The 51,236-nt window shown below is 69.2% G+C and carries 51 protein-coding genes; 18 read left to right on the top strand and 33 right to left on the bottom strand.

The features are described 5' to 3' along the window. A partial coding sequence (locus VGE03_RS05575; protein ID WP_331045483.1) for a S1 RNA-binding domain-containing protein occupies window positions 1-811 on the top strand: 811 nt, incomplete at its 5' end. Between the two features lie 73 nt (window positions 812-884). On the opposite strand, the gene VGE03_RS05580 is transcribed toward VGE03_RS05575, so the two are convergent. After that, on the bottom strand, window positions 885-1,130 hold the full coding sequence (locus tag VGE03_RS05580; protein ID WP_331045484.1) for a hypothetical protein: 246 nt from the start codon (window positions 1,128-1,130) through the stop codon (window positions 885-887). Between the two features lie 118 nt (window positions 1,131-1,248). Here VGE03_RS05580 and VGE03_RS05585 point away from each other — a divergent pair, with 118 nt between their 5' ends. Together VGE03_RS05585 and VGE03_RS05590 are read left to right on the top strand one after the other, a co-directional pair. Beyond that, complete coding sequence (locus tag VGE03_RS05585; RefSeq protein WP_331045485.1) at window positions 1,249-1,497, top strand: DUF4160 domain-containing protein; 249 nt, start codon at window positions 1,249-1,251, stop codon at window positions 1,495-1,497. Then, window positions 1,490-1,873, top strand: a complete 384-nt coding sequence (locus VGE03_RS05590; RefSeq protein ID WP_331045486.1) for a DUF2442 domain-containing protein — start codon at window positions 1,490-1,492, stop codon at window positions 1,871-1,873. The genes VGE03_RS05585 and VGE03_RS05590 overlap by 8 nt, the downstream gene beginning before the upstream one ends. A 202-nt stretch (window positions 1,874-2,075) precedes the next feature. Here VGE03_RS05590 and VGE03_RS05595 read toward each other — a convergent pair whose 3' ends face one another. Further along, entirely contained in the window at window positions 2,076-2,960 is an 885-nt protein-coding gene (locus VGE03_RS05595) for a DUF2971 domain-containing protein (protein WP_331045487.1), read from the bottom strand. Window positions 2,961-2,985: 25 nt separating this feature from the next. Beyond that, window positions 2,986-5,574: an ATP-dependent chaperone ClpB gene (clpB, locus tag VGE03_RS05600; protein WP_331045488.1), complete on the bottom strand. Its 2,589-nt coding sequence runs from the start codon at window positions 5,572-5,574 to the stop codon at window positions 2,986-2,988. A 173-nt stretch (window positions 5,575-5,747) separates the two neighbouring features. On the opposite strand from clpB, the gene VGE03_RS05605 reads away from it, so the two are divergent. After that, window positions 5,748-6,392 (top strand): LysE family translocator, encoded by a 645-nt coding sequence (locus VGE03_RS05605; protein WP_331045489.1) that lies wholly within the window; start codon window positions 5,748-5,750, stop codon window positions 6,390-6,392. 6 nt (window positions 6,393-6,398) lie between these two features. Here the strand turns inward: VGE03_RS05605 and VGE03_RS05610 are convergent, their stop codons facing one another. Next, the gene (locus VGE03_RS05610) at window positions 6,399-8,660 is read right to left on the bottom strand and encodes a TonB-dependent receptor domain-containing protein (protein WP_331045490.1); all 2,262 of its coding nucleotides are present in this window, start codon (window positions 8,658-8,660) and stop codon (window positions 6,399-6,401) included. Window positions 8,661-8,877: 217 nt separating this feature from the next. On the opposite strand from VGE03_RS05610, the gene VGE03_RS05615 reads away from it, so the two are divergent. From VGE03_RS05615 to VGE03_RS05625, 3 genes are read left to right on the top strand one after another with little or no spacing between them, the layout of a single operon-like run. After that, on the top strand, window positions 8,878-10,515 hold the full coding sequence (locus VGE03_RS05615) for a serine hydrolase (protein WP_331045491.1): 1,638 nt from the start codon (window positions 8,878-8,880) through the stop codon (window positions 10,513-10,515). Continuing rightward, complete coding sequence (locus VGE03_RS05620; RefSeq protein ID WP_331045492.1) at window positions 10,512-11,381, top strand: tetratricopeptide repeat protein; 870 nt, start codon at window positions 10,512-10,514, stop codon at window positions 11,379-11,381. The genes VGE03_RS05615 and VGE03_RS05620 overlap by 4 nt, the downstream gene beginning before the upstream one ends. Before the next feature lie 5 nt (window positions 11,382-11,386). Continuing rightward, window positions 11,387-12,025 (top strand): DUF4240 domain-containing protein, encoded by a 639-nt coding sequence (locus VGE03_RS05625; protein ID WP_331045493.1) that lies wholly within the window; start codon window positions 11,387-11,389, stop codon window positions 12,023-12,025. Here VGE03_RS05625 and VGE03_RS05630 read toward each other — a convergent pair. The 5 genes from VGE03_RS05630 to VGE03_RS05650 all read right to left on the bottom strand — a co-directional run bounded on the left by VGE03_RS05630 (window position 12,018) and on the right by VGE03_RS05650 (window position 16,338). After that, window positions 12,018-12,731 carry a DUF4893 domain-containing protein gene (locus tag VGE03_RS05630; RefSeq protein ID WP_331045494.1) on the bottom strand — a complete coding sequence of 238 codons (714 nt, stop codon included), beginning with the start codon at window positions 12,729-12,731 and terminating at the stop codon, window positions 12,018-12,020. The two genes, VGE03_RS05625 and VGE03_RS05630, sit on opposite strands and share 8 nt — an antisense overlap. A gap of 100 nt (window positions 12,732-12,831) precedes the next feature. Next, the gene (locus VGE03_RS05635; protein WP_331045495.1) at window positions 12,832-13,482 is read right to left on the bottom strand and encodes a DUF4893 domain-containing protein; all 651 of its coding nucleotides are present in this window, start codon (window positions 13,480-13,482) and stop codon (window positions 12,832-12,834) included. 140 nt (window positions 13,483-13,622) lie between these two features. Beyond that, window positions 13,623-14,501 (bottom strand): DUF4167 domain-containing protein, encoded by an 879-nt coding sequence (locus VGE03_RS05640; RefSeq protein ID WP_331045496.1) that lies wholly within the window; start codon window positions 14,499-14,501, stop codon window positions 13,623-13,625. A 296-nt stretch (window positions 14,502-14,797) separates the two neighbouring features. Continuing rightward, the gene (gene prmC, locus VGE03_RS05645) at window positions 14,798-15,706 is read right to left on the bottom strand and encodes a peptide chain release factor N(5)-glutamine methyltransferase (RefSeq protein ID WP_331045497.1); all 909 of its coding nucleotides are present in this window, start codon (window positions 15,704-15,706) and stop codon (window positions 14,798-14,800) included. Window positions 15,707-15,870: 164 nt separating this feature from the next. Further along, a complete protein-coding gene (locus VGE03_RS05650) occupies window positions 15,871-16,338 on the bottom strand; it encodes a surface-adhesin E family protein (protein WP_331045498.1) in 468 nt (155 codons plus the stop codon). A gap of 120 nt (window positions 16,339-16,458) precedes the next feature. On the opposite strand from VGE03_RS05650, the gene VGE03_RS05655 reads away from it, so the two are divergent. Beyond that, on the top strand, window positions 16,459-17,712 hold the full coding sequence (locus tag VGE03_RS05655) for a YihY/virulence factor BrkB family protein (RefSeq protein WP_331045499.1): 1,254 nt from the start codon (window positions 16,459-16,461) through the stop codon (window positions 17,710-17,712). A gap of 49 nt (window positions 17,713-17,761) precedes the next feature. Continuing rightward, complete coding sequence (locus VGE03_RS05660) at window positions 17,762-18,421, top strand: HPP family protein (RefSeq protein WP_331045500.1); 660 nt, start codon at window positions 17,762-17,764, stop codon at window positions 18,419-18,421. On the opposite strand, the gene prfA is transcribed toward VGE03_RS05660, so the two are convergent. After that, the gene (prfA, locus tag VGE03_RS05665; protein ID WP_331045501.1) at window positions 18,418-19,485 is read right to left on the bottom strand and encodes a peptide chain release factor 1; all 1,068 of its coding nucleotides are present in this window, start codon (window positions 19,483-19,485) and stop codon (window positions 18,418-18,420) included. The two genes, VGE03_RS05660 and prfA, sit on opposite strands and share 4 nt — an antisense overlap. 163 nt (window positions 19,486-19,648) lie before the next feature. On the opposite strand from prfA, the gene VGE03_RS05670 reads away from it, so the two are divergent. Further along, window positions 19,649-20,428, top strand: a complete 780-nt coding sequence (locus VGE03_RS05670) for a sulfite exporter TauE/SafE family protein (RefSeq protein WP_331045502.1) — start codon at window positions 19,649-19,651, stop codon at window positions 20,426-20,428. Between the two features lie 64 nt (window positions 20,429-20,492). On the opposite strand, the gene VGE03_RS05675 is transcribed toward VGE03_RS05670, so the two are convergent. From VGE03_RS05675 to VGE03_RS05705, 7 genes are all read right to left on the bottom strand, one after another. After that, entirely contained in the window at window positions 20,493-20,978 is a 486-nt protein-coding gene (locus tag VGE03_RS05675; protein ID WP_331045503.1) for a translation initiation factor 2, read from the bottom strand. A gap of 87 nt (window positions 20,979-21,065) precedes the next feature. Continuing rightward, the gene (locus VGE03_RS05680) at window positions 21,066-21,656 is read right to left on the bottom strand and encodes a glutathione S-transferase N-terminal domain-containing protein (RefSeq protein WP_331045504.1); all 591 of its coding nucleotides are present in this window, start codon (window positions 21,654-21,656) and stop codon (window positions 21,066-21,068) included. Window positions 21,657-21,660: 4 nt separating this feature from the next. Further along, the gene (locus VGE03_RS05685) at window positions 21,661-22,533 is read right to left on the bottom strand and encodes an alpha/beta hydrolase (protein WP_331045505.1); all 873 of its coding nucleotides are present in this window, start codon (window positions 22,531-22,533) and stop codon (window positions 21,661-21,663) included. 58 nt (window positions 22,534-22,591) lie between these two features. Then, window positions 22,592-23,743 (bottom strand): flavodoxin-dependent (E)-4-hydroxy-3-methylbut-2-enyl-diphosphate synthase, encoded by a 1,152-nt coding sequence (ispG, locus tag VGE03_RS05690; RefSeq protein WP_331045506.1) that lies wholly within the window; start codon window positions 23,741-23,743, stop codon window positions 22,592-22,594. 59 nt (window positions 23,744-23,802) lie between these two features. After that, entirely contained in the window at window positions 23,803-24,870 is a 1,068-nt protein-coding gene (locus VGE03_RS05695) for a helix-turn-helix domain-containing protein (protein WP_331045507.1), read from the bottom strand. Between the two features lie 189 nt (window positions 24,871-25,059). Continuing rightward, the gene (gene ptsP / locus VGE03_RS05700) at window positions 25,060-27,264 is read right to left on the bottom strand and encodes a phosphoenolpyruvate--protein phosphotransferase (RefSeq protein WP_414644897.1); all 2,205 of its coding nucleotides are present in this window, start codon (window positions 27,262-27,264) and stop codon (window positions 25,060-25,062) included. Window positions 27,265-27,378: 114 nt separating this feature from the next. Continuing rightward, the gene (locus VGE03_RS05705) at window positions 27,379-28,653 is read right to left on the bottom strand and encodes an aspartate kinase (RefSeq protein ID WP_331045509.1); all 1,275 of its coding nucleotides are present in this window, start codon (window positions 28,651-28,653) and stop codon (window positions 27,379-27,381) included. A 55-nt stretch (window positions 28,654-28,708) separates the two neighbouring features. On the opposite strand from VGE03_RS05705, the gene ubiG reads away from it, so the two are divergent. The 3 genes from ubiG (at window position 28,709) to VGE03_RS05720 (ending at window position 30,239) form a co-directional block, all read left to right on the top strand. Beyond that, window positions 28,709-29,512, top strand: coding sequence for a bifunctional 2-polyprenyl-6-hydroxyphenol methylase/3-demethylubiquinol 3-O-methyltransferase UbiG (gene ubiG / locus VGE03_RS05710; protein ID WP_331045510.1), 804 nt, complete (start codon window positions 28,709-28,711; stop codon window positions 29,510-29,512). Between the two features lie 26 nt (window positions 29,513-29,538). Further along, window positions 29,539-29,913: a hypothetical protein gene (locus VGE03_RS05715; protein ID WP_331045511.1), complete on the top strand. Its 375-nt coding sequence runs from the start codon at window positions 29,539-29,541 to the stop codon at window positions 29,911-29,913. Window positions 29,914-30,011: 98 nt separating this feature from the next. Next, window positions 30,012-30,239: a hypothetical protein gene (locus VGE03_RS05720; RefSeq protein ID WP_331045512.1), complete on the top strand. Its 228-nt coding sequence runs from the start codon at window positions 30,012-30,014 to the stop codon at window positions 30,237-30,239. A 45-nt stretch (window positions 30,240-30,284) separates the two neighbouring features. Here the strand turns inward: VGE03_RS05720 and VGE03_RS05725 are convergent, their stop codons facing one another. The 7 genes from VGE03_RS05725 to VGE03_RS05755 all read right to left on the bottom strand — a co-directional run bounded on the left by VGE03_RS05725 (window position 30,285) and on the right by VGE03_RS05755 (window position 34,500). Beyond that, window positions 30,285-30,761 carry a GNAT family N-acetyltransferase gene (locus tag VGE03_RS05725; protein WP_331045513.1) on the bottom strand — a complete coding sequence of 159 codons (477 nt, stop codon included), beginning with the start codon at window positions 30,759-30,761 and terminating at the stop codon, window positions 30,285-30,287. Window positions 30,762-30,772: 11 nt separating this feature from the next. Beyond that, window positions 30,773-31,243: a DUF6265 family protein gene (locus VGE03_RS05730; protein WP_331045514.1), complete on the bottom strand. Its 471-nt coding sequence runs from the start codon at window positions 31,241-31,243 to the stop codon at window positions 30,773-30,775. 31 nt (window positions 31,244-31,274) lie between these two features. Then, window positions 31,275-32,102 (bottom strand): helix-turn-helix domain-containing protein, encoded by an 828-nt coding sequence (locus VGE03_RS05735; RefSeq protein ID WP_331045515.1) that lies wholly within the window; start codon window positions 32,100-32,102, stop codon window positions 31,275-31,277. Window positions 32,103-32,106: 4 nt separating this feature from the next. After that, window positions 32,107-32,541 (bottom strand): DUF1178 family protein, encoded by a 435-nt coding sequence (locus VGE03_RS05740; RefSeq protein WP_331045516.1) that lies wholly within the window; start codon window positions 32,539-32,541, stop codon window positions 32,107-32,109. After that, window positions 32,538-33,374 (bottom strand): carbon-nitrogen hydrolase family protein, encoded by an 837-nt coding sequence (locus VGE03_RS05745; protein WP_331045517.1) that lies wholly within the window; start codon window positions 33,372-33,374, stop codon window positions 32,538-32,540. Before VGE03_RS05745 ends, VGE03_RS05740 begins: the two co-directional genes overlap by 4 nt. Continuing rightward, window positions 33,371-33,628, bottom strand: coding sequence for a glutaredoxin 3 (grxC, locus tag VGE03_RS05750; RefSeq protein ID WP_331045518.1), 258 nt, complete (start codon window positions 33,626-33,628; stop codon window positions 33,371-33,373). The genes VGE03_RS05745 and grxC overlap by 4 nt, the downstream gene beginning before the upstream one ends. Before the next feature lie 65 nt (window positions 33,629-33,693). Beyond that, window positions 33,694-34,500: a ComF family protein gene (locus tag VGE03_RS05755; protein WP_331045519.1), complete on the bottom strand. Its 807-nt coding sequence runs from the start codon at window positions 34,498-34,500 to the stop codon at window positions 33,694-33,696. Here VGE03_RS05755 and VGE03_RS05760 point away from each other — a divergent pair. Then, complete coding sequence (locus VGE03_RS05760) at window positions 34,499-35,395, top strand: methyltransferase domain-containing protein (RefSeq protein WP_331045520.1); 897 nt, start codon at window positions 34,499-34,501, stop codon at window positions 35,393-35,395. The two genes, VGE03_RS05755 and VGE03_RS05760, sit on opposite strands and share 2 nt — an antisense overlap. On the opposite strand, the gene VGE03_RS05765 is transcribed toward VGE03_RS05760, so the two are convergent. The 4 genes from VGE03_RS05765 to VGE03_RS05780 are packed head-to-tail and all read right to left on the bottom strand — an operon-like array spanning window position 35,392 to window position 38,332. Then, complete coding sequence (locus VGE03_RS05765) at window positions 35,392-35,571, bottom strand: Flp family type IVb pilin (RefSeq protein ID WP_331045521.1); 180 nt, start codon at window positions 35,569-35,571, stop codon at window positions 35,392-35,394. The two genes, VGE03_RS05760 and VGE03_RS05765, sit on opposite strands and share 4 nt — an antisense overlap. Before the next feature lie 21 nt (window positions 35,572-35,592). Then, entirely contained in the window at window positions 35,593-36,003 is a 411-nt protein-coding gene (locus VGE03_RS05770) for a (deoxy)nucleoside triphosphate pyrophosphohydrolase (RefSeq protein WP_331045522.1), read from the bottom strand. Then, window positions 36,000-37,400, bottom strand: coding sequence for a bifunctional glutamate N-acetyltransferase/amino-acid acetyltransferase ArgJ (gene argJ, locus VGE03_RS05775; protein WP_331045523.1), 1,401 nt, complete (start codon window positions 37,398-37,400; stop codon window positions 36,000-36,002). Before argJ ends, VGE03_RS05770 begins: the two co-directional genes overlap by 4 nt. Next, window positions 37,397-38,332: a peptidylprolyl isomerase gene (locus VGE03_RS05780; RefSeq protein WP_331045524.1), complete on the bottom strand. Its 936-nt coding sequence runs from the start codon at window positions 38,330-38,332 to the stop codon at window positions 37,397-37,399. Before VGE03_RS05780 ends, argJ begins: the two co-directional genes overlap by 4 nt. 236 nt (window positions 38,333-38,568) lie before the next feature. Here VGE03_RS05780 and secA point away from each other — a divergent pair, with 236 nt between their 5' ends. Both secA and VGE03_RS05790 read left to right on the top strand, forming a co-directional pair. Further along, window positions 38,569-41,427, top strand: a complete 2,859-nt coding sequence (secA, locus tag VGE03_RS05785; protein WP_331045525.1) for a preprotein translocase subunit SecA — start codon at window positions 38,569-38,571, stop codon at window positions 41,425-41,427. Window positions 41,428-41,546: 119 nt separating this feature from the next. Next, complete coding sequence (locus VGE03_RS05790; protein WP_331045526.1) at window positions 41,547-42,710, top strand: aminotransferase class V-fold PLP-dependent enzyme; 1,164 nt, start codon at window positions 41,547-41,549, stop codon at window positions 42,708-42,710. A 1-nt stretch (window position 42,711) separates the two neighbouring features. Here the strand turns inward: VGE03_RS05790 and VGE03_RS05795 are convergent, their stop codons facing one another. The 5 genes from VGE03_RS05795 to VGE03_RS05815 form a co-directional block, all read right to left on the bottom strand. Further along, complete coding sequence (locus tag VGE03_RS05795) at window positions 42,712-43,617, bottom strand: hypothetical protein (RefSeq protein ID WP_331045527.1); 906 nt, start codon at window positions 43,615-43,617, stop codon at window positions 42,712-42,714. Between the two features lie 191 nt (window positions 43,618-43,808). Then, window positions 43,809-44,861, bottom strand: a complete 1,053-nt coding sequence (locus tag VGE03_RS05800; protein ID WP_331045528.1) for an OmpA family protein — start codon at window positions 44,859-44,861, stop codon at window positions 43,809-43,811. A gap of 125 nt (window positions 44,862-44,986) precedes the next feature. After that, window positions 44,987-46,489, bottom strand: coding sequence for a CoA-acylating methylmalonate-semialdehyde dehydrogenase (locus VGE03_RS05805; protein WP_331045529.1), 1,503 nt, complete (start codon window positions 46,487-46,489; stop codon window positions 44,987-44,989). 83 nt (window positions 46,490-46,572) lie between these two features. Beyond that, window positions 46,573-47,463, bottom strand: a complete 891-nt coding sequence (locus tag VGE03_RS05810) for an alpha/beta hydrolase (RefSeq protein WP_331045530.1) — start codon at window positions 47,461-47,463, stop codon at window positions 46,573-46,575. A gap of 52 nt (window positions 47,464-47,515) precedes the next feature. Then, a complete protein-coding gene (locus VGE03_RS05815) occupies window positions 47,516-48,001 on the bottom strand; it encodes a Fur family transcriptional regulator (protein ID WP_331045531.1) in 486 nt (161 codons plus the stop codon). Window positions 48,002-48,120: 119 nt separating this feature from the next. On the opposite strand from VGE03_RS05815, the gene VGE03_RS05820 reads away from it, so the two are divergent. Together VGE03_RS05820 and VGE03_RS05825 are read left to right on the top strand one after the other, a co-directional pair. After that, complete coding sequence (locus VGE03_RS05820; protein ID WP_331045532.1) at window positions 48,121-50,142, top strand: TonB-dependent receptor; 2,022 nt, start codon at window positions 48,121-48,123, stop codon at window positions 50,140-50,142. A 90-nt stretch (window positions 50,143-50,232) separates the two neighbouring features. After that, entirely contained in the window at window positions 50,233-51,015 is a 783-nt protein-coding gene (locus VGE03_RS05825) for a SapC family protein (protein ID WP_331045533.1), read from the top strand. Window positions 51,016-51,236: the final 221 nt, after the last annotated feature.

Genomic DNA, 51,236 nt, shown 5'->3' on the forward strand with positions numbered 1-51,236 from the left:
GCCGTCGGGCGAGTTCGCCATCCTGTCGGACATCCTGGGTGACGAAGATCACCTGGGCGACATGGACTTCAAGGTCGCCGGCACCCGTGACGGCATCACCTCGCTGCAGATGGACATCAAGGTCGCCGGCATCACCGAGGAAATCATGAAGAAGGCCATCGCCCAGGCGTCGGCCGGCCGCATGCACATCCTCGACGAGATGGACAAGGCCATCGACGGCGCCCGCACCGAGCTGGGCGAGTTCGCCCCGAAGATCGAGACCATCAAGGTCCCGGTCGACAAGATCCGCGAAGTGATCGGCACCGGCGGCAAGGTGATCCGCGAGATCGTCGAGAAGACCGGCGCCAAGATCAACATCGAGGACGACGGCACGGTGAAGATCGCCGCCTCGGAACAGGACAAGATCGACGCCGCCAAGGCCTGGATCTCGTCGATCGTCTCGGAGCCGGAAGTCGGCACCATCTACACCGGCAAGGTCGTGAAGGTCGTCGACTTCGGCGCCTTCGTGAACTTCTTCGGCGCCAAGGACGGTCTGGTCCACGTGTCGCAGATCGCCCTGGAGCGTGTCGCCAACCCGGCCGACGTCCTGTCGGAAGGCCAGGAGGTCAAGGTGAAGTTCCTGGGCCTGGACGACCGCGGCAAGACCAAGCTGTCGATGAAGGTCGTTGATCAGGCCACGGGTGAAGACCTGACGGACAAGATCAACGCCGAGCGCGCCGAGCGTGGCGAAGCCCCGCTGGCCGAAGACACCGGCGGCCGTCCGAAGCGTGAAGGCGGCGGCGGTGACCGCGGCCGCCGTCGCCGGGACTAAGCGTCCCGCGCGTCAGCGCTGACTGAACGAGGCCCCGGCGGAAACGCCGGGGCCTTTTTCGTTGAGCGGAGCCTCAGCCCGGATAGAGGGCGGCGCAGTCGGCGCGGACGGCGGCGGCGCAGGCCTCGAAGGTGACGCCCTCGGGCGTGTCGGGGCTGGGGCGGTAAATGTTCCCGTTCCCGTCACGCGGATAGCAGGCCTGCATGTTCTGGACGACGCACTGACGGTACTGCGGACTGGTCTGCGGCGTGGCGGCCCCGCCGATGGACGGCGCGGCGGTCAGCAGGGCGACGGCGGATGCGGCGAGCAGGATCTTCATGGGGAACCTCCAGGGGTGGGGACCCCGACAATCCCTTGTAGATTGATTTCATGCAATCGCTGTGGTTGCGTCAGGAGTAAGTCCAAAAACCTAGAGGCTATTCAGGTTTCTTGACCCCATGGCCACGGTGTTCCATAGTCAGCGCCGCTACAGGGTCGTCGTCTATTCGAACGATCATCCGCCCTCGCACGTCCATGTTCTCGGCAAGGGGTGTGAGGCGCGGTACCGTCTGAACTGCCCCGACGGGCCGGTGACCCTGTGGGACTACGAAGGCGACTGGGCCTTCAGGCACATCGTCGAACTCGGCGAGGAGATCGCCGCCCGGCTCGACGACTGCTGCGCCGCATGGAGCCGGATTCATGGCTGAGTTTCAGACACCGACCGCCGAAGCCTTCGCAGACGCGCGGCGGAAGACCACGACCCCGCGCGCCGTGTCGGCCCGGTTCTCGCCCGGCAAGGGCTTGGTCCGGATCACGCTGAGCACGGGGCTGGAACTGGCCTTCGCCCCGGACGCCATCGAAGGCCTGCGCGACGCCACGCCGGACGACCTGGCGGTCGTCACCGTGGAGGGCGTGGGGAATGCGATCCACTTCCCGAGGCTGGATGCCGACTTCTCGGTCCCGCGCCTGATCGAAACCTTCCTCGGCCCGATTGACTGGTCGCGCCGGGAAGCGCGGGCGGCGGCGTCGCGGGAGAATGGTCGAAAGGGTGGGCGGCCGAGGAAGGTGGCGGCGGGGTCGTAAGCCTTGGCGGGCAATGACGCTCCCGCTGGCAGAATTGCCCTTCAATCCCTTGCAGGCGAGGCTGCCGGACGGCCGGAGGGAGTCAACCAGCAAGGGCGCGTCCTCGACGCCCTCCTACCGCCCGGCGACGGTCTCGGCAAGGGGATGAAGGGTGGTTTCCGTTCCGGGTGGCGTCTATCCAATCACGACCTGATTGCAGCCATCACCTGTAAGCGGCTCCAGCACCGCGCAGTGGAATTCGGCCCAAGCCGCTATTCCCAAGAAGAAAGAGCACGTTCCCCGGACTGTTCGGGCATTTTGGACCCATCATGATTTCCGCAATTGGGTCCCGCGTGGGATCGAAAGGCAAGTCGATATAGGGAACGATAGAGCCGTTCCTAATATGGAACTCGACGGGAACTCCTGCGATGGGTTGCCCTTCGGACTCTCCGCCATCGTCACGAAGAATCCAGCCGGACTCGCTAATATCCACACTTACAACGTGCTGACACCGAACCTCCTGCTCATCGCGCCACGCCGGATTCTTGAAAGCGATCGACGACATAGCGAGCTCAAGACACCGCTGCCGAAACCATGGCTGATCGAAATCTCGGCCCTTGTCCAACCACTCTAAGAATACAGCGGACACACTGATAAGCATCTCGCGAACTTGCTGATCGAGATCGTAGCAGACCTCGAGAAGCTGAATTGGCAGCCTCCTCAGGGCCGATGATCGGAATCCAACTGCATACCCCCGACCATCGTCCGCGTAAGCTCGCCACTGACTGAGGCTGTCAGCATCTTTCGAAAATGCTGCAATAAAAGACGTCAACCGGACGCCTGATACGCTCCAGAAGCTATCCACAGCATCAATGAAATCTAGGCCGACAGGCTCCGGCAGGCCTATTTGGGGCCCGGGAGCCAGCAGCTTATTCGCAACTTCAAGCCAGACTTGATATCCCCACCGGCCTTCCTCCGCGTCATTCATCATATTGATGTCAGAGAATCGGACAGTCTTATTTTTGACTATGCTAACGAACGCTTCTGGCGAGCAATAGTGATACAAGACCCGCTCGTCCGATGGTTCGAATAGGCGCTCAGGGATCATGCTGGGTTCTCTATGTCGTGGTAGGTTAATGCACCCGCGCCTTCCCGATCTCCAGCCCTTCCGCCCCCGCTGACACGGCGATCACAGACCCGTCCTCGATCTCCCCGGCCAGCAGCTTCCGCGCGATCGGGTCGACCAGTTCCTTCTGGATCACCCGCTTCAAGGGACGCGCGCCGTAGACCGGGTCGTAGCCCTTGTCGGCGAGCCAGGCGGCGGCGGTGTCGTCCAGGGCGAGGGTCAGGCGGCGGTCGGCCAGCAGTTTCTCGAACCGTTGCAGCTGGATGCGGACGATGCCGCCCATCTGTTCGCGGCCGAGGCGGCGGAAGAGGATGATTTCGTCGATGCGGTTCAGGAACTCCGGGCGGAAGTGCGCGCGGACGGCCTCCATGACGAAGGGACGCACGGCTTCCACATCCTCGCCTTCGGACTGGTTGGCCAGCGCCTCGGAGCCCAGGTTGGAGGTCATGATGATCAGGGTGTTGCGGAAGTCGATGGTGCGGCCCTGACCGTCGGTCAGGCGGCCGTCGTCCAGGACCTGGAGCAGGACGTTGAAGACGTCGGGGTGGGCCTTCTCGACCTCGTCGAACAGGACGACCTGATAGGGCCGCCTACGGACGGCTTCTGTCAGGGCGCCGCCCTCGTCATAGCCGACGTAGCCCGGAGGGGCGCCGATCAGGCGGCTGACGGAGTGCTTCTCCATGTATTCGGACATGTCGAGGCGGGTGATGGCGGCCTCGTCGTCAAACAGGAAGTCGGCCAGCGCCTTGGTCAGCTCGGTCTTGCCGACGCCCGTGGGCCCCAGGAAGAGGAAGCTGCCCAGCGGGCGGTTGGGGTCGTTCAGGCCGGCGCGGGCGCGACGGACGGCGTCGGAGACGGCGATCAGGGCGTCGTCCTGACCGACCACGCGGCCGCGCAGGGCGTCTTCCATCTTGAGCAGCTTCTCGCGCTCCCCCTCCAGCATCTTGTCGACCGGGACGCCGGTCCAGCGGGAGACGACGGCGGCGATCTGTTCGGCGTCGACGACCTCGGGCGTCAGGGGCCCGGACTTGTCGGCTTCGTTGGCCTCGGCCTCGGCCAGCTGTTTCTCGATCTGCGGGATCTGGCCGTAGGCGATCTCGGACGCACGACCGAGGTCGCCGGCGCGCTGGGCGGCGGCCAGTTCGGCGCGCAGGCGGTCGAGGGTTTCGCGCAGTTGCGCCCCCTGCCCCACCTTCTCCTTTTCAGCCTTCCAGCGACCGGTCAGGTCGTCGGACTGGCCCTCCAGGTCGGCGATGTCGTCCTCGAGCTTTTCGAGGCGGTGCTGGGAGGCGCTGTCGGTCTCCTTCTTCAGGGCCTCGCGCTCGATCTTCAGCTGGACCAGACGGCGGTCGATCTCGTCCAGAGCCTCGGGCTTGGAATCGACGGCCATGCGCACGCGCGACGCGGCCTCATCGACCAGGTCGATGGCCTTGTCCGGCAGGAAGCGGTCGGTGATGTAGCGGTTCGACAGGGTGGCGGCGGCGACGATGGCGCTGTCGGAGATGCGGACCCCGTGGTGGACCTCATACTTCTCCTTCAGTCCACGGAGGATCGAGACCGTGTCCTCGACGGTCGGCTCGGAGACGAAGACCGGCTGGAAGCGACGGGCCAGGGCCGCGTCCTTCTCGACGTGCTTGCGGTACTCGTCCAGCGTCGTGGCGCCGACGCAGTGCAGCTCGCCGCGCGCCAGGGCGGGCTTGAGCAGGTTGGAGGCGTCCATGGCGCCGTCGCCCTTTCCGGCGCCGACCAGGGTGTGCATCTCGTCGATGAACAGGACGATGCCGCCCTCGGCGGCGGCGGTCTCGTTGAGCACGGCCTTGAGCCGCTCCTCGAACTCGCCACGATATTTCGCGCCGGCGATCAGGGCGCCCATGTCGAGCGCCATGACGGTCTTGTCGCGCAGGCTTTCGGGCACGTCGCCGTTGACGATGCGAAGCGCCAGGCCCTCGACGATGGCGGTCTTGCCGACGCCGGGCTCGCCGATGAGGACGGGGTTGTTCTTGGTGCGGCGGGCGAGCACCTGGATGGTGCGGCGGATCTCCTCGTCGCGGCCGATGACCGGGTCGATCTTGCCGTCGGCGGCGGCCAGGGTCAGGTCGCGGGCGTAGCGCTTGAGGGCGTCATAGCCGTCCTCGGCCGCGGCGCTGTCGGCGGTCTTGCCCTTGCGGACCTCGGTGATGGCGGCGTCGAGCGCATCGGGGGTGACGCCCGCGGCGGACAGGACCGTCTTGGCCACCCCGCCCTCGCGGGCCAGGGCGCCGAGCAGGCGTTCGGTGGTGACGAAGGCGTCGCCGGCCTTCTTCGCCGAGGCCTCGGCGGTGGCGAAGACGCGGGCGGTGTCGCCGTCCAGATAGAGCTGGCCCGAACCGCCGGAGACCTGGGCGCGCTTGGACAGGGCGGTTTCGACGTCGGCTTCGGCGCGGCGGGCGTCGCCCCCGGCGGCGGTGATCAGATTGCGGGCAAGGCCGTCACGCTCTTCCAGCAGCACCTTGAGCAGGTGCTCGGGCGCGAACTGCTGGTGGCGGCGCGCCAGAGCCAGGCTCTGGGCGGACTGGACGGCCTGTTTGGCGCGGTCGGAATAGAGGTCGAGATTCAAGCGGACATCCCCTGTCAGGCGGATTGAGTGCTCATCAGCGCCCTTTCTGGAAGCGACGCCTTGAGATGTCGCAAACGTGGGTGTGTCGATGTGGCCACACAAGAGCCGAGCCGCGCAAAAGACACGGCGAGGGGACGGCGGAACGGCTAGGCTGGCGGCGGAGGTCGAGCCCGATGCCCCATGCCGCCTGGCCGGTCGATCCCGGCGTGATCCTGCCCTTCCTGCTGGCCGTGGCGCTGATCGAGCTGACCCCCGGCCCCAATATGGGCTGGCTGGCGCTGGTGTCGCTGGAGCAGGGCCGGCGCGCGGGTCTGGCGGCGGTGGCGGGCGTGACGGTCGGGCTGGCGATCTGGATGCTGGCGGCCGCCTTCGGCCTGACCCAGGCGCTGATGGCCTGGCCGCCCCTGTTCCAGCTGGTCCGGTGGGCGGGCGTGCTGTTCCTGCTGTGGCTGGCGTGGGAGGCGTGGCGCCCTGAGCCCGCGGATACCGGGGGCGCACAGGTCGAGACGGCGCGATGGCGCGGCCTGTTCCTGCGCGGACTGACCGGCAACCTGCTGAACCCCAAGGCGGCAATCTTCTATGTCGGCCTGCTGCCCACCTTCATGCGCCCGGATCACGGCGCGCCGCTGACACAGGCGCTGACGCTGGGCGCCCTGCATCTGGTCGTGGCCGTGGTCGTGCACACGGCCATCGTCCTGGGCGCCGCCCGCGCCGCCCCCCTGTTGACCGCGCGGGTGCAGGGGACGGCGCTCAGGGCGCTGATGGCCGCGGGCCTTGTCGCCGTCGCCCTGTGGATGGCCTGGGAGACCCGGGCCTGACGAGGGTCAGCCGCCTTGCTGCTGCGGTCCGGAGAAGTCGAACTGCGGGTCCTGCTGGCGCGACGGACCGCCGAAGGTCCAGGTCAGGCCGATGAAGGCCACGCGCCCTCCGAACACCCGCTCGGTGCGGTCGGTGAAGGCGTCGGTCTCGTAGTCGGTGATGTCCTTCGACTCGTCCAGCAGGTCGCGGACGGTCAGCTGGAGGGCCAGGGTGTCGTTGAGCTTGCGGCGGTAGCCGAGGTTGATCAGCTGGGTCGACTCGCGCGTGCCCTGGGCCAGCAGTTGCTCGCCGGTCCAGACGCCCGACAGCTGGACGAAGTCCTCCTGCGTCGGCTGCCAGTTCAGGCTGAGACGGCCCGAGACCACCTCGCCCTCGCTACTGACGCCGCCGACCAGGTTCGAGGCGTCGATTTCCTGATGGAAGACGTTGACGCTGGCGTTGTAGCGCAGGGTCGGGTGCAGGCGGCCGTTGGCGACGAACTCGACGCCGGTGGCGGTGCGGGCGCCGAGGTTCTCGGTGCGGGTCAGGAAGACGCCGTTGCCCAGGTCGCTGACGACCGGAGTGAAGGCGTTCTGGGTGTCCCGGTAGTAGAGGGTCACGCCGTAGAAGGACTGCTCGACCCGGCGCTGCCAGCTGAACTCGAACGAGTCCGTTTCCTGCGGCTCCAGATCCGGATTGCCCGAGCGGTAGTTCAGCGGGTCCATGTAGCTGAGGAAGGGGTTCAGATCGCCCGGCTGCGGGCGCTGGACCCGGCGGCTGTAGCTGCCGCGCAGGGTCTGGCCGTCCGCCAACTGATAGGAGACGTGCAGGGTCGGATAGGCCCGGAAATAGTCGTTCGAGGCGGTGATGCCGGTGGTGACCTGGTCGAGGTCCAGACTGGCCTGTTCCAGTCGCAGGCCGAACTGGGCGCTCAGCTTGTCACCGAACGGCTGTTCCCAGGTGCCGTATAGGGCGTGGACCGTCTGGTCGACGTGGAAGGCGTTGGACACCAGCGGGTCGGGCGTCAGGGCGCCGGCGGAGGCGCCGCGGGCGACCAGATTGTCCAGCTCGAGCCGGCTGTACTCAAGCTCATAGCCCATGCGCAGGCGGGCGCCGCTGGCGAAGGGCCGGACGTAGGCGCTGGCGAAGTTGAGGGTATCGTTGTTGTTCTGGTTGTCGACGCGCTCGTACTGGTTCGGCGCGGCAGGGATCAGCTGGTCGACCAGGGTGTCGTGGCCGTAGGTCCCGCGGCCGCGGTTGTAGCGCACCTCATTGGACCATTCGTGGCCCTGGTCGGCGAAGCGGCGCACCAGACGGGCCGTCGCGCCCGAGAACTGGCCCTCGAACCCACCGTTCGACAGGCGGCGATAGCCCGAGGCGATACCGCCGCCGGCCGCGTCGGCCTCGAACTGGTCCAGCATCAGGCCGTCGCTGGTGACGTCCACATGGTAGAGGTCGCCGTACAGCTGGTACTGGTCGGTCGGGCGGTAGTCGGCCGAGAAGCGGACGAAGACGTTGTCGTTCGAGCCGTCGCCCGCTTGGGTATTGCGCGATTCCAGGAACTGGCCCGAGCCGCTGTCGTAGCGGGTGCGGACCCGGTCGGTCGACTGGATGAAGGTGTCGTTGCGATAGTTGAGGTCGGCCGTCAGGGTCAGGCGGTCGCGGCTGAACACGCTGCTGACACCGATGTTGTAGCGGTCGTCGTTGCCGATGTTGGCGCGGACAGAGCCGGTGGTGGTCGGCTGGGCGCGGGGACGGTTGGGCTTGGTGATCAGGTTGATCACACCGCCGCCGCCGTCCGGGCGATAGGCGGCCGACGGATTGGTCATGACCTCGATGCGGGCGTACTGATCGGCCGGGATCTGCAGGATCACCTGCCCGCGGTTCTCGCCCTGGAACAGGCCCGAGGGGCGGCCGTCGACGAGGATGGTGACCCCGGCGTCGCCGCGCAGGCTGACGTTGCCGTCCGGATCGACCTCGACCGACGGGATGTTGCGCAGGGCGTCGGCCAGGGTGCCGGTGGCGGTCTGCAGGTCCTCGCCGACGTTGTAGCTGATCGAGTCGACCGAGGTGCGGATGTCGTTGGCGCGCGCCTGGACGACCGTCTCGCCCAGTTCGGTGGCGGCGTCCTCGGCCGGAGTCTCCTGCGTCGCGGCCGCCGGAGCGGCGGGCGCCGGAGCCGGAGCCGGCGTTTCCGCAGGACGCGGGGTCTGCGGCGCGGTCTGGGCGACGGCCGCGCCGGCCGGCAGGGCGAGCGCGAGCAGCGAGATGAGGGTGGTTCTGGTCATGGCCCCGGGATCCTGAGTCCGGGGATCCTGATGGCCCCCGTTTCAGCGCGGAAACTACCAGCGCGGGCGGCGGCGACTCAGTTACATCTTTTTCATTTCATTACGTTTTCTCCACCAACGGACATTTTTCCGCCGCACGATCTGCATGCCCGGAAGGGGATGACGAAATCCGCCCGGCGGTCTAGCGTCGCCGCAGAGTTCAGTCCGGAGCGCCTGCATGTCCATTCGCCTCACGCGCCGCGCGGCGCTGGTGTCCTCCGCCGCCGGGGCCGCCGCCCTGCCCGCGACCGGCTGGGCGCAGACCGCCGCCAACGACAGCGCCTCGCTGGCCGAGCAGGTGGACGCTTTCGTGAAGCGCGCCATGGCCGCCTTCCCGGAACAGCCCGCCGTCTCCATCGCGGTGGTCAAGGACGGCCAGCCCATCCTGACGCGCGGCTACGGCGTCCGCTCCGTCGGCGGATCGCCGGTGGACGACCACACCCTGTTCGCCATCGCCTCGAACACCAAGGCGGTGACCTGCGCGGCGCTGGCGATCCTGATCGACGAGGGCAAGGTGAAGTGGGACGAGCCGGTGCGGACCTATCTGCCCGACTTCCGCCTGTCGAAACCGGAACTGAATGATCTGGTGACGGTGCGCGACCTGGTCAGCCACCGGATCGGTTTCGGCCTCGGCGCCGGGGACCTGCTGTTCTGGCCGAACGGCAATCGCACCCGGGCCGAGATCATGGCGGCCATCCCGAACGTGCCGATCGAGGACAGCTTCCGCACCTCGTACCACTACTGCAACCTGATGTTCGTGGCGGCCGGCGAGGTGGTCGCGGCGGCCAGCGGCATGCCGTGGGAGGACTTCGTCCAGACCCGCATCCTGAACCCGCTGGGCATGACCGAGACCAAGCCGCTGATGACCTCGGCGGACCCGGCGAAGTCGGCCCTGCCGAACGGCCGGATCGGGCCGCCGCTGCGCTATCAGGGCCCGATGCAGACCATCGGCCAGTCGATCCAGGAAGTCTGGGACTGGTCGGCGGCGGGCGCGGCGGGCGGCTTCGCGACCAATCCGGTCGACTGGGCCAAATGGATCGCGGTGCAGCTGAACAAGGGCGCCCTGCCCGACGGGACGCGGTTGTGGTCCGAGGCGCGCTCGAACGACATGTGGCGGCCCAACATCATCGTCTCAAGCTCGGGCGGGCCGACGCCGGACGCGCCGGGCCGGGCTATCGCGGCGACCTATGCGACCGGCTGGCAGGTGATGGACTATCGCGGCGAGCGCTTCATCACCCACGGCGGCGGCGCGCCCGGCTATCTGTCGGGCACCGTCCTGCTGCCGGGCCGCAACGCGGGCTTCAGCTACTTCACCAACGCCGAGGAAAGCCAGCTCACCCGCGCCCTGCGCAGCGGCATCGCCGACATCATCATGGGCAAGACCGGGTTCGACTGGATCGCCGACGCCGTGCGCCTGACGCAGGAAGGCAACGCGAAGTCGATCGCCGCGGCCGCCGAGATCGACGCGAAACAGGCGGCGGGCGCGGCCCCGTCCCTGCCGCTGGAGGCCTATGCGGGGAGCTGGGTCGATCCCTGGTACGGCGAGATCCGCATCGAGCCCCGCACCACCGGTCGCGGCCGCAACCGGCGCACCACCCTGCACCTCGATTTCACCCGCACCAATGCCCTGAAGGGGCCGCTGGAGCCCTATGACGGCGACAGCTTCCGCACCCGCTTCACCGACAGGCGGGAGGAGGACGTCTTCGTCACCTTCAAGATCGAGAACGGCGTGGCCGTCTCGGCGACGATGAAGGCCGTCAGCCCGGATGCGGACTTCAGCTACGACTATCACGACCTGAGGCTGACCAAGGCATGACCCCGATGTTCTCCCTGATGCTCGCCCTGATGACCGCCACGCCGGCCACGCAGGCGCAGGACGCGCCCGTGCCGCCGGTCTGCGCGGGGCCGACCTTCGTCAGCTGGCAGGCCTGCGCCGAGGCGGCGCAGGAGGGCAGCCCGGCCTATGTGCTGGCCATGATGAATCTGGGCACCGACGCCTATCTGAGCGGCGACCTGGGCGCGGCGCTGGACTTCTACGACAAGGCGGACCGCGACGGCTTCTCCATGACGTCGGACGTGACCTTCCACACCTTCCGCGCCGACGCCCGGCGCTACGGCGGGCGGCTGGAAGAGGCGCGGGCCGATGCGCGGATCGCCTGGGGCTTCCTTGAGGGACGACCGCCGGCCAATACGCCGCCCAACCTGATCCTGCCGATCAACGCCGAGATGCGCGGCGCGATCCTGAGCATCATCCTGCCGATCATGAAGGACGACGATCCCGAGGCCTTCCGCCGCGCCCGGGACCAGTATCTGGCCCTGCCCGCGACGGACTGGGTCGCCCTGAGCCAGAGGGCCGGGGTGCTGACCACCCTCGGCGAGAACGAGGCCGCGGTCGCCGCCAGCAAGGCGGCGCTGGACCTGCGCCCCGCCGATCCGCTGTCGAAGAACAATCACTGCTACGCCCTGGTGGAGGCCGGACGGGCGGACGAGGCCCTGCCCTATTGCGAAGGCGCGGTCGCGGGCCTGCCCGAGCTGGCGCCGGTGCGGCACAGCCTGGCCACGGTGCTGGCCCGACTGGGCCGGTGCGCGGACGCCGAGGCCCAACTGGCGGTCGCCCGTCGTCTGGAGCCCGGAAGCAGCCTGTACCGTGAAGCCCTGACCTGCACGCCGAAGGCGGGCTGACCCGGATGAAGGCCCTGATGCTCGCCGCCCTGATCGCCGCCCTCACCGCGCCCGCGACGGCGACGACGGCCGCTCCCGCCGCCATCCGCGCCGAAAGCCCGATGAGCGATGCGCGGTTCTGGTCGATCATCGACGACACCGTGCAAGCCGACGGCGACCCCGAGGCTCAGCTGGAAGCCCTGTATGAGGCCCTCGGCCACCTCTCGGCGGATGAGGTGCTGGGCTTTCGCGACGCCTTCGAGCGTCAGATGACCCGCGCCTACGCCTGGGACCTCTGGGCGGTCGCCTACATCGCCCACGGCGGCGCGTCGGATGACGGCTTTGACTTCTTTCGCCGCTGGCTGATCTCGCGGGGACAGGCCATCTTCGAACAGGTTCTGTCGAACCCGGACAGCTTGGCGGACCTGCCCGGGCTCGACGGGCGGGACGTCCTCGAGTTCGAGGATCTGACCTACGCCCCCATGGAGGTCTGGGCCGAGAAGACCGGCCGGTCGCCCGACGACATGCCCCCGCCCGCGGTCCGGACCATGCCGGGCAGCGCGCCGTCGGGAGAACCGTTCGAGGAAAACGACGCCGCGCTCGCCGCCCGCTTCCCGAAGACCTGGGCCCGCTTCGGCGAGAGTCCGCTGGGTCAGGTCACCTGACGAGTTCGAGGATCTCGAGCTTCGATTCCACGCGCGGCCACGGCACGACCAGACGCCAGCGTTCCGGGCCGATCCGTTCGAACACGCCGACCTGGTCGCGCTCGGGCTGCTGCCCGTAGGCGGGGTAGCCGGTCTCATCCAGACCCCAGGCCTGGGCGCCGACGAAGACCAGACGATTGTCCGTATCCGGATAGAGCAGGCCGCGCGTCCGTTGTGATCCGGTCGTCTTGGTCAGGATCAGATCGCCGCCGGGTGACAGTTCGACCGTACAGCGGAAGAAGGGATAGGCGAGGTAGGCGAGGCCGCCCTCGCTCTTCGAGCCCAGCTTGATCGTCCGGCAACGGTAGGTCCCGGGCGCGGGCTGCAGGCGGCCGGACTGACCGGCCATGGGATCGACCAGAGGCCCCAGCGCCTCGACTTCGGACGCAAAGCCCTTGTCCTCGGCCTCGGCGCGCCCCAGACGCCAGGCCTGGTCCAGACGTCCGAGGTTGCTCGCATCCGCCGCGGAGACGACCTCGCGCCAACTCGCGGCTCCACCCTGTTCGCCCCCGGCGGGCGGCGCGGGCGTGGGTTCAGGGGCCGGCGCGGGCTCCCCGACCGGCGCCGGATCAGTAGCGGGCGCGGCGTTTCCGTCCGGGTTGGAGGTGCTCTCGCCGCAGGCGGCGAGCAGGGCGGCGAGGGAGGCGACGGCGATCAGGGTCCGCATCGGGCAGGCTCCATAAGGCTGAGCTTGCACAACGGTCGGGCGCCCGGGCGGTTTCAGGGCAGGCGGTGGAAACCGCTCCCCCTCCCCCGAAAGGCGAGGATCAGGCCGGGATGAGTTCGATCAGGTCGAGGTTGGACTCGTTCTGCGGCCAGGGGATCACCAGCCGCCAGCGGCGCTCGCCGATCCGCTCCAGCACGGCGACCAGATCGCGGTCGGGCCGCCGGCCGTAGGAGTTGGCGGCCGGTTCGGAAGCGAGGGCCATGGAGCCGAGCATGACCATCTGACGGTCGTCTTCGGGAAACAGCAGGCCCGACGGGCGCTGGGACCCGGTCAGCTTGACGAATTTCAGCCCGTTGGGCGTCTGCTCGATGCGACAGGCGAACCAGCCGTAGATGACATAGCCCAGGCCGTCCTCGCCGCCCTGGGACCCCAGTTTGACGGTGCGGCAGCGATAGTCGCCGGCGGGCGGAATGACCGACGGGCGCTGGGCGTCCGGGTCGATCAGTTCGCCGAGGCTGTTCAGGTCGCCCGAGCCCCGCTGACGACGGGCCTGCTGCAGGGCCAGCGACCAGGCGGCGTCGCGTCGCGCGTAGCGGTCGCGGTCGGCGGCGGTGACGATCCCCCGCCAGTCCCGCAGGGTCGCGCCCGAACCGCCCGAAGGCGGAGGCGGCGGCGCCGGCGGCGTCGCGCAGGCGGACAGGGTCAGGACGGCGCCGACGATCAGGGTCGACAGCCGGATCAGGCGAGGCATGGGCGCTCCCGAACTCAGGCTGAGGGCGTGGCTCGGGTCTGTTGGACCGGTCCGGACGCCCGCCGTCAAGCGCCCTCGCGTCACGAGGGCCACCGGGCGGACGTTCGAACGACGGTTTCTCCCGTGACGGGAGGCGGACCTCAGCCTTCCTCGGTGGGGGCCTCAGCCTTGGGCTTCCGCGGGGCGCGGGCGCGCTTGGGGGCCGGAGCCTCCTCGCCTTCCGCCGCGGCGGCGGCCGGAGCCGTCGAGCGGGTCAGGAAGCCCGGCAGGGCGGCGGCCTCTTCAGACGCCTCCTCACGGCGCGGACGGCGCGGCGCGCGCTCGGGCACGGCCTCGGCGGCGACCGGTTCAGCCTCGACGGCGGCCGGAGCCTCGTCGCCCGCGGGGGCGTCAACGGGGCCTTCGCCGCCGGCCTCGGTCTCGAAGCGGCGGTTGCGTTCCTCGCGGCGGCGCTCCCAGCGCTCACGACGGCTTTCGCGGCGGCCGCCTTCGCGCGGCTGGCCGTCCTCGCCCTCGGCGCGGGGTTCGCGCGGCTCGCGCGGTTCGCGGTCGTCGCGGTCGCGCCACTCGCGGCGGCCTTCGTTGTTCTGGCGTTCCTGCTGGCGCTCTTCCTGCTCGCGCTGGCGACGTTCCTGCTCGGCGGCGCGATCGGCTTCCGCCTGCTGGGCGGCGAGGATGGCGGCCGCCTGGGCGCCGGATTCGTCCTCGAAGTCGATGTCGAAGCCCTGACCGGCCAGCTCGCGCTGGGCGATCTCGGAGACCGGGCGGGCCGGCTGCAGGGCGCGCAGGACGCGGAAATAGTGCTCGGCGTGCTGAGTGTAGTTCTCGGCCAGAACGCGGTCGCCCGACGCGGAGGCGTCGCGGGCGAGCTGCATGTAGCGCTCATAGACGGTCTGGGCGTTGCCTCGGACCTTGATGTTCTCGGGGCCCTGCGAGTCCCACGAACGGTTCGGGTTGGTGGCGTTGGCGTTGTTGCCGCCGCCGCCGGGCTTCCTGTTGCGTCCGCGTTGACGCTTCATGCCCTTGAAATCTCTCATCGGACGCTACCGTGCCTTGATGGGGAGGGCGGACCGGGCCTTCAGGCTCGGTATCCGTCCGGGGGGTGTTCCGTCTCGGGCGGGGCCTATTCCCCGCTGGCGATGTGTTCGGAAATCCGTCGTCGCCCGTGGTCCGCCGGGCGACTGGCCCGACCGTCACTGTCCGGAACGCGCGCGAGTCAGGAACCGGACCGGTTCGAGGCGTGTGTTCTGGTGGGAGACGGCAAAGACTTAGCGCGGGTTTGTGGCGTTTCCAAGGGGGTTTGTGAGACCCCCGTTCAGCCCGCTTCCGGATACATCTTCGGGATGGGGTTGGTGCGCGGGTTCGGGCCGTTGGTGACGACGCGGTCGCGGTCGGACAGATCCTTGACCACGATGACGTCGGTGAAGCCCGCAGCCTCGAACAGCGCCTGAACCTGCGGCCCCTGGTCCCACCCGATCTCGACGGCGAAGATGCCGTCCGGCTTCAGGATGCGGCGGATTTCGGGAGCCAGTTCGCGATAGGCGACGAGACCGTCAGGCCCGCCGTCCAGCGCCAGATGCGGGTCGTGCTCGCGCACTTCCGGGTCCAGCCCGGGGATGTCGTCCGACGGGATGTAGGGCGGGTTGGACACCACCAGATCGAAGCTGTTCTCGGCGAACCCGGCGGCCCATTCGGTGCGGATGAAGTCGCAGCGGTTGTCGAGATCGAGGTTGGCGGCGTTCTCGCGCGCCACGGCCAGGGCCTCGGTCGAGATGTCGGTGCCGACGCCCTTGGCGGCCGGGCGCTCGGCCAGGGTGGCCAGCAGGATGGCGCCCGAGCCGGTGCCCAGGTCGATCATGGTGAAGCTATCCTGTGGCTGATAGGCCAACAGGACCACGTCGAGGATGGCCTCGGTGTCCGGGCGCGGGCTGAGCACGTCGGGCGTAACGTTCAGGATGATCTTCCAGAAGCCCTTGCGGCCGAGGATGCGCGAGACCGGCTCGCGTTTCAGGCGGCGCGCGACGTAGCCGTCCAGCGTCGCCTGCTGCTCATCGGTGACCGCGCGATAGGGGTCGGTCAGGATGTCGGTGCGCGAACAGCCGGCCGCGACCTCGAGCAGGAGGCGGGCATCGATGGAGGGGCTGTCGATCTTCCCGGCCTTGAGGTCGGCCTGGGCGGCCTTCCAGGCGGTGAGGAGGGTGCGGGCGGGGGCGGCGTCGGTCATGCGCAGGGCTTGGACCGACGAAGCGGGGATTTCAAGCGTCTGCTGTCAGGACCCGCAGCGCGGAGGCTTCCCCGCCCCAGAGGGCGGCCCGAACCCGAAGACATCATCCGCCGGCAGAGGCCGGGCCCGATCCTCATGGCCCGGCACAGGTGGTCACCCCGGCGTCAGCCGTTCCAGGTGGCGATACCGCTGGCGCGGCCCCAGCGGAAGAACTCCTGGACGCTGGGGTAGCGGACCTCGGAGGACGGCTCGTCGCAGACGGTGTCCTTCTCGCCGTCCGACATACTGCCTTCGACGATCGGCTCCGGGTCACCGTTCAGCTTGGACGAGAAGACGCTGGAGCCGTCGGCGAGATAGCCGTGCAGATTGATGGTCCGCACGGTGTTGGCGGCGCAGTCGATCTCGAAATGCATCAGCATGTAGTCGACGCTGGGCCCGGCGAAGTCGCGACGCTCGCGATAGACGCTGACGGCGTCGAAGGCGCGGACGTTGCCGCGGGCCCGCACCGTGCTGAGGTTGACCCCGCGAATGAAGTTGTCGTTGACCGAACTGGGGGTCCACTGGCCGGTCTGGGCCTGGACGACTCCGGCGGCGGCGACAGACAGCGCGAGCGCGGCGATGACGGCTTTCATGGAAAATCCCCCGTTATCCGAGCAGGTTAGAACGGCTTCTCGCAAAACGGCAAGACGCGCGGGCAGCGAAGACAGCTTTGATCAGGGGAACGTCCCGTCAGCTTGACCGTTGAGGCGCGGATGCAGTGGCAGTCGGGACACAAGGGCGCAGGACACAAGGGGTCAGGTCGCAAGGACGGACCGGGCCTGTGGGGCGTGGCCGGCGCGGTCCTGGGCGGTCTGGCCGCCGGGGCCGGAGCCGCGCACCTGCTGTACACGCGTGGCCACAAGTACGGGCTGGAGCTGCGGCCGCCCCGGCCGGAGCCCTTGCCCCCCGCCCCGCCGACGCCCGAGGACTTCGAGGCGAAGGAACCTGGTCGCGGCCGGATGGCGAGACGGCCCGAACACATCCCGCGCAAGGGCTGGACCGACATCTTCTGGCGTGTCGGCGCTTCCTATTTCGGCGACCGGGTCGGCTTCGTCGCGGGCGGGGTGACCTTCTTCGTGGTCCTGTCCCTGTTCCCGACGCTGGCGGCCTTCGTGACCATCTACGGCCTGTTCGCCGATCCGAACGGCGCATGGGACCGGCTGCAGTTCCTCTATTCGGTGCTGCCCGCCGGGGTGGCCGAGTTCCTCGGCGCCGAGATGCAGCGGCTGGCCGAGAACACCAACACCGAGCTGACCTTCACCCTGGCCTGGACCCTTGTGCTGTCGCTGTGGACCGCGAACGGGGCGATCAAGGTGCTCTTCTACGGCCTGAACATCGCCTACCACGAGGTCGAGCGGCGCAATATCGTCCACTACAATCTGATGTGCATGGGCTTCACCGTGTCCGGCCTGCTGGCGGTGCTGCTGTCAGCGGCGATGGTGGTGGGCGTGCCGGTGGTGCTGGGCTTCCTCGGCCTGATCGAGGAGTGGGGCTATCTGGCGCCGCTGCGCTGGCCAGCCCTGCTGCTGATCTACATGGCCGCCCTGACGGTGATCTACCGCTTCGGCCCTTGCCGCCAGAAGGCGCGCTGGCGGTGGCTGACCCCCGGCGCGATCTTCGCGGCCCTGCTGAGCCTGTGCCTGTCGCTGGGATTCAGCTGGTACATCGGGACCTTCGTGCGGACCGCCTCCTACGGCCCGCTGGCGGCGATGATGGGCTTCCTGCTGTGGACCTGGCTGACGGTGCAGATCGTCATCATGGGCGCAGAACTGAACGCCGAGATCGAGCACCAGACGGCGATCGACACCACCACCGGCGAGCCGCGCGCCATCGGCGACCGGGGCGCGGTGGTGGCCGATACGGTCGGACCGCGCCGGGGCAATCCGGCGGCCCTGGCCTTCACCCTGAAGCACGCCGAAGCCCTGTCAGACCGGCTGCTGAGACGGCGCATCCGGCGCGACACCTAGCCGCCGCCGGACGGATATGCTCTGGCTGCGGCGAGAGCACGGGGCGTCCATGAAGCTGTTTCAACCCATTCTGGCGGGCGCCACGGTGCGCGACCGGATGATCGCCTGCCTCGGCGCCCTTCTGGGCATCGGCGCGACCGCCCTTCTGTCGCGCCTGATCGTCGGCGCCGACGGTCCCGCGCCCCTCGTCATGGCCGCCTCGATGGGCGCCTCTTCGGTGCTTTTGTTCGTCGTCCCCGCCAGCCCGCTGGTGCAGCCCTGGCCGCTGGTCGGCGGCCATGTGGTCTCGGCCCTGACCGGCATCGTCGTGGCGCGCCTGATCCCGGACCCGATGATCGCGGCGGGCGTCGCCGTAGCCGCGGCCATAGCCCTGATGTCCCTGCTGCGCTGCCTGCACCCGCCCGGCGGATCGACGGCGCTGATCGGCGTGCTGGGCGGCTCGGCGGTGCAGGGCGCCGGACTGATGTTCGCCCTCGTCCCCATCGGCCTGAACGCCGTGCTGCTGGGGCTGGCGGGCTTCCTGTTCCACCGGCTCTCGGGCCACGCCTGGCCGCACCGCGCCGTCAAGGCGAAGGGGCCCGCGCCGGTGACGGACGCCGACATCGACGCCGCCCTCGCGACAGTCGGCGAACCGCTGGACATCAGCCGGTCCGACCTGAAGGCGGTGGTCAAGCTGGCGTTGGAGAACGCCGCGGCCCGCGGGCGTTAGCCGAACTCGGCTTCCAGATCGGCCAGACGCGCGGCCTGGTCCTCGGCGATCAGGGCGTTCAGCATCGGATCGAGGTCGCCCTCGAGGATCTGCGGCAGGCTGTGCAGGGTCAGGCCGATCCGGTGATCCGTCACCCGGCCCTGCGGGAAGTTGTAGGTGCGAATGCGCTCGGACCGGTCGCCCGAGCCGACCTGCGACCTGCGCGCGTCCGAACGCGCCTTGTCCTTCTCCTGCCGCTGCATGTCGTACAGGCGGACGCGCAGGTTCTTCATCGCCTTGTCGCGGTTCACGTGCTGCGACTTCTCGGACGAGGTCACGACGATGCCGGTCGGCAGGTGGGTGATGCGGACGGCGGAGTCGGTCTTGTTGACGTGCTGACCGCCGGCGCCCGACGACCGATAGGTGTCGATGCGGATGTCCTGATCGCGGATCTCGATCTCGACGTCCTCGACCTCGGGCAGGACGGCCACGGTGGCGGCCGAGGTGTGGATTCGGCCCTGGGTCTCTGTGGCGGGCACGCGCTGGACCCGGTGAACGCCGCTTTCGAACTTCAGGCGGCCGAAGACGCCCTCGCCGGTGACCGTGGCGATGACTTCCTTGTAGCCGCCCATTTCGCCTTCGGTGGCGCTGTCGACCTCGACCCGCCAGCCGCGCGTGGAGGCGTAGCGGGAGTACATGCGGAACAGATCGCCGGCGAACAGGGCGGCCTCGTCGCCACCGGTGCCCGCGCGCACTTCCAGCACGGCGGAGGCGTTCTCGTCGGCGTCGCGCGGGGCCAGCAGCAGGGCGACGTCACGCTCCAGATCGGGCAGCCGCTCCTTGAGCGCCTGAAGCTCCTCGGCGGCCATGTCGGCCATCTCCGGATCCTCGGCCATGGCTTCCAGATCGACCATCTCGGCGCGGGCCTTGGCCAGCCCCTGGACGGCGTCGGCGACCGGCTTCAGCTCGGCATGCTCTTTCGACAGGCGCACGATCTCGGCGCCGTCGCTGGCCGCACCCATGCGCGCCTCCACCTCGTGGAAACGGTCGAGCACCTGATCGAGCCGGGCCTGGGGCAGTCGCAAGGGAGATATCCGTCGTTGGCGGGTCGCAGCCTTTAGCCTGCCCTGCCCCGCCCTGTCGATGCGCGGTCACGAGCGGATCAGCCATCCGTGAACGGCGCAACCTTTGCCGTCGGGGTTCATTGGGCGAAGATCGGCGCCTGAGGGTGCGACAGACGGGGCATGCATGGAAACCTTCCTCCTGTTTCTGGCCGTGGGCTTTCTCGCCCAGGCGGTCGATGGATCCCTGGGCATGGCCTATGGTGTGATCTCCTCCTCCGTGCTGCTGGCGTTCGGCGTGCCGCCGGCGACGGCCTCGGCCAGCGTGCACGGGGCGGAGGTCTTCACCACGGCGGCCTCGGCCGGGAGCCACGCCTGGCACAGGAATGTGGAGTGGCGGCTGCTGATCCCGCTGGCGATCGCGGGGGTCATCGGCGGATGCGTCGGCGCCTATGTGCTGGCTGGTCTGGACAGTGACGTCGTCAAGCCGTTCGTCATCGCCTATCTGGCGCTCATGGGCGTCTGGATCCTGTGGCGGGCCGGGCATGACGTGACGCCGCGCCGCATCCGCCCGGCCTGGATCGTCGCCCCGCTGGGCGCGATCGGCGGGTTTCTGGACGCCATCGGCGGCGGGGGATGGGGCCCGACCGTCTCCTCGACCCTCGTCGGCGCCGGACAGGAGCCCCGTCGGGCGATCGGCACGGTGAACACCGCCGAGTTCTTCCTGACCGTCGCCATCAGCGCCACCTTCGTCTGGTCGCTGGTCACCGGCCACTGGGAAGAGGCCGATGCGCTGCAGAACCATGCGGCGGCGGTCGGCGGACTGGTCGTCGGGGGACTGATGGCGGCGCCGTTCGCCGGCCTGATCGCCAAGCGCGTGCCGCGCCGCCCGATGACCTATGCGGTCGGCGGCCTGCTGATCGTGCTGGCCCTGTTCCAGGGGCTGCAACTGGCGGGCGTGCTCTGAATGCGAAAGGGGCGGCCGGACCGTAGCCCGACCGCCCCCTCGACTTGATAACCCGATCCGGAGGTCAGTCGGCCGATCCCGAGGCGGCGGCCGGCGCGGCGGCGGCCTGACGCTCGGCTTCGGCCTGGGCGGCCGCATGCTCTTCCGGCGTCAACAGGGTGACGATCAGCGGGTTCGGACGCAGGTCGTTCATCGCGCCCGAGGTGGCGTCGACGGTCATGCCGATCAGGCCGCCGACCAGGACATTGCCCGCGAAGCCCGCGCCGCCGGCGCCGGACACGCCGCTGTCGATCTGGTGCTCCTGGGTGACATAGCCCTCCAGCGAGATGGTCACGCGGAACGGGTCCTTGCGCGGCATGCGGAAGGTGCAGGGCGTGGCTTCGCACTGGAAGCCGTTGGACGTCGAGACATGCGCCGCCGGCGGCGTGCTTTCGACGGTGAAAGTCTGGCTGGTCCCGCGCGTGATGGTGGCGCAGGCAGGAAGCGAAAGCGCCACGCCGACGAGCGTGAGCGCCCGCACGCCGAGGCGCGCGGCACGAACCGAAATCATGAAGTCCCCCAAAGGATTACCGGCTCACCCCCCGGTGAACCTCAGCGCTTCTCGCACCACCCTGAGACGCGGTCAATCAGCCTTCGCCTAGGAAGGGAAGGTTTCCCGGAAGCTCGGGCGGGCCTCCAGCGCGGCCTGCAGGGCGACCAGCCGCGGACGGCCGGTGGACCAGTCGAAATCGGGATGACGGAAGCCGATCCAGGTCAGGGCGACGCCCGCCGTCAGGACGCCGATATGGACGTCGTCGGCCGACAGGTCGGCGGCTTCAAGCGCGTCCAGCGCCCGATGCATGTTGGCGGTCCAGCGCTCCATCCATGACGGCGACCGCTCGTGCTCGGGACGGCGCTTCTCCAGCACCAGCTTGACGCCCATCTCGAGCAGGCCGTCAGCCGTGGTCTCGATCCGGCGCACGCGCAGCCGCTCGGCCCCGGCGTCCGGCAGCAGCCGCGGACCGGAGCCGATGGCGTCCAGATATTCGCAGATGACCGGGCTGTCGTTGATCGGCAGGCCGTCGTCCGCGATCAGCGACGGCACCTGGATGACCGGGTTGGACGCCAGCAACTCCGGCGCATTGGCGTAGGGGTCGACGAAGACCTCCTCGACCGGAACCCCCTTCTCGCGGGCGACGATCCGGCATTTGCGGGCGAAGGGCGACGGGGCGGTGATGTAGAGCTTCATGGTCTCAGCGACGCTCGATGGTGACGCCCTCGGGCGCGGTCAGGGACTGGAGGCGCGCGCGGGCGGCGGCGTCGCCCAGGGCATGGGCGCGCATGAAATCGACCGTGGTCGCGGCGATCAGATCGAAGTCCGCGGCGTCGGCGTTGCCGATCAGGCTGTGGTCGCCGCCCGCGAAGGTCATCAGCATCTTGTCGCCCGCCGGGCTGGTGTCGAAGGCGGCGCGATGGTCGCGCGGATCGGTGACGAAGCCCTGCACCAGATCGGCGTCGCCGGTGACGACCAGAACGGGCGTCGTCACGGTGGTGAAGGTCTGCGGATTGACCAGCTGGGGGACCAGCCCCGGCGTCGAGAGGGCGACAACCACCTTGATATCAGGGTCGCCCTGCGGCCCGGCGATGGTCACCGCCCCGGCCTCCATCAGGGCGTTCAGCGAGCCGAACGAGTGGCCCGCGCCGATCAGCGGCTTGCCCGGATGGGTGGCCTTCACATAGCCGCGCACGACGGCCAGATCGATGATCCGGGTGGTGAAGATGCTCTGCGGCGTCGCCTCGGCGTGCGCCGGGTGCTGCATGGAATCGGTGTGCATCGGCGACACCACGGTGAAGCCGTGGGCGATCCAGTAGGCGATGATCCGGCGATAGGCGGCGGGCTGCGCGCCCCAGCCGTGGCCGAAGACGATCACCGCCTGCTCGTTTTCGGCCTGCCAGACGCTGAGATCGATGGTCCGGCCGTCCGGCGAGGGAAGCGAGACGTGGGTGGCGGCCGGGGACGCGGGCGCGGCGGCCGGCGCCGGCGCATCCTGCCCGAAGGCCGGAACGGTCGGGGCGAACCCCAGCACAAGCGCGGAAACAAACGCGGCCGTGTCGCGACGGATCATTGGAACTCCCCTCCGGATACCCCGCCTGACTAGCGCAGGACCCGGGAGGCGGACAGGCCTATTCCGCCGCTTCGAAGCTCGGCTGTTCGGCGGTCTTGCGGGCAGCCTCCAGTTCGGCGGCCTTGGCTTCGACCTGGGCGACGATCTCGTCGATCATGCCGTCGTTGGCCTGCTTGTGGGCGATCTTGCCGTTCAGATAGACCATGCCCGACCCCTTGCCGCCGCCGGTGAAGCCGACGTCGGTATAGAGGGCCTCACCCGGACCGTTCACGACGCAGCCGATGATCGACAGCGACATGGGCGTGGTCACATGGGCCAGCTTTTCCTCGAGGATGCCGACCGTCTCGATGACGTTGAAGCCCTGACGGGCACAGGACGGACAGGCGATGATGTTGACGCCCCGGTGCCGCAGGCCGAGCGACTTGAGGATATCGAAGCCGACCTTGATCTCCTCGACCGGATCGGCGGCCAGCGACACGCGGATGGTGTCGCCGATGCCCGCCCACAGCATGGAGCCCATGCCGATGGCGGACTTGATGGTGCCGGTGCGCAGGGGACCGGCCTCGGTCACGCCCAGATGCAGGGGACAGTCGATGGCGTCGGCCAGTTGCTGATAGGCGGCGACGGTCAGGAAGGGATCGGACGCCTTCACCGAGATCTTGAACTCGTGGAAGTCGTTGTCCTGCAGGATGCGGGCGTGGTTCAGCGCGCTCTCGACCATGGCGTCGGGGCAGGGCTCGCCGTACTTCTCCAGCAGTTCGCGCTCCAGCGAGCCGGCGTTGACGCCGATCCGCATGGAGCAGCCATTGTCGCGGGCGGCCTTGATGACCTCTTTCACCCGCTCGGCGTTGCCGATGTTGCCCGGATTGATGCGCAGGCAGGCGGCGCCGGCCTCGGCGGCCTCGATGCCGCGCTTGTAGTGGAAATGGATGTCCGCCACGAGCGGGACCTTCGCCTCGCGCGCGATGGTGCGGAAGGCGGCGGTCGACTCCTCATCCGGGCAGGAGACGCGGACGATATCGGCGCCCGCCTCCTCAAGCCGCCGGATCTGGTCGATGGTCGCCGCCGCGTCCGAGGTCGGCGTATTGGTCATCGACTGGACCGAGATCGGCGCGCCGCCGCCCACGGGGACATTGCCCACCATGATCTGACGGCTCTTGCGACGCTCGATATGGCGCCAGGGGCGGACGTGGGTGTGGTCGAGGCTCATGCTGGGCCCAACATAGGCTCACGAATGCGGCATGGCCACGACAAGCGATGACGCGGGCGTCAGCCGCCGGTCGTCGCCGCCGTCGCGACCTGGCTGACGGCCTGCAGCTGGGCCTGGGCCGCCTGACGGGCGGCTTCGGCGCGGGCGGCGACCTCGGCGGCGGCCTGCCGGGCCAGGGTCTGGGCGCGACTGTTCAGCTGGGCCAGCGGCGTATGTTCGGCCGTCAGGGCCCCACCGTGCTCGCCGTTCAGATAGACGTCGAAGGCGCCGAAGTCCGAGGCGTCGATGGTCGCGGCGACGCCCAGCGGGGCGCGCCAGGCTTCACCGGCGGCCAGTTGGCGGGCGAACAACACCCGGCCGTCGCCCATGCGCACGACGATGGCCGCGGCCTTGCGGGCCTGAATGATCACGTCCGAGGCGCTGGCCGAGGCGCCGTAGATAGCGCCGCGCGGGTTGAAGGCCTTGGCCACCGGCGGCGGCGGCGCAGCGCCTTCGGCCGCGGTGGGATCGACGCCGGTCAGCTGCATCTCGAGGCCCGGAGTCACGTACAGGGCCGGAATGGTCTGGTCCGGCGGAGCCGGATGCGGGGCGGTCAGGCGCATGGCCGACTGCCCGGGCACGGTGCCCAGACGCCAGGTCTCGGGCACCTCGGCGATATCCGACGGCTGCGGCGCGCGCAGCAAGCTGACGCGCTGGAACACATTCCAGCCCACCACCGCCAGCAACAGCACGGCGAAGCCGGCGATCAGGCGGGGCGAATAGCGCTTCACTTCCTCGAACGCGACGCCGACCGGCGGCTGCAGCGGCACGGACGGGTCCGGGCTTTCGCGCTTGAAACGCTCGACGGCCAGTTGCTCGTCCAGCCCCAAGGCGCCGGCGTAGGCGCGCACATAGCCGATCGAGAAGACGCGATTGGGCAGGACCGAGAAATCGTTCTGCTCAAGGGCGGTCAGATAGCGGGCGGGCACCCGGGTGATGGTCGACAGCTCGGCCAGCGAGCGGCCGGAATGATCACGCGCGATCCGCAGGCCTTCGCCCAGAGTCGGCGCATCGGTGATGGAAGGAACCAGCTCCTTCCAGTCTGCCGCCCCGTACTCTTCCGGGCCCTTGCCCGCATCCAGCGCCATGACGCCTGATCCCACACTCGACGGCGCGTCATCCACGCCCGTCGTACTCGAACCCGGCCCCTGTACCATATTGGGATGACAGTCTGGGCCTGCCCCCGCAGACCCGCCGAATTCGCCTTGTGGATAACTCATAAGAGTCGACCGATCAATGATTTGTTAAGCACCACGGCCGTTCCGGCCCGGCACAGATCAAATCTGGACGTTCAACTTCCGGGCCAGAGTCTCGAGCTCGCCCCGCACCGAGGCCGAGGACGAGCCGAGCAGGCTGGCGACACCCCGGCGCGCGGCCGACAGGTCGGTCGACAGGATCATCCGCTTGACCGGGCCCACCCCGCCGGCCGGAGCCGACAGACGGGTGAAACCGAGCGTCAGCAGGGCGAAGGCCTCCAGCGGACGACCGGCCAGCTCGCCGCAGACGGAGACCGGGGTGCCGGTGTCGGCGCATTTCTTCTGGATCTCCGCCAGCGCCCTGAGCGCCGGGGGCGACAGGGGATCGTAGCGATCGGAGACCAGCGGGTTCGTCCGGTCGGCGGCGAACATGTACTGGAACAGGTCATTGGTGCCGATCGAGACGAAGTCGGTCAGCGGCAGGAGGGCGTCCAGGTGCCACAGCAGGCTGGGGCACTCGATCATGGCCCCGACCCGCAGCAGGGCGGGCAGTTCGCGGCCGCGACGCCGCGCCCAGGCGCACTCGATGTCCACCAGTTCGCGGGCGGCGCGGAACTCGTCCACCGTGGCGATCATCGGGAACATGACCCGCAGCTCCCGGCCCGCCGCGGCGCCCAGCAGGGCGCGGAGCTGCAGGCGAAGCATGGCCGGACGATCCAGACCCAGACGGATGGCGCGGCGGCCGAGGGCGGGGTTTTCCTCCCGCTCGGTCTCCAGGTACGGCAGGACCTTGTCGCCGCCGATGTCGAGGGTGCGGAAGGTGACCGGCCGGTCCCCCGCGGTGTCCAGCACCAGACGGTAGAGGGCGGTCTGGCTCTCCAGCCGCGGCAGCTCCTCCGAGACCATGAACTGGAACTCGGTGCGGAACAGGCCGATGCCTTCGGCGCCGGTGGCGTCCAGGTTCTCCAGATCCACGGCCAGACCGGCGTTGGTCAGGAGGCTGATGCGCTGGCCGTCAGCGGTGACGGGGGCGACGTCGCGCAGCTTGGCGAACTCGGCCTGCCGCTGGTTGCGGACTTCCATCCGCGACTGCACCGCCGACAGCATGTCGGGCCGGGGGCGCAGATAGGCCTCGCCGGTCTCGCCGTCGGCGATGACCACATCGCCCTCGGACAGGCGGTCGCGCAGGCCCATCAGGCGGCCGACGCAGGGAATCTGAAGCGCGCGGGCGACGATGGCCGCGTGGCTGGCGGCCGAGCCCTCTTCCAGCAGCAGGCCTCTCAGCTTGTCGCGGGGATACTCCAGAAGATCGGCGGGCCCGAGGTTGCGGGCCACGAGGATGGCGTCATCGGGCAGATCGCGAAGGCCGGGACTGTCGCCGGCCAGAACCCGCAACAGCCGGTTGGCCAGGTCCTCGAAGTCGTGCAGCCGCTCCTTGATGTAGGGGTCGCGGGCCTTGGCGAAGCGGGCGCGGTGCTCGTTGCGGACGCGGTCGACGGCGGCCTCGGCGGTCAGGCCGGTGCGCACGGCCTCCTCCAGCGACCGGTTCCAGCCCCGGTCGTCGGCGAACATCCGGTAGGTTTCGAGCACCTCGAAGGACTGGCCCGCCAGCTTGCCCTGCCCGCCTTCCAGCATGGCGTCGATATTGGCCTTCAGCCCGATCAGGGCTTCGCGCAGGCGGATTTCCTCGACCTGCTGGTTCTCGGCCAGAAGGTTCTCCGGCGCGACCGGCGCCTCGTGCAGCACGACATGGCCATAGGCCAGGCCCTCCGCGAAGCGCTGGCCCTTGAGCCGCTCCGGGCGGTGCGGGGCGACCTCGATGTCGCGCAGCTCTTCCTGTCCGAGCAGTTCGCCGGAGGCGACGGTCTCGGCCAAGACCATGGCGATGGTCTGGATGTCCTCGACCTCGTCCTCGTCATAGCGACGCTCGGACCGGTTCTGGACGACCAGCACCCCGATGGCCCGGCCGCCGCGCAGCAGGGGCGCGCCGAGGAAGGCGTGATAGGGGTCTTCGCCCGTTTCCGGACGGTAGGAGAAGCTGGGGTGGGACGGGGCGTCCGACAGGCTGATCGGCCCGGCGCTGCGCGCCACCTCGCCGACCAGACCCTCGCCGGGCCGCAGACGCGTGTTGTGAACAGCCTCGGGCTTCAGGCCCTGGGTGGCGAACAGCTCCAGTTCGCCCGACGCCCGGCGCAGATAGATGGAGCACACTTCGGCGACCATCGACTGGGCGATGATCCTGACAACGGTGTCGAGCCGCTGCTGGGCCGGCGCGGCCCCCGCCATAGCCTCGCGGATCTGGCGAAGGAGGTTACGCGGCCCCCTCGTCGTCAATCCGCCAACCGGCATGGCCCCTCCCTAAAATCCGGCTCCCTAGATGGGAACCGCGAAGCTTTAAATCTAGACGGCTTCCAATCCGTAAGCCGCATGAAGCGCACGAACGGCCAGTTCCGCATAGGCCGCATCGATCAGAACGCTGATCTTGATCTCCGAGGTGGAGATGGCCTGGAACTTCACGCCCTTGTCCGCGAGGGCCTTGAACATGGTCTGGGCGACGCCCGCGTGACTGCGCATGCCGACGCCGACGACCGAGACCTTGGCGACGTCCTCGTCGACCCGCAGCTCCTCGAAGCCGACCTCGGCCTGGGCGGCCTGCATCAGCTCGGCGGCGCGTTGGGCGTCGCGACGGCCGGTGGTGAAGGTCAGGTTGACCGTCCCGGCGGTACGGGCCTGCGACTGGACGATCATGTCCACGTTCACATTGGCCTCGGCCAGGCGGGTGAAGACGTCGGCGGGCGCGTCGACCCGGTCGGACAGGCCCAGCAGGGTGATGCGGGCTTCGTCACGGCTCATGGTCACGCCGGACACGATGCGCTTTTCCACGATCTCCTCCTCGTCGCAGATCAGGGTTCCACCCTTGTCGGGCATGACGCCGTCAGCGTCGGGTTCAATAAAGCTGGACAGGACCCGCACCGGGACCTGTTTCGCCATGGCCAGTTCGACCGAACGGGTCTGCAGCACCTTGGCGCCCAGCGAGGCCATCTCCAGCATCTCCTCGTAGGAGACCTTTTCGAGGCGGCGGGCGCGGGATTCGATGCGCGGGTCGGTCGTGTAGACGCCGTCGACGTCCGTGTAGATGTCGCAGGGGCACTCCAGCGCCGCCGCCACCGCCACCGCCGAGGTGTCCGAGCCGCCGCGGCCCAGGGTGGTGATGCGCCCGTCGCGGGTCACGCCCTGGAAGCCCGGAACGATCGCGATCTCGCCGGTGTCCAGGGCGGCGCCCAGCACCTCGCCCGGCACGTCCTCGATGCGAGCGCGGCCGTGGGCGTCGTCGGTGATGATGGGGATCTGCCAGCCCATCCAGCTGCGGGCGTTCAGCCCCATGTTCCGGAGGGTCAGGGCCAGGAGGCCCGAGGTCACCTGTTCGCCCGAGGCGACGACGACATCGTATTCGTCGTCCGACATCTCGATGCCCGCGGCCGGGCGGCCGGCGCCGTCGGTCCAGGCGACCAGTTCATTGGTCTTGCCCGCCATGGCCGAGACGACGACCGCGACCTTCTTGCCCGAGGCCGCCTCGGCGGCGACGATCCGGGCGGCGCGACGAATGCGCTCGAGGTCGCCCATCGACGTCCCACCGAACTTCATCACCAGTCGCTGTGAGTCGGTCCGCGTCATCCTGGCAGGCAGCTCCGTACTTGCATGAAACGGCGCGCCGGTTCATCGCTGCGCCATGGCTGCTTCTAACGGCACGGTATCGGCGCGGGAACCCCAAAGCGCCGGGGAATTCAACGATCAGGCGGAGGGGCCGTCGATCGACCCCGCCGACGTGGCCCGCTTTTCGGCCCAGGCGGCGGAATGGTGGGATGCGCGCGGCCCCTTCGCACCCCTGCACCGGTTCAATCCGGCCCGGCTGGCCTTCGTGCGAGACCGGGTCGCCGAGCGGTTCGGACGCGATCCGAAGCAGCGCGAGGCCTTCGCCGGCCTGACCCTTCTGGACGTCGGCTGCGGCGGCGGCCTGATCGCCGAACCCATGCGGCGGCTGGGTTTCGCCGTGACGGCGGCGGACGCCTCCAGCGAGAACATCGGCACCGCCCGCGCCCACGCGGAGCAGTCGGGGCTGGACATCACCTACCGCGCCGCCACCGTCGAGCAGCTGGAAGCCGAGGGCGCCGGGCCGTTCGACGTGGTCCTTACCATGGAGGTGATCGAGCACGTGGCCGATCCGGAGGCGTTCGTCCGGGCCTGTTCGCGGCTGGTGAAGCCCGGCGGCCTCATGATCGTCGCCACCCTGAACCGGACGCTGAAGGCGCTGGCCCTGGGCAAGTTCGCGGCCGAATATGTGCTGCGCTGGGTGCCCGCCGGGACCCACGACTGGAACCAGTTCCTCAAGCCCGACGAAATCCGCGCCATGCTGGCGCCCGAGCCGGTGACCGTCACCGGCCCGTTCGGCCTCGCCTACGACCTTCTGGCGGATCGCTGGCGCGAAGGGCAGGACGTGGATATCAACTACATGATGATCGCCACGCGGGACTGAACCCGGTCGGGCGACAAGGAAACCCCATGATCGCCCTGCTGCTCGCCACCACACTGACCGCCACGCCCGCCGCCGAAGCCGCCGTCCAGTCCGCTCCCGAGGCGGCGACCGCCACCCGCGGCGTGGCCGGGGTCTGCATCCGCTGGAGCCGTCCCAACAGCACCCGGGTGGGCGAGGCCGTGATCGTCCAGTCTTCCGGCAACCGGGCGCTCGACACCCGCATCCGCACCAGCATCCCGCAGATGGACTGGCCGGTCGGCGTCGATGCGTACCGCGGCCAATGGGTCGGGATCTGGATGGCCGTGGGCGGCGCGCCGACGCCGCCGGAGACCACGCCCCTGCCCGACTGCTCGGGCCAGCGCGATCGCAGCTGGACGCCCGCTCCTGCCCCGGCAGGCTGAGCCTTACGGCGAATTCACTTACCTGTCAGTGTTTTAACGGGATCGGCGCGCCACGACGCGCCACAGATATCGGCGTGACCTTCACCGGAGCCGATCCCATGAAACGCCTGATCATCGTCGCGGCCGTCAGCGCCGCCGCCCTGCTGAACGCCGCCTGCGTGACCGTCATCGGGGTCGACGCCGACTATCGCTGGACCGGCGGGAACGCCCAACCCTTCGACGACGCGAAGCGGGATTGTCGCCGCGCCGTCGGCAATGACGATGAGGGCGCGACCGCCTTCGTCCAGTGTATGGCGGAAAAGGGCTGGACCCGCGTCCGCGACTAGAAATCTGAACCGGGTTGGGCGACGCCCGACCCGACCGATTTCGCTCTAGAGCGCGCGCACCATGTAGCGGGCGTCGGAACCGTAGGAGGCCAGCTTGGCCGCCATTTCCGGCGTCTCGCGCACGACGAAGCCGTGCCGGGCCCAGAAGGGCGCCGCGTCATTGACTGCCACCAGCGCCACCGCGGGCCAGCCCGCCGCTTGCGCCGTCGCGGCCAGGCGCTCGACCACCTCTCCCGGATAGCCGCCGCCCCGCACGTCCGGATGCAGGGCAAGGTCGTGCAGGTACATGACCGCCGCGTCGTCCGGGATCGCGTCGATCAGGGTGTCCAGGGCGGGAGCGCTGTCCGACCGCCAGGGATAGGCGACCATATAGCCCTTCGGCTCGCCCGGCCCGTCCGAGAGGACAAAGCAACCGGACGGATGGAGGGCCAGCCGGTTCTCGAAGCAGTCCCGCCCCTCGAAATGGTCGGGGAAGCCGATCACGGCGATGGCGGCGACCGCGTCGAGATCGGCCGTCGTCATCGGCCGCCAGCTCAGGCGGGGCAGTTGCTGTTGAACTCCGCCTTGTGGAACTGCCACCGGATGGTCCTCATCTGTCCGTCGATCTCGCCCTCGATCCGGGCGTTCAGCACATCGCCGTCGCGTTCATAGATGACCCGTTTGGGGAAGTCGTGGGCCGGCTGTTCGAAGACCACGCGGTTCGGGGCGGACTCGACCACCGGGAAGATCGCCGGAGCCTGTCCCTCCGGCATGGCGAAATAGGCCAGGGGCGCATCGGCGGCGGGGCCGGTCGGCGCGATCCGGGAGAGCTCCCAGCCGACGCGGCCGTTGCGCACGGTGATCGAGGTGCCGGCCATCAGGTTCACGCGCGGCGGGCTCCAGGTCTCGGCGACCTGACGGCCGCCGTCGCAGGACAGCCAGTAGCCGGCCATCCAGCCCAGATCGGGCCGCAAGTCGGCCTGCGGCGTGATGAGGGCGGCGGTCATCATCAGGGCGGTCAGCATTTCGGGTCTCCCTCCGGGGTTCGAAGGCAAGCTAGGCCGGGTGGCCCGCGTCCGGCTTGTAGGTTTGCGACGCGATGGCCCGGGCCAGGGCGTGTTGCTCGCGCGCCCAGTCCGTCGCCGTGCAGCCGAGGAAGCGGCGGAAATCCCGCGCCATCTGGGGCTGGTCGAAATAACCGGCCTCCAGCCCCGCCCCGAGCCAGCCTTCCGCGGCGGGCTGGCCCGGATGGGCGGCGTGGTCGAACACCCGCCGGAACCGGAAGATGGACCGCAGCATGCGCGGCGACACCCCGACCCGATCCGCGAAACGCCGCTGCAGCGCGCGTTGCTCCGCCGCCGAGCGCTCGGCCGGGGGCGCGTCCGCCGAGGCGCGCTCGATCTCGTCCCGCACCACCGCATCGACCGACCACGGGGCTCGCCGCCGCTCGTCCCCGAGCCAGCGCGCGAAGGCCTCGACCTGCCCGGCCGGGTCGCCCGCAGCGGCCGAGAAACCGCGCAGGCGATCCGTCATGTCCAGCCGCCGGTCCGTCGCCTCGACCAACGGACGGCCCAGCCAGTCGCGCGCCCCGTCCGGCCGGAAGCGGATCGCGACCAGCTCGGTCGGGCCTGCCGGACGCAGGGCCAGCGGCCGTGTCATCTGTCCGGCGAAGATGACCGAAGGCTGCAACCGCCACACCCCGTCCTCGCCCTGTTCCTCATAGGGCGCGCCGAGGTCGAAGATCAGTTCGGGACAGCCGTCGGGCGCGATCCGCTGGACCACCGGGGCCGGATCGGGGTCGGCGTAGGTCCAGATCGTCCGGACGAAGGGCCGGAGCGCCACGGGCGGCTCGAACTCCTCATATCGCTCCCCCGCCCCCGCCATGGCCTCAGTGGACCTCGGACTTGTCGGGCGGGAGGTTGGGCAGGGGGGCGACCGGCACGCCGTCGTCGCGCAGCTTCTTCACATCGGCGGGCGTGGCCTCACCGTAGATCTCGCGCTTCTCGGAGCGACCCTCGTGAATGTCGCGGGCCTCGCGGGCGAAGGCGTCGCCGACGTAGTCGAAATTCTGCTCGACGTGAGTCCGGACCTCCCGCGCCGCCTCCGTCATCATGGTGCGCATCTTCGCGGCGGCGTCCGCGGCGGGGGCGGACTTCTTCGTGCCGGAGACCGCCGGGGCCATGATCTGTTTGGCGACCGACCGCGATCCGCAGACGGGGCATTCGACCAGCCCCCGGGAGGACTGGTCATCGTAGTCGCTCGACGAGCCGAACCACGCCTCGAACCCATGGCCGTCGTCGCAGCTGAGGGCGTAGCGGATCATTGCGGCAGCGCGAACTCGCGGTCGTGCGTCAACTGGGGCACGGCGTTGCGCGCCTTGTCGACCGCGTCGAAGTCGAGCGTGGCGAACAAAACACCGGGCTCGTCATTGTCCAATTTCGCGACCACCTCGCCCCACGGCGCGACGACGGTGGAGCGCCCCCAGGTCCTGCGGCCGTCCTCGTGCTCGCCGGCCTGCGCCGGGGCCAGGACCCAGGCCCCGCTCTCGATGGCGCGGGCGCGCAGCAGGACCTCCCAGTGCGCCTCGCCGGTCGGCACGGTGAAGGCGGCGGGGACCGCGATCATCTTCGCCCCGGCCTTGGCCAGGGCCCGGTGAAGCTGCGGGAAGCGGATGTCGTAGCAGATGGTCAGGCCCAGCCCGCCCCACGGCGTTTCGGCGACCACCGCGCCGTCGCCGGGACGCACCGAGGCGCTCTCGCGCCAGCGCTCGCCGGTCGGCAGGTCCACGTCGTAGACGTGCAGCTTGTCATAGGTGGCGACAACCTCGCCCCGGTCGTTGATCAACAGGGAGCGGTTGGCCGCCCGGTCATCGCCCTCATGGCCCGACCTGACGATGGCCGAACCGATCAGCAGCCAGACGCCCAATTCCTTCGCCAGCTCGCGCAGCTTCAGCACCGCCTCGTCCCGGTCCTCGGTCGCAAGCACCGCCTCTCGGGCGGCGCGGTCCTGGATCAGGAAGTTGGAGGCCTCGGGCGTCAGGATCAGCTTCGCCCCGCCCTCGGCCGCCTGACGGATCAGGGGCTCGACATGAGCGAAGGCCGCCGCCGGCGAGGCCGGGGTGCGGGTCTGGATCAGGGCGACGGGGAGCGTGGTCATGCCGCCAGCATTGGGTCCAGCTCGCCCTTGCGGTCAAGCGCGTGCAGATCATCCGAACCGCCGACATGGGTCCCGTTGATGAAGATCTGCGGGAAGGTCATCCGGCCGTTGGAGCGCTGGATCATCTCCTGCTTCTTCGCCGGGTCGTTCGAGGCCACGATCTCGGTGAACGCCACGCCCTTCTTCTCCAGCAGGGCCATGGCCGCGATGCAGTAGGGGCATCCGGGTTTGGTGTAGAGGACGACGTCAGCCAAAGGTTTCTCCAACTCAGAACAGGGCCCGCGCAACACCGTCGCGCGACAGCCGGGGACGTTTCACCCTACATAGTCAGTTCCCGCACGGTTCGCACCCGGGCGATGACGGCTAGGTCGACCGCACGGGCGCCGGCCTCCAGAAGCGCCCTTGCGCAGGCCTCGGCGGTGGCGCCCGTGGTCAACACATCGTCGACCAGAAGGATGCGCCGTCCCCGGATGCGACGCGCGCCCGCGGGCGTGACCTCAAAGGCCTTCTTCACATTCAGGCGACGCCCTCGCGCCGACTTTCCGCCCTGGCTGGTGGTGTGGGTCCGGCGCACGAGGGCGTCGGGCACATAGTCCAGCCCTGCGTCGCGGGCGAGCGGCCGCGCCACCTCCGCCGCCTGGTTGAACCGACGCGACAGCAGCCGCCAGCGGTGCAGCGGCACCGGCGCGATCACATCGGCCTCGGCCAGCAGGGGTGCTGCGGCCCGGCTGAGCCAGCGCGCGAACAGGGGCGCGAACGGTTGGTGGTCGCCGTGCTTGAACTTCAGGATCAGACCGCGCGACGCCTCATCGTACAGGCAGGCCGCCCGGGCCCGGGCGAAGGCGTACGGTTTCGCCAGGCACGCGGCGCACCGGTCGGAGGCGAAGGCTCCGCCGTCCATCTCGGAGGCCGCGCCGCAGCCGTCGCAGACCGGATCCTCGAGGAACACCACCCGGCTCCACGCGTCGGCGGTCAACCCCGCCGAGGCCGTCGCTTCCGGGCTGTCATGCGCCAGCGGCGGCAGCAGCAGATCGGCCACGCCACGGCCGAACCGGACGCCCATCCGGCGGCTGAAACCGGTCGCCGCTTCCCAACGCGCCCGCCAGACCCCATCCTGAAGGCTCATGAGCCCCTCCTCCGGTCCCCCCGTAATCTTCGACAGCCAGCGCCGTACGGCAAGGCTGGAACGCAGCGACAAATCCTTCGCCGGCGCCGACTTCCTGCATGCGCGCGCCGCCCAGACCGCCGTCGACAGCCTGGACGCCCTGCTGCGCGAGTGGCCCGACGTCGCGGACCTGTCCGCCCATCCGGGGCCGTTCGCCGCGGCTCTGGTCGACAGCTACGCCGCCGCGCGGGTCGGCCCGGTGCGCAGCATCGGGGACCGCCTGTCCCGCGCCGGACCGGGCGCCGGGCCTCTGGCGCTGGAGGATCAGTCCCAGGACCTGATCGTCAGCCTGATGAGCCTGCACTGGGCCAATGACCTGCCGGGCGCCCTGAGCCAGATCCGCCGTGCGCTGAAACCGGACGGCCTGTTCGTGGGCACCTTGCTGGGCGCCGGAACCCTGAAGGAGCTGCGCGCGGTCCTGACCGAGGCGGAGCTGGAGCAGCGCGGCGGAGCGCAGGCGCGGGTCTCGCCCTTCGCCGACGGCTTCGACGGCGCGGCCCTGTTGCAGCGGGCGGGCTTCGCCCTGCCGGTGTCGGACGTCGACCGGCTGACCGTGCGCTATCCCGACCTGTTCGCCCTTATCCGCGACCTGCGGGCGATGGGCGAGACCAATGTACTGGCGGGACAAGGCCGCCCCCTGACGCGGGGCATCATCGCCCGCGCGGCCCGGCTCTATGCGGAACGGTTCGGGGAGCCGGACGGTCGCATCCCCGCCACCTTCGAGATCGTGCATCTGGCCGGCTGGGCCCCGCATGACAGCCAGCAGAAGCCCCTGCCGCGCGGTTCGGCGCAGATGCGGCTCGCGGACGCCCTGGGCGTGAAGGAGCAGACGGGCGAGGAGCCCGACGAACGCTAGCCGCCCATCGCGGCGCGCAGCTTGTCCATGGCGGCGTTGAAAATGCCGCTGCCCGTGCCGCCGAAGGCTGTCAGGGCCGACAGGATGACCAGGAAGATCAGGGCGATGATCAGGCCGTACTCGATGGCGGTCGCGCCGTTCTCGTCGCGCCGGAAGCGGGTGAGGAAGCGTTTCATCGTCGCCTCCCTTCCGGACGGCTAGAGCAGATCGCGCAGCCAGGCGATCAGGGGTTCGTCCGCCGGAGGCATGGGATAGTCCACCAGCTGCGCCGGCCGCACCCACTTCAGGGCCGAATGCTCGCGCGCCTGAACCACCCCCGACCAACGTCGGCAGAGGTAAAGTGGCATCAACAGGTGAAAGGACTCGTAACCGTGACTGGTAAACACGAACGGCGAGAGGCAGGCCTCGTTGACGTCGATGCCCAGTTCTTCCCGGAGCTCGCGGATCAGGGCGGCCTCAGGACGCTCGCCCGGCTCGACCTTGCCGCCCGGGAATTCCCACAGCCCCGCCAGCTGCTTGCCCTCGGGCCGCTGGGCGATGAGCACGCGACCGCCGGTGTCAATCAGGGCGACGGCGACGACGAGGACGGTTTTGACGCCTTCACTCACGAGCGATAGTCGCCGTTGATCTCGACGTACCGCTTGGTCAGGTCGCAGGTCCAGACGGTGGCCGAGGCGCGGCCGGAGGCGACATCGACGGTGATGTCGATCTCCGGGTTCTTCATGTAGGCGCTCATCTTCGCCTCGTCGTAGGTCGGCGAGGGCGCGCCGTCGATGGCGGCGACGTGGGGCCCGAACTTGATCATCAGGCGGTCCCGGTCGACCGTCTCCTCGGTCTTGCCGACAGCCATAACCACGCGCCCCCAGTTGGCGTCCTCGCCGGCGAGGGCGGTCTTCACCAGCGGGCTGTCGGCGATCGACTTGGCCAGTTTGCGGGCCGAGGCGGGGCTGGCGGCGCCGTCCACGGTGATCTTGACGAATTTGGTCGCCCCCTCGCCGTCGCGGACCAGCTGGTGGGCGAGGTCCAGCATCACCTCGTCCAGCGCGCGGCTGAAGTCCTTCAGGCGGCGGTCGCCGACCCGGCCGATGCGCGGCGCGCCCGAGGTTCCGGTGGCGAACAGCAGGGCGGTGTCATTGGTCGAGGTATCGCCGTCGACCGTCACGCTGTTGAAGGTGGTGCGAACGTGCAGCCCCAGCAGGGCCTGCAGCACGGCGGGCGAGATGGCGGCGTCGGTGACGATGAAGGCCAGCATGGTCGCCATGTCCGGCGCGATCATGCCCGACCCCTTGGCGATGCCGGCGATCCGGACCTTGTGCCCCTCGATCTCGCACTCGGCGTAAGACCCCTTGGGGAAGGTGTCCGTGGTCATGATGGCCTGACCGGCGCGGGCCCAGTTGTCCGGGTCCAGACCGGCCTCGATGTCATGCAGACGCGAGGCGATCTTGCGATCATCCAGCACCACACCGATGACGCCGGTCGAGGCCAGCATCACGTCGCGCTGGCGGCAGCCGAACCGTTTGGCGACCTCCGAAGCGGTGCGGCGGGCCGCGTCGGCCCCGGCCTTGCCGGTGAAGGCGTTGGCGCAGCCGGCGTTGACGACCAGCGCCCGCACGTCCTTGCCGCCGTCCTCGGCGCCCAGATGGCGCTTGCACCAGTCGACGGGGGCCGAGCCGACCTTGTGGCGGGTGAACACCCCGGCGCAGGTCGTGCCGCGCGCGAAGCTGAACACCACCAGGTCCTCGCGCTCATGCTTGTAGAAGCCCGCGCGGCCGGTGGCGATCTCGACGCCGCCGATGGGCGGGATGGTCGGGAAGGGCACGGCGAGAGGCGAGACCTGCAGGCCGGGCTTGCCGGGCGCGGCGGCGGCGGCCGGCGCGGCCACGGGCTTCGACGGCGTGGTGGCGCGCTTGATCGCGGTGGTCACCGGCTCAAGCGCCTTCTCCAGGGCCTGCTCGATCTTCTGGCCGGTCGACCCGCGACCGGTGTTGGAGGGCGTCTTGCTCATCGGGCCTTGGCGGGAACAGGAGTTGCGGGAGCGGCCGGGGCCGGTTGCGGAACGGTCGGAGCCGAGGCCGGCTCCTGCGAGGGGGCGCCTTCCGCGCCGGGGAGAATCTCGACCTCCGACTTGCGGCGAAGGTCCTCCAGCAGCTGCCGGACGCCCTCATAGGTCAGATAGCGCACGATCTGGGGCCGGGCCTGTTCCAGCGTCGGCGGCGTCTCCCGGCGGCGGTCCTCCACGCGCAGGACGGCCCAGCCGCCCTCGGTCTGGAACGGACCCACCGTCGAGCCGGCGGGCCGGTCGCGCAGGGCGTTGCGATAGGCTTCGGGCATGACGTCGAGGGTCGAATAGCCCAGATCGCCGCCCGAGAAGCGGGTCGCCTCGTCGATCGAGCGCTCCATGGCTACAGCCTCGAACGCGGCGCCCTGCCCCAGAATGCCGACGACGGCGTCGGCCTCGGCGCGGGTGCGCGACAGGATCAGGCGTGTGCGCACCTCCTCCGACGTCCGGGCCAGATCCAGCTGGCCGCGATAGATGGCCTCGACGGCCTGATCGGAAATCTTGTCGTTGACGACGGTCTCGACCAGCATGTCGCCCAGGATGCGCTCCCGGGTCGCGGCCAGCCGGCGCTGGGCCAGCGGCGAATTGTCCAGACCGCGGCGCTCGGCCTCGCGGGCCAGCAGCTTCTGGTCGATGACCTCGTCCAGCACCCGGCGGAACAGGGCGGAGGAGACGTCCAGCGGCTCGCCCTCGCCCACCAGCCCCTGCGCCACGGCCTCCCGTTTGACGTCGGAGGCCCAGATGGTCTCGTCCAGAACGCGGGCCACGGCGCGGTCGCCGGGCTCCGGGGGACGCTCGGATCCGCCGCCCCGGCCACAGGCCGTCACGGTCAGCGCAAGCGCCATCAACAGGGGAAACAGGACGCGGGAAGGCCTCATGCAGGCGCGCTCCGTCTGCGGGCGGCGAAAGGCCCTCGCGTTGACAGGGATAAGGCCGGTGCTTAAGTCCCGCCTGCGCCCAAGTCGAGGGGTTTTCGATCGTTCGCGCGGCCCTCGCGCGCGCCTGTCACGGGCGCACCGGGTCGCCGTCGCCGGAACCCCTCCACGGCGTGCATCCGCCGCCCTTCCGGGACCTCGTACCAGAGCCTGTCGGCTCGCCCGCCTTCGGATCCTCCATGCTCGGCTTCGCCAAGAAGATTTTCGGCTCGTCCAATGACCGCAAGGTCAAGGAGTTCATGAGCCGCGTCCAGAAGATCAACGCGCTCGAGGAGAAGTACGCCGCCTTCTCCGACGACGAGCTGCGGATGATGACGGACACGTTCCGTGATCGCCTCGCCGCCGGCGAGACCACGGACAAGATCATGAACGACGCCTTCGCCGTTGCCCGTGAAGCCTCCCGCCGCGTGCTGGGCCAGCGCCAGTACGACGTGCAGCTGACCGGCGGCATGATCCTGAACGACGGCGGCATCGCCGAGATGCGGACCGGCGAGGGCAAGACCCTGGTCGCCATCGCGCCCGCCTATCTGAACGCCCTGACCGGCAAGGGCGTGCACGTCATCACCGTGAACGACTACCTGGCCCGCCGCGACGCCGAGTGGATGGGTCGCGTCTATCGCTTCCTGGGCCTCGAGGTCGGCGTGATCGTCAACGGCCTGTCGCAGGGCCAGCGCCAGGCGGCCTATGCGGCCGACATCACCTACGGCACCAACAACGAGTTCGGTTTCGACTACCTCCGCGACAACCTGGTCTATGACCGCCGCGAGATGGTGCAGCGTCCGCACCACTTCGCCATCGTCGACGAGGTGGACTCGATCCTGATCGACGAAGCCCGGACCCCGCTGATCATCTCGGGCCCGACCGAGGACCGCTCGGACCTGTATGTGACGGTCGACGCGATCATCAAGGACCTGATCCAGGACAAGACGACCTACGACCTCGACGAGAAGCAGCGCCAGGCCCTGCTGACCGAGGAAGGCTCGGAACTGATCGAGCAGCTGATGGAAGAGCGCGGCCTGTTCGCCGAGGACACCACCGGCCTGTACGACGCGGCCAACATCACCCTGGTGCACCACATCAACCAGGCGCTGCGCGCGAACACCCTGTACCAGAAGGACAAGGACTACATCATCAAGGCCGGCGAGGTGATGCTCATCGATGAGTTCACCGGCCGGATGATGCAGGGCCGCCGCCTGTCGGAAGGTCTGCACCAGGCCATCGAGGCCAAGGAAGGCGTCAAGATCCAGCCCGAGAACCAGACCCTGGCCTCGGTGACCATCCAGAACTATTTCCGCCTCTACGAGAAGCTCTCGGGCATGACCGGCACGGCCGCGACCGAGGCCCAGGAGTTCATGGACATCTACAAGATGGACGTCCTTGAAGTGCCGACCCACCGCCCGATCCAGCGCGTCGACTTCGACGACGAGATCTACCGCACCGAGCGCGAGAAGAACCTCGCCATCGCCGCCCAGATCGCCGAGCGCCACCTGGCCGGCCAGCCGGTCCTCGTCGGCACCGTCTCGATCGAGAAGTCGGAAGTCCTGTCCGACCTGCTGAAGACCTATGTGCACAAGGTCGAGACCGGCCGGACCCTGAAGAAGGAGTTCGAGGGCAAGGCCAAGGAAGCCGAGAAGGTCGGCGATGCGGCCTATGACATCACCTACGAGGTCAAGCTGCGCGGCATCCCGCACAGCGTCCTGAACGCGCGCCAGCACGAGCAGGAAGCCTATATCGTCGCCGACGCGGGCCTGCCCGGCGCGGTGACGATCGCCACCAACATGGCCGGCCGCGGCACCGACATCCAGCTCGGGGGCAACCTCGAGATGCGGATGCAGAAGTGGCGTCAGGACCAGCGCAATCTCGGCGTCGAGGTCACGCCGGAGGCTGAAATCGCCCAGGAAGAGGCCTTCAAGGTCGACATCTCGGAGCAGAAGCAGGTCTCGCTGGCCGCCGGCGGCCTGTACGTGCTGGGCACCGAGCGCCACGAAAGCCGCCGGATCGACAACCAGCTGCGCGGCCGGACCGGCCGTCAGGGCGACCCGGGCGCGTCGAAATTCTTCCTGTCCTGCGAGGACGACCTGCTGCGCATCTTCGCCGGCGATCGTCTGGACGCGATCATGAAGTCGTTCGGCGTCGCCGAGGGCGAGGCCATCAGCCACCCGTGGCTGAACAAGGCCGTCGAACAGGCCCAGAAGCGCGTCGAGACCCGCAACTACGACATCCGCAAGAACCTGCTGAAGTACGACGACGTCGTGAACGACCAGCGCAAGGCGGTGTTCGAACAGCGTCAGGAGTTCATGGACTCCACTGACCTGTCGGAACTGGTCGATGAATTCCGCGCCGATGTGATCAGCGACCTGGTCGAGCGTCATATGCCGCCCAAGGCCTATGCCGAGCAGTGGGACATCGCCGGTCTGGACGAGAAGGTCCGTTCGACCCTGGGTCTGGAGCTGCCGCTCGCCGACTGGGCCGCCGAGGAAGGCGTGTCCAACGAGGAGATCGAGGAGCGGATCGTCGAGGCCGCCAACGCCCGCGCCGCCGAGCGCGTCGAGATGGTCGGCGCCGAGCAGATCCGGGGAATCGAGCGCCAGTTCCTGCTGCAGATGATCGACATGCAGTGGCGCGAGCACCTGGTCCAGCTGGACCACCTGCGCGGCGTCATCGGCCTGCGCGGCTACGGCCAGCGCGATCCGCTGAACGAGTACAAGACCGAAGCCTTCAACCTGTTTGAATCGCTGCTGCACAACCTGCGTCACGACGTGACCCGCTGGCTGATGACGGTCGAGTTCCGCATCCAGGACGCGCCGCCGCCGATGGAGATGCCCGAGTTCCAGGAAATCCACCTGAACCCCGGCACCGGCGAGAACGAGATGGCCAACCCGCTGGCCCAGCTGCCGGAAGGCGCGCTGGAGGGCGAGGATCGCGCCCGCCTGCCGGTCGACGTCCTGCCGGTCGGCTGGGAACGCACCTCGCGCAACGCCGACTGCCCCTGCGGCTCGGGTCGCAAGTTCAAGCACTGCCACGGCAGCCTGGTCTGAGGGCGCTGACGCGCCTCGCTGCCTGAGCGCAGACGGGGTGTGTAGGGTTTGGGAGGCGGGTCCGTGACGGCCCGCCTCTTTTCTTTTGGGGCGGGGGACGAACCGGCTAAGGTCCGCGCATGAGCTACAAGTCCCTGTTCTCGCGCGCCCTGTCGCTGGACCCCGAGCGTCTGCATTTCGCCGCCCACAGCCATCACCTGTGGCCCGACGCCAGTTTCGATGGACAGATGCGGGCCTGGGTGGAAGCCAACCGCTTCGCCGACCGCAAATGGGACCTGATCTTCGGCGAGGTGATCCCGGAGGCGCAGGCGCATGTGGCAAGGGAACTGAACCTCCCCTCGCCCGATAGCGTCGTCTTCGCCACCAACACCCATGAGTTCCTGCTGCGCATCGTTTCGGGCGTGGAGGCGAAACCGGTCCGCATCCTGTCCACCGACGGCGAGTTCCACTCGTTCCGTCGTCAGGGCGAGCGCTGGGAGGAAGCGGGCGAGGCGGTCATCACCCGCATCCCGCTGCATCCGTTCGACACCTTCGAGACCCGCTTCCTCGATGCCGCCCGCGCGGGCGCGTTTGATCTGATCCTGATCAGCCAGGTCTTCTTCCGCACAGGACAGGTTTTCGGCGGCATAACCGAACTGGCGGAACTGGCCCGGCCGGAAGGCCCATGGGTGGTGATCGACGGCTACCACGGCTTCATGGCCATGCCGACCGACCTGTCGGCGGTGGCGGACCGCATCTTCTACGTCGCGGGCGGGTACAAATACGCCATGTCCGGCGAGGGCGCGGGCTTCCTGCACGCGCCGGACGGCTTCTGTCCGCGCCCCGTGATCACCGGCTGGTTCGCCGAGTTCGGCAACCTGACCGGGCCGCCCGACGGGGTGAAGTATCGCGAGGACGCCGGACGCTTCTGGGGCGCGACCCTGGAGGCCACCCCCTTCTACCGGTTCAACGGCGTGCGCCGGATGCTGGACGAGGCGGGACTGACCACCGCCGACGTCGCCGCCCATGCGCGCGGCCTGATGCAGGCCTTCCAGGGCGCCGCGCGGGACGGCCGGGCCGGACGGCTCGACCGGGCCGAACTTCTGAACCCGATCGACGGAGACGGCGTCCGCGCCCGCTTCCTGGCCTACCGCCACGCGGACGCCCAGGACTGGCGCAAACGGCTGCTGGACGCCGGGGTCGTCACCGACGTGCGGGACGATGTGATCCGCTTCGGCTTCGGACTCTATCAGGACACGGCCGACCTGGAGCGGCTAATCGCGACCTGCGCGCGGGTGCTGTGACCTAGAAGAAGGTCGTGTCGTCCTGCTGACGGGCCTCGGGCGCCTTGCGGGCCGGCGGGGTCCGGGTTCCGGGCGCCGGCGTCGGGGCGGGCGTCGCCTGCCCGGGCTGACCCGGCTGGACCGGCGCCGGCGTCTGGCCGGGCACCGGCACCACCTCCGGCAGGGCCGGATAGGGCAGGCTCTGCGGCGTCGGACCACCTTCGGGATAGGCCATCGGCGCCTGGCCGTTGGCATCGACCGCCGGCACGTCGGGCGCCACACGGTCCGGGGCGTCCAGATCATCCCGGATGAAGGCCCACGAGCGCGAATCCGAACAGGCGCAGGCCTTCATGAAGCCTTCGCGGTCACGCCAGATGATCAGCGGGTAGCGGGTCTGAAGCCCCGCCTCGCTGAGGTTCCGGCTCAGCTGGCCGACGAAGTCGCGGCCCGCGTCGACCACCGCCGCTCTCGCCAGATTGCCGTCGGCGGCGGGGATGCCCGCGGCGGTCCAGTTGTTCACCGGCGTCGCCGTCCAGCGCTGGTACAGCACCCAGTCGCGGGTCAGCCACAGCTCGGCCACGGTGGCGCGTTCGGCCGCCGTCGACTGCTGCATGCCCTCGCGGTCGGGGCGGGCGAAGACGAGGATGCGCACCTCAACGCCCGCCGCGCGCAGCTTGGGCGCCTCCTCGCGCTCGAAGCGCTGCATGGCGGCGCTGTCGCGGTAGCCGATGATGTAGAGGGCCTGGCCGCCGCCGCCCGCGGAAATCCACGAGCTTTCGTCCAGCAGGCGCTGGATCTCGACCTGGTTGCGGGTGACCGTCACCGGCTGGAAACGGGCGTAGAAATTCCAGTAGGCCCAGTAGCCGCCGCCCGCGAGAGCGAGGCCGATCACGGCGGCAAGGGCGGACCAGACGAAAAAGCGACGCATGCGGGGGAGCGCTCCAGCTTCACAGTGCGAAGAGGTTAACGCCTAACACCGAAAAGCGCTGCCGCGAACGCCGGAAAGGCGATTCCGCACAGACAAACCGCCGGCCCTCGCGAGAGGACCGGCGGTTTATTGTGCCGGGCCCGCCGACCTTCGACCGGGCAAATCGAAGGTCGGCGGATCAGCGTCCGGGCTTAGCGGAAGCTGATGCCGACGGTGGCGCGACGGTTCAGCGGCTCACGCACGCCGTCGGCGGTCGGGCGGGCCAGCTCGGTTTCACCCTTGCCGTCCACCGAGATCACGCTGCCGCTGACGCCTTGAGCGACCAGGGCGTCAGCCACGGTGCGCGAACGACGGTTCGACAGGCCGATGTTGTACGCCGCCGAACCCGAGGTGTCGGCGTGGCCGACGATCAGGATGCGGGTCGGACGACCCGAGCGGGCGTAGGCGGCGGCTTGCGAGACCACCGACTGGGCTTCGGCCGTCAGGTCCGAGCGATCCCAGTCGAAGTAGACCACGAACTCACGATCGGCCGGGACGGTCGGACGCGGCGGAGCCGGCGGCGGCGGGGCGGGCGGAGCCGGGGGCGGCGGGGGCGGCGGGGCCACGACCGGCGGCGGCGGCGGGGCGGCCACGGCGCCGAACGAATAGCGCAGGCCCAGGCTCACCGAGTGATCCTCGAAGTCGCCCGACAGGCTGTCGGCGCCGTCCGTCATTTCGAGGTCCGAAACGTTCAGATAGCGGTAGGTCAGGTCGATGCTGGCGCGCTCGCTCAGACGCCAGGCGGCGCCGGCCAGCAGTTGCCAGCCCCAGGTGGTGTCGTTGACGTCCTCGAACTCGACCTTGGCGCCGCCGACGCCCGCGCCGACGAACGGACGGAAGGCGGAGTCGCGATCACCGAAGTCGTACAGGACGTTGGCCATCAGGGTGCTGGCGCCGGCGTCGACGTCCGAAACGGTGATGCCGTCCAGTTCGAGCTCGTTGCTCTCGCGATAGCCGGCCTCGGCCTCGATGCGCCAGTTGGCGTTCAGGCGGTAACCCAGACGGCCGAAGGCGGCCCAGTCCTCACCGGCCTGCACATCGACGGGAGCGCAGACGACGCCCGTGCACGCTTCCCACTCGTTGCTTTGCGGCCAGTGGTAGCCGATATCGCCGGCGACATAGACGCCATCCGGGTCAGCCAGCGCCGGGGTGGCGGCGCCGAACAAGGCGAGGAGCGCGGCTCCGGCCATCAGTTGCTTTTTCATGGTCTCTCCCTGAGTCGCCGGGAGAAGCCCCCGAGCCGGGGGTTAAAGGCGAAGCTGGCTTTCGGTTGCACAGCCGGCCGGTGGACGTGCGTCCAGCAGGCCGACTGTGGCGCCGATGCCTCAGGTCACCCCATGGTCGGGATGACGAACGAGCTGTCCGCGTGCTCCAGCGCGCTGTCCGGCCAGCGGGCGGTGACGGTCTTGACCTTGGTCCAGAACTTCACGCCTTCCATGCCGTGCTGGTTGGTGTCGCCGAAGGCCGAGCGCTTCCAGCCGCCGAAGGTGTGATAGGCGACCGGCACCGGGATCGGCACATTGATGCCGACCATGCCGACGTTGACGCGGGCGGCGAAGTCGCGGGCCGCCCGGCCGTTCTGGGTGAAGATGGCGACGCCGTTGCCGTACTGGTGCTTCGACGGCAGGCTCAGGGCCTCCTCGAAGCTGGCGGCGCGCATGATCTGCAGCACCGGGCCGAAGATCTCTTCCTTGTAGGATTCCATGTCCGGCGTGACGTGGTCGAACAGCGACGGGCCGACGAAGTAGCCGTTCTCGTGTCCCTGCAGCTTGAAGCCGCGGCCGTCGACGACCAGCTCGGCGCCGTCCTTGACGCCCTGGTCGATCCAGCCTTCGACGCGCGCCTTGTGGGCGGCGGTGACGACCGGGCCGTAGTGGGCGCCGGCGTCGGTCGAGACGCCGACACGCAGGGTGTCGATCTCGGCGACCATGCGCTCGCGCAGTTCATCGGCGGTCTTCTGACCGACCGGCACCACGACCGGCAGGGCCATGCAGCGCTCGCCCGCCGAACCGAAGGCCGCGCCGGACAGGTCCTTGATGACCTGATCCATGTCGGCGTCAGGCAGGACGATGCCGTGGTTCTTGGCGCCGCCCATGGCCTGGACGCGTTTCCCGTGCTGGGCGCCCAACTGGTAGACGTAGTGGGCAATGTCGGACGAGCCGACGAAGCTGACGGCGTGGACCTGCGGATGGGTCAGGATGGCGTCGACGGCGGTCTTGTCGCCGTGCACGACGTTCAGCACGCCGGCGGGCGCGCCCGCTTCCATCATCAGCTCGGCCAGACGCACCGGCACCGACGGATCACGCTCGGACGGCTTCAGCACGAAGGTGTTGCCGACGGCGATGGCCACGCCGAACATCCACATCGGGATCATGGCCGGGAAGTTGAACGGGGTGATGCCCGAGACGACGCCCAGCGGCTGGCGCATCGAATAGACGTCGATGCCGGGGCCGGCGCCCCAGGTGTATTCACCCTTCAGCGCATGCGGGATGCCGCAGGCGAACTCGATGACTTCCAGACCGCGCTGGATGTCGCCCTTGGAGTCCGCGATGACCTTGCCGTGCTCGCTGGACAGCATCTCGGCCAGTTCGTTCATGTTCGCCTCGACCAGACGCTTGAACTCGAACATCACGCGGGCGCGGCGCTGCGGGTTGGTCGAGGACCAGCCGTCGAAGGCGGCCTGGGCGGCCTGGACGGCGCGATCAACCTCGCCGGTCGTGGCCAGCTGGACCCGGGCCTGGACGTCACCGGTGTTCGGGTTGAACACGTCGCTGAAGCGGCCCGAGGCGCCCGTGAACGACGCGCCGTCGATGAAGTGATGGATGTCACGCATGGTGGAGGCGTTTCCCTGAACCGAACTCTTGTTCTTGTGGGCGGCGGTTTAGCCGCTGGCGTCGCGGGGCGCCAGCGCGACCGTCAGACCGCCGCGTCGAACAGGGCGTCGCGGGCGACGTCGGCCTTCAGCATGGGGAAGAAATGCGTGCCGCCATGGACGGTCTCGACCGAGACGTCCGGCAGTCCCCGCAGGCCCGGCGAGGGGAAGCAGGTGGAGCCGGCCTCCGCCTTGAGGATGCGAACGGGACGACCGACCCGTTTCAGGGCCCGCCACGGGTCGTGCGACTGGGCGGCGTAGTTGGAGGCCTCCCACTCCGGGGCGCAGGCCAGGGCGAAACCGTCGGGCCCCTCGACCAGGCCATCGGCGAGATAGTCGGCGATCATCATCTCCGGCCAGCCCCGGAAGGCGCCGCGCCCGGAATAGGCGGTCAGCGCCTGCTCCCGGCTTTCGAACACGGCGCGTCGCTTCAACGCGCCCTTCACCAGAGGGATATGACCCGGCAGGCGGTCGAACCCCGGCAGCTGGAACAGGGCCACGCTCAGCCGCCCCCAGATCACGGGATCCATCAGGACCAGCCGGGACACCGCGTCGGGGCGCTCGGCGGCGGCCAGCAAGGCCGAGGTGCCGCCCATCGAGTGACCGGCCAGAACGACAGGAGGACCGTCCAGTTCATCCAGCAGGGCGGCGAGATCATCGCGATGGTCGCTCCAGCCGCGGCGGCCGTCGCGCCGGGTCGGCAGGGTGGTGTGGCCGTGCCCGCGCAAGTCGGGCGCCCAGATGCGCAAGGTGCCCGACAGCGGAGCCAGCAGCGTCCGGTAGGTCATGGCGTTGAAGCCGTTGGCGTGGACGAAGATCAGATCGACCGGCCGCTTCGGATCACCGAAATCCAGCACGGACAATTCGCCGGCTCCCCATCGGTTGTCGATGGGCAGGCTCAGGCGACGGGGCGGGGAGAGCCGGATCGCGTCCATGCGAGAGAGATAGAGCCCCCTCCGCGCGTTTTCCAGAGAAACCGACTCGCGGTCAGGCCGCGACGCGGCAGGCCGGGCAACGGCCGTGGGCCTCGATCGTGGTGCGCTCGATCGCATACCCTGCCGCCGCGGCGGCCTTGTCCAGCCCGTCCGCCACGGTCGCGGAGACCTCTTCGGTCGCGCCGCAGCAGTCGCAGATCAGGAAGGCGGCGGCGTGGTCGGCCTTGCCGGACGAACAGGCGACATAGGCGCTGATCGAGGCGATCCGGTGGGCCAGTCCCTTGCGCTCGAGGAACTCCAGCGCGCGATAGACGGTCGGCGGCTTGGCGGGCTGGCCGTCCTCGCCGAAGCGGGCGATCAGGTCATAGGCCTTCACCGGCTCACCGGCGGCCAGCAGGAGTTCGAGCACGCGGGACCGCGCGGCGGTCATCCGCTCGCCCTCGCCCGTCACACGAGCGTCGGCGGCGGCGAGCGCCAAGGCCACGGTCGCGGCCGACGGCGGACCGTCGTGGTGGTGGTGATGACAGCTGTCGCCCATGTGCAGAGAGCTAATGCTTCCCCTTCCCCGCCGCAACCGGAACCGGCCGGCGCGGCTATTGCAAAGTGTAACAGTATAACATATCCAACCCGACAGGGTTCACTGTCGGGTATCGTCCTATGCGTCTCTCCCTCCTCCTGACCGCCGCCAGCGGTTTCGCCCTTGTCGCCGGCGGGGCCCTCGCCCAGTCCAGCACCGGCCAGACGCCGCAGCAGGCGACCGAGCTGGACGAGGTGGTCGTCACCGGCGTCCCCTTCGGCATCAACCAGCGAGCCACGACCATCGCCACCACCGTGCTGGATGAGCAAGCCTTGGCCCAGGCTCCCGCGGCGTCGCTCGGCGATCTGGTCAACGGCCTGCCGGGCGTGCGCTCGACCGATTTCGCCCCGGGCGCCAGCCGTCCGGTGATCCGCGGACTTTCGGGCCCGCGCGTGCAGGTCCTGACCAATGGCATCGGCCTGATCGACGCCAGCTCCGTCTCGCCGGATCACCAGGTCGCCACCGACCCTGCGGAAGCCAACCGTATCGAGATCGTGCGCGGCCCGGCGACCCTGGCCTACGGCGGCACCGCCATCGGCGGCGTGGTCAATGTTCTGGACGACCGTATCCCCGACCAACTGCCGGACGGCGTGGACGGGCTGGTCTCGACCCAGGCCTCCAGCGTCGACGACGGCTGGGCCGCCTCGGGCCGCGCGACCTTCGCCCTCGGCCCGGTCGCCGTGAACGTCGAAGGCGTGAAGAAGGACGCCTCGGACTACGACATCCCGACGCCGGCCATCTCGCAGCGACTGGCCGATGCGGAAGGCATTTCGCGCGGCGACGGCGGCACGCAACCGAACAGCTTCTCCCAGCTGGAAAGCTGGGGGCTGGGCGCGTCCTGGATCGGCTCGCGCGGCTACATCGGCGCGTCCTACAAGGACCTGTCCTCGACCTACGGCACCGTGGCCGAGCCGGACGTCTTCATCGAGCTGAAGCAGACCCGCGAAGATGTGCGCGGCGAACTGCGCTTCGACAGCGGTCCGTTCCAGGCAATCCGCGGTTCGGCCGGCCATGCCGAGTACACCCACACCGAGTTCGAGGGTCCGGGCGAGCCGGGCACCATTTTCAACTCCGACGGTCAGGAAGGCCGTATCGACCTGGTCCAGCGCGAGCGGAACGGCTGGAACGGCGCCGTCGGCGTCCAGGCCCTGTCGCGGACCTTCGAAGCCATCGGCGATGAGGCCTTCGTCCCCTCGAGCAAGATCGAGGAGGCCGGCATCTACACCGTCCAGCGCCTCGACCGTGACGGCTGGGGGCTGGAAGGCGGCCTGCGCTATGACCGCCGCACGCTGGCGGCCGATCCCCTCGACGGCGGCGCCCGGGTTGATCGCAGCTTCGACAACTGGTCGGGTTCGGCTGCGGCCTTTGTCCGGCCGACGCACAACCTGTTCCTCGGCCTGAGCCTGGCCCACAACGAGCGCGCCCCGTCCGAGGTCGAGCTGTTCGCCGACGGCCTGCACGTCGCCACCGCCGTCTATGAGACCGGCGATGTGACCCTGGACAACGAGAAGGTGACGACGCTTGAAGGCACCGTGCACTACGACGCGGGCCGATTCCGCGGCGACCTGCACGTCTATGCGTCCAGGTACGACGGCTTCATCGACGAGCGTCCGACCGGGGCCACCTTCGTCGACGACGGCGAGGAATTCCCGATCTTCCAGTTCACCCAGACCGACGCCGAGTTCCGCGGTTTCGAAGCCGAAGCGGCTTACGAAATGTGGAGCTCGGGTGACCGGGCGCTGGCGGTGGAAGGCGCCGCCGACTACGTCCACGCCGACACCGATCTGGGACCCGCAGCGCGGATCCCGCCGTACAGCCTGACCGGCCGCCTGGTCTGGACCTCCACCCCGTTCGACGCGACCTTCGAGGTGCGTCACGTCGGCGAGCAGGATCGCCTGGCAGAGTTCGAACTCGGCACCGACAGCTACACCCTGGTGAACCTGTCCGGCGTCTGGCGCCCGTTCAGCGACCGCAACGTCTCGGTCTTCGCCGAGGGCCGCAACCTGACGGACGAGGAGGCCCGCGAGCACGTCAGCTTCCTGAAGGATGTCGCACCACTGCCGGGTCGCAACCTGCGGGTGGGCGTCAGCTACCGCTTCTAGAAGAACCAGGAAGGCGAGCCGGTTTGCCGGTCCGTGAACTGTGGGCTAGAAGGCCCGCCTTCCTCTTTTTTACAGAGCCTGACCGCGTCCATGACCGACACCACCGCCCAGACCGCCGGCCTGACCGGAAACGTCCTGTTCTACACCCAGCCGGAGCCGCTGTCGGCTGAAGCCCACGGCGCCCTGGGCGTGAACCCGACCGAGAAGCCGTACGCCTTCGCCGGCGTCACCAACCTGGTGCCGCTGACGGTCACCGAGTTTGCTCCGGCCGCCCTGTCCTACCCGGTGATCTTCGCCGGCGACGCCAAGCAGCCGGTCGCCGTGATGGGCCTGCGCCAGGGTGAGAACCTGTTCGTCAGCGAAGCGGGCGACTTCCGTCCCGAAGCCTACATCCCGGCCTACGTCCGCCGCTATCCGTTCGTCTTCGCCAACGACGACGTCGAGAAGCGCCTGATCCTGTGCGTCGACCGCGCCGCGCCGTTCCTCACCGAAGGCGGCCAGACCCCGCTGTTCGTCGACGGCCAGCCGTCGCAGTACACCCAGCAGGCCATGGAGTTCTGCAACAATTTCGAACAGGAGCGCCTGCGCACCGAGGCGTTCGTGAAGCTGCTGACCGAACTCGACCTGTTCGAGAGCAAGGAAGCCGTCTTCACCCCGCGCAACCCGGACGGCACCGCCGCCGCCCCGCAGAAGCTGGCCGAGTATTTCGCCGTCTCGGAAGACAAGCTGAAGGCCCTGCCGGCCGACAAGCTGGCCGAGCTGCGCGACAACGGCGCCCTGGGCCAGATCTACGCCCACCTGACCTCGCTGCTGGGCTGGGACCGCCTGATCGCCATCGCCTTCACGCGCCAGGCCCCCGCCGCCAACGCCTGATCGACCCTCCGGTCGACGAGATTGCGCCCCGCCGGTCCCCGGCGGGGCGATTTTGTGTCCCCGTCATCCGCAGAGATCGGGAAATCGTCAGCGGATGATCCGACTGTCCGGTGAGGGTGGGAAGCGGAAGTTCACGCTCACCTTCCAAACTGATTTTGGTCAGCATAGACGTGCGGGTAGATTTCTGGCTGACGCGATCCATCGTAGGCCCAAGGTAGCCG

The sequence above is a fragment of the Brevundimonas sp. genome (assembly GCF_036400995.1).
GTDB lineage: Bacteria > Pseudomonadota > Alphaproteobacteria > Caulobacterales > Caulobacteraceae > Brevundimonas.

Coding starts and splice junctions, on each gene's coding strand:
- VGE03_RS05580 (WP_331045484.1), bottom strand. CDS start 1,130: ATGAAGATCCTGCTCGCCGCATCCGCCGTCGCCCTGCTGACCGCCGCG.
- VGE03_RS05585 (WP_331045485.1), top strand. CDS start 1,249: ATGGCCACGGTGTTCCATAGTCAGCGCCGCTACAGGGTCGTCGTCTAT.
- VGE03_RS05590 (WP_331045486.1), top strand. CDS start 1,490: ATGGCTGAGTTTCAGACACCGACCGCCGAAGCCTTCGCAGACGCGCGG.
- VGE03_RS05595 (WP_331045487.1), bottom strand. CDS start 2,960: ATGATCCCTGAGCGCCTATTCGAACCATCGGACGAGCGGGTCTTGTAT.
- VGE03_RS05605 (WP_331045489.1), top strand. CDS start 5,748: ATGCCCCATGCCGCCTGGCCGGTCGATCCCGGCGTGATCCTGCCCTTC.
- VGE03_RS05610 (WP_331045490.1), bottom strand. CDS start 8,660: ATGACCAGAACCACCCTCATCTCGCTGCTCGCGCTCGCCCTGCCGGCC.
- VGE03_RS05615 (WP_331045491.1), top strand. CDS start 8,878: ATGTCCATTCGCCTCACGCGCCGCGCGGCGCTGGTGTCCTCCGCCGCC.
- VGE03_RS05620 (WP_331045492.1), top strand. CDS start 10,512: ATGACCCCGATGTTCTCCCTGATGCTCGCCCTGATGACCGCCACGCCG.
- VGE03_RS05625 (WP_331045493.1), top strand. CDS start 11,387: ATGAAGGCCCTGATGCTCGCCGCCCTGATCGCCGCCCTCACCGCGCCC.
- VGE03_RS05630 (WP_331045494.1), bottom strand. CDS start 12,731: ATGCGGACCCTGATCGCCGTCGCCTCCCTCGCCGCCCTGCTCGCCGCC.
- VGE03_RS05635 (WP_331045495.1), bottom strand. CDS start 13,482: ATGCCTCGCCTGATCCGGCTGTCGACCCTGATCGTCGGCGCCGTCCTG.
- VGE03_RS05640 (WP_331045496.1), bottom strand. CDS start 14,501: ATGAAGCGTCAACGCGGACGCAACAGGAAGCCCGGCGGCGGCGGCAAC.
- prmC (WP_331045497.1), bottom strand. CDS start 15,706: ATGACCGACGCCGCCCCCGCCCGCACCCTCCTCACCGCCTGGAAGGCC.
- VGE03_RS05650 (WP_331045498.1), bottom strand. CDS start 16,338: ATGAAAGCCGTCATCGCCGCGCTCGCGCTGTCTGTCGCCGCCGCCGGA.
- VGE03_RS05655 (WP_331045499.1), top strand. CDS start 16,459: ATGCAGTGGCAGTCGGGACACAAGGGCGCAGGACACAAGGGGTCAGGT.
- VGE03_RS05660 (WP_331045500.1), top strand. CDS start 17,762: ATGAAGCTGTTTCAACCCATTCTGGCGGGCGCCACGGTGCGCGACCGG.
- VGE03_RS05670 (WP_331045502.1), top strand. CDS start 19,649: ATGGAAACCTTCCTCCTGTTTCTGGCCGTGGGCTTTCTCGCCCAGGCG.
- VGE03_RS05675 (WP_331045503.1), bottom strand. CDS start 20,978: ATGATTTCGGTTCGTGCCGCGCGCCTCGGCGTGCGGGCGCTCACGCTC.
- VGE03_RS05680 (WP_331045504.1), bottom strand. CDS start 21,656: ATGAAGCTCTACATCACCGCCCCGTCGCCCTTCGCCCGCAAATGCCGG.
- VGE03_RS05685 (WP_331045505.1), bottom strand. CDS start 22,533: ATGATCCGTCGCGACACGGCCGCGTTTGTTTCCGCGCTTGTGCTGGGG.
- ispG (WP_331045506.1), bottom strand. CDS start 23,743: ATGAGCCTCGACCACACCCACGTCCGCCCCTGGCGCCATATCGAGCGT.
- VGE03_RS05695 (WP_331045507.1), bottom strand. CDS start 24,870: ATGGCGCTGGATGCGGGCAAGGGCCCGGAAGAGTACGGGGCGGCAGAC.
- ptsP (WP_414644897.1), bottom strand. CDS start 27,264: ATGGCGGGGGCCGCGCCGGCCCAGCAGCGGCTCGACACCGTTGTCAGG.
- VGE03_RS05705 (WP_331045509.1), bottom strand. CDS start 28,653: ATGACGCGGACCGACTCACAGCGACTGGTGATGAAGTTCGGTGGGACG.
- ubiG (WP_331045510.1), top strand. CDS start 28,709: ATGGCTGCTTCTAACGGCACGGTATCGGCGCGGGAACCCCAAAGCGCC.
- VGE03_RS05715 (WP_331045511.1), top strand. CDS start 29,539: ATGATCGCCCTGCTGCTCGCCACCACACTGACCGCCACGCCCGCCGCC.
- VGE03_RS05720 (WP_331045512.1), top strand. CDS start 30,012: ATGAAACGCCTGATCATCGTCGCGGCCGTCAGCGCCGCCGCCCTGCTG.
- VGE03_RS05725 (WP_331045513.1), bottom strand. CDS start 30,761: ATGACGACGGCCGATCTCGACGCGGTCGCCGCCATCGCCGTGATCGGC.
- VGE03_RS05730 (WP_331045514.1), bottom strand. CDS start 31,243: ATGCTGACCGCCCTGATGATGACCGCCGCCCTCATCACGCCGCAGGCC.
- VGE03_RS05735 (WP_331045515.1), bottom strand. CDS start 32,102: ATGGCGGGGGCGGGGGAGCGATATGAGGAGTTCGAGCCGCCCGTGGCG.
- VGE03_RS05740 (WP_331045516.1), bottom strand. CDS start 32,541: ATGATCCGCTACGCCCTCAGCTGCGACGACGGCCATGGGTTCGAGGCG.
- VGE03_RS05745 (WP_331045517.1), bottom strand. CDS start 33,374: ATGACCACGCTCCCCGTCGCCCTGATCCAGACCCGCACCCCGGCCTCG.
- VGE03_RS05760 (WP_331045520.1), top strand. CDS start 34,499: ATGAGCCCCTCCTCCGGTCCCCCCGTAATCTTCGACAGCCAGCGCCGT.
- VGE03_RS05755 (WP_331045519.1), bottom strand. CDS start 34,500: ATGAGCCTTCAGGATGGGGTCTGGCGGGCGCGTTGGGAAGCGGCGACC.
- VGE03_RS05765 (WP_331045521.1), bottom strand. CDS start 35,571: ATGAAACGCTTCCTCACCCGCTTCCGGCGCGACGAGAACGGCGCGACC.
- argJ (WP_331045523.1), bottom strand. CDS start 37,400: ATGAGCAAGACGCCCTCCAACACCGGTCGCGGGTCGACCGGCCAGAAG.
- VGE03_RS05780 (WP_331045524.1), bottom strand. CDS start 38,332: ATGAGGCCTTCCCGCGTCCTGTTTCCCCTGTTGATGGCGCTTGCGCTG.
- secA (WP_331045525.1), top strand. CDS start 38,569: ATGCTCGGCTTCGCCAAGAAGATTTTCGGCTCGTCCAATGACCGCAAG.
- VGE03_RS05790 (WP_331045526.1), top strand. CDS start 41,547: ATGAGCTACAAGTCCCTGTTCTCGCGCGCCCTGTCGCTGGACCCCGAG.
- VGE03_RS05795 (WP_331045527.1), bottom strand. CDS start 43,617: ATGCGTCGCTTTTTCGTCTGGTCCGCCCTTGCCGCCGTGATCGGCCTC.
- VGE03_RS05800 (WP_331045528.1), bottom strand. CDS start 44,861: ATGAAAAAGCAACTGATGGCCGGAGCCGCGCTCCTCGCCTTGTTCGGC.
- VGE03_RS05805 (WP_331045529.1), bottom strand. CDS start 46,489: ATGCGTGACATCCATCACTTCATCGACGGCGCGTCGTTCACGGGCGCC.
- VGE03_RS05810 (WP_331045530.1), bottom strand. CDS start 47,463: ATGGACGCGATCCGGCTCTCCCCGCCCCGTCGCCTGAGCCTGCCCATC.
- VGE03_RS05815 (WP_331045531.1), bottom strand. CDS start 48,001: ATGGGCGACAGCTGTCATCACCACCACCACGACGGTCCGCCGTCGGCC.
- VGE03_RS05820 (WP_331045532.1), top strand. CDS start 48,121: ATGCGTCTCTCCCTCCTCCTGACCGCCGCCAGCGGTTTCGCCCTTGTC.
- VGE03_RS05825 (WP_331045533.1), top strand. CDS start 50,233: ATGACCGACACCACCGCCCAGACCGCCGGCCTGACCGGAAACGTCCTG.